At 45.7% G+C, this 57,671-nt stretch carries 55 protein-coding genes, 2 pseudogenes and 1 other annotated feature (1 of these 58 only partly in view); of the genes and pseudogenes, 13 read left to right on the forward strand and 44 right to left on the reverse strand.

Translation table 11 applies throughout. From position 1 onward, the window contains the following. Nucleotides 1-307 precede the first annotated feature (307 nt). Together M654_RS17955 and dnaE are read right to left on the reverse strand one after the other, a co-directional pair. Nucleotides 308-1,543 carry an NADP-dependent malic enzyme gene (locus tag M654_RS17955; RefSeq protein WP_026588236.1) on the reverse strand — a complete coding sequence of 412 codons (1,236 nt, stop codon included), beginning with the start codon at nucleotides 1,541-1,543 and terminating at the stop codon, nucleotides 308-310. A 142-nt stretch (nucleotides 1,544-1,685) separates the two neighbouring features. Next, complete coding sequence (dnaE, locus tag M654_RS17960; protein ID WP_026588237.1) at nucleotides 1,686-5,033, reverse strand: DNA polymerase III subunit alpha; 3,348 nt, start codon at nucleotides 5,031-5,033, stop codon at nucleotides 1,686-1,688. 138 nt (nucleotides 5,034-5,171) lie between these two features. Here dnaE and M654_RS17965 point away from each other — a divergent pair, with 138 nt between their 5' ends. The 3 genes from M654_RS17965 (at nucleotide 5,172) to M654_RS17975 (ending at nucleotide 6,300) form a co-directional block, all read left to right on the forward strand. Continuing rightward, nucleotides 5,172-5,513 (forward strand): sporulation membrane protein YtrH, encoded by a 342-nt coding sequence (locus tag M654_RS17965; protein ID WP_026588238.1) that lies wholly within the window; start codon nucleotides 5,172-5,174, stop codon nucleotides 5,511-5,513. Further along, nucleotides 5,510-6,013 carry a sporulation membrane protein YtrI gene (ytrI, locus tag M654_RS17970; protein WP_026588239.1) on the forward strand — a complete coding sequence of 168 codons (504 nt, stop codon included), beginning with the start codon at nucleotides 5,510-5,512 and terminating at the stop codon, nucleotides 6,011-6,013. The genes M654_RS17965 and ytrI overlap by 4 nt, the downstream gene beginning before the upstream one ends. A 107-nt stretch (nucleotides 6,014-6,120) precedes the next feature. Next, nucleotides 6,121-6,300: a YtzJ family protein gene (locus tag M654_RS17975; RefSeq protein ID WP_026588240.1), complete on the forward strand. Its 180-nt coding sequence runs from the start codon at nucleotides 6,121-6,123 to the stop codon at nucleotides 6,298-6,300. A 112-nt stretch (nucleotides 6,301-6,412) separates the two neighbouring features. Here the strand turns inward: M654_RS17975 and M654_RS17980 are convergent, their stop codons facing one another. After that, nucleotides 6,413-7,357, reverse strand: a complete 945-nt coding sequence (locus M654_RS17980; protein ID WP_026588241.1) for a DHH family phosphoesterase — start codon at nucleotides 7,355-7,357, stop codon at nucleotides 6,413-6,415. A 145-nt stretch (nucleotides 7,358-7,502) separates the two neighbouring features. Between M654_RS17980 and M654_RS17985 the strand changes: the two genes are divergently transcribed. Beyond that, nucleotides 7,503-7,805: a YtpI family protein gene (locus M654_RS17985; protein ID WP_026588242.1), complete on the forward strand. Its 303-nt coding sequence runs from the start codon at nucleotides 7,503-7,505 to the stop codon at nucleotides 7,803-7,805. 27 nt (nucleotides 7,806-7,832) lie between these two features. On the opposite strand, the gene M654_RS17990 is transcribed toward M654_RS17985, so the two are convergent. From M654_RS17990 to sppA, 16 genes are all read right to left on the reverse strand, one after another. Beyond that, nucleotides 7,833-9,155, reverse strand: coding sequence for a CBS domain-containing protein (locus M654_RS17990; protein WP_026588243.1), 1,323 nt, complete (start codon nucleotides 9,153-9,155; stop codon nucleotides 7,833-7,835). 84 nt (nucleotides 9,156-9,239) lie between these two features. After that, entirely contained in the window at nucleotides 9,240-9,803 is a 564-nt protein-coding gene (locus M654_RS17995) for a PadR family transcriptional regulator (RefSeq protein ID WP_026588244.1), read from the reverse strand. A gap of 136 nt (nucleotides 9,804-9,939) precedes the next feature. Beyond that, the gene (locus tag M654_RS18000) at nucleotides 9,940-10,212 is read right to left on the reverse strand and encodes a CPCC family cysteine-rich protein (protein WP_026588245.1); all 273 of its coding nucleotides are present in this window, start codon (nucleotides 10,210-10,212) and stop codon (nucleotides 9,940-9,942) included. A gap of 198 nt (nucleotides 10,213-10,410) precedes the next feature. Continuing rightward, nucleotides 10,411-11,097 (reverse strand): metal-dependent hydrolase, encoded by a 687-nt coding sequence (locus M654_RS18005; protein ID WP_026588246.1) that lies wholly within the window; start codon nucleotides 11,095-11,097, stop codon nucleotides 10,411-10,413. A gap of 34 nt (nucleotides 11,098-11,131) precedes the next feature. Beyond that, the gene (locus M654_RS18010) at nucleotides 11,132-11,893 is read right to left on the reverse strand and encodes an SDR family oxidoreductase (RefSeq protein ID WP_026588247.1); all 762 of its coding nucleotides are present in this window, start codon (nucleotides 11,891-11,893) and stop codon (nucleotides 11,132-11,134) included. Nucleotides 11,894-12,080: 187 nt separating this feature from the next. After that, nucleotides 12,081-12,224 (reverse strand): hypothetical protein, encoded by a 144-nt coding sequence (locus M654_RS23630; RefSeq protein WP_179115701.1) that lies wholly within the window; start codon nucleotides 12,222-12,224, stop codon nucleotides 12,081-12,083. A gap of 77 nt (nucleotides 12,225-12,301) precedes the next feature. After that, a complete protein-coding gene (gene argH, locus M654_RS18015) occupies nucleotides 12,302-13,681 on the reverse strand; it encodes an argininosuccinate lyase (RefSeq protein WP_026588248.1) in 1,380 nt (459 codons plus the stop codon). Then, on the reverse strand, nucleotides 13,678-14,889 hold the full coding sequence (locus tag M654_RS18020) for an argininosuccinate synthase (protein ID WP_026588249.1): 1,212 nt from the start codon (nucleotides 14,887-14,889) through the stop codon (nucleotides 13,678-13,680). Before M654_RS18020 ends, argH begins: the two co-directional genes overlap by 4 nt. Before the next feature lie 184 nt (nucleotides 14,890-15,073). Continuing rightward, on the reverse strand, nucleotides 15,074-15,604 hold the full coding sequence (locus M654_RS18025) for a MogA/MoaB family molybdenum cofactor biosynthesis protein (protein ID WP_026588250.1): 531 nt from the start codon (nucleotides 15,602-15,604) through the stop codon (nucleotides 15,074-15,076). Between the two features lie 95 nt (nucleotides 15,605-15,699). Next, complete coding sequence (locus M654_RS18030; RefSeq protein ID WP_026588251.1) at nucleotides 15,700-16,887, reverse strand: acetate kinase; 1,188 nt, start codon at nucleotides 16,885-16,887, stop codon at nucleotides 15,700-15,702. 227 nt (nucleotides 16,888-17,114) lie between these two features. Continuing rightward, nucleotides 17,115-18,101, reverse strand: a complete 987-nt coding sequence (locus M654_RS18035) for a class I SAM-dependent methyltransferase (RefSeq protein WP_026588252.1) — start codon at nucleotides 18,099-18,101, stop codon at nucleotides 17,115-17,117. A gap of 82 nt (nucleotides 18,102-18,183) precedes the next feature. Beyond that, complete coding sequence (gene tpx / locus M654_RS18040) at nucleotides 18,184-18,687, reverse strand: thiol peroxidase (RefSeq protein ID WP_026588253.1); 504 nt, start codon at nucleotides 18,685-18,687, stop codon at nucleotides 18,184-18,186. A gap of 131 nt (nucleotides 18,688-18,818) precedes the next feature. Next, on the reverse strand, nucleotides 18,819-19,274 hold the full coding sequence (gene ytfJ, locus M654_RS18045) for a GerW family sporulation protein (protein WP_026588254.1): 456 nt from the start codon (nucleotides 19,272-19,274) through the stop codon (nucleotides 18,819-18,821). A gap of 12 nt (nucleotides 19,275-19,286) precedes the next feature. Then, nucleotides 19,287-19,970: a DUF2953 domain-containing protein gene (locus M654_RS18050; protein ID WP_026588255.1), complete on the reverse strand. Its 684-nt coding sequence runs from the start codon at nucleotides 19,968-19,970 to the stop codon at nucleotides 19,287-19,289. 85 nt (nucleotides 19,971-20,055) lie between these two features. Continuing rightward, the gene (locus M654_RS18055) at nucleotides 20,056-20,598 is read right to left on the reverse strand and encodes an RDD family protein (protein WP_026588256.1); all 543 of its coding nucleotides are present in this window, start codon (nucleotides 20,596-20,598) and stop codon (nucleotides 20,056-20,058) included. Nucleotides 20,599-20,612: 14 nt separating this feature from the next. After that, nucleotides 20,613-21,620 (reverse strand): signal peptide peptidase SppA, encoded by a 1,008-nt coding sequence (sppA, locus tag M654_RS18060; RefSeq protein WP_026588257.1) that lies wholly within the window; start codon nucleotides 21,618-21,620, stop codon nucleotides 20,613-20,615. Nucleotides 21,621-21,811: 191 nt separating this feature from the next. Here sppA and M654_RS18065 point away from each other — a divergent pair, with 191 nt between their 5' ends. After that, nucleotides 21,812-22,612, forward strand: coding sequence for an NAD kinase (locus tag M654_RS18065; protein WP_026588258.1), 801 nt, complete (start codon nucleotides 21,812-21,814; stop codon nucleotides 22,610-22,612). 48 nt (nucleotides 22,613-22,660) lie between these two features. On the opposite strand, the gene M654_RS18070 is transcribed toward M654_RS18065, so the two are convergent. The 7 genes from M654_RS18070 to M654_RS18100 form a co-directional block, all read right to left on the reverse strand. After that, nucleotides 22,661-23,296 (reverse strand): HlyD family secretion protein, encoded by a 636-nt coding sequence (locus M654_RS18070; RefSeq protein WP_026588259.1) that lies wholly within the window; start codon nucleotides 23,294-23,296, stop codon nucleotides 22,661-22,663. A gap of 2 nt (nucleotides 23,297-23,298) precedes the next feature. Continuing rightward, a complete protein-coding gene (locus M654_RS18075) occupies nucleotides 23,299-24,921 on the reverse strand; it encodes an MFS transporter (RefSeq protein WP_026588260.1) in 1,623 nt (540 codons plus the stop codon). 138 nt (nucleotides 24,922-25,059) lie between these two features. Then, nucleotides 25,060-25,488: a MarR family winged helix-turn-helix transcriptional regulator gene (locus M654_RS18080; RefSeq protein WP_026588261.1), complete on the reverse strand. Its 429-nt coding sequence runs from the start codon at nucleotides 25,486-25,488 to the stop codon at nucleotides 25,060-25,062. Between the two features lie 23 nt (nucleotides 25,489-25,511). After that, nucleotides 25,512-27,101 (reverse strand): acyl-CoA synthetase MbcS, encoded by a 1,590-nt coding sequence (gene mbcS, locus M654_RS18085; protein ID WP_026588262.1) that lies wholly within the window; start codon nucleotides 27,099-27,101, stop codon nucleotides 25,512-25,514. A 136-nt stretch (nucleotides 27,102-27,237) separates the two neighbouring features. Next, entirely contained in the window at nucleotides 27,238-27,450 is a 213-nt protein-coding gene (locus M654_RS18090; RefSeq protein ID WP_026588263.1) for an alpha/beta-type small acid-soluble spore protein, read from the reverse strand. A gap of 114 nt (nucleotides 27,451-27,564) precedes the next feature. Continuing rightward, nucleotides 27,565-28,770, reverse strand: coding sequence for a tRNA uracil 4-sulfurtransferase ThiI (gene thiI / locus M654_RS18095; protein ID WP_026588264.1), 1,206 nt, complete (start codon nucleotides 28,768-28,770; stop codon nucleotides 27,565-27,567). Between the two features lie 8 nt (nucleotides 28,771-28,778). Beyond that, nucleotides 28,779-29,924: a cysteine desulfurase family protein gene (locus tag M654_RS18100; protein WP_026588265.1), complete on the reverse strand. Its 1,146-nt coding sequence runs from the start codon at nucleotides 29,922-29,924 to the stop codon at nucleotides 28,779-28,781. Nucleotides 29,925-30,118: 194 nt separating this feature from the next. Between M654_RS18100 and brnQ the strand changes: the two genes are divergently transcribed. Further along, complete coding sequence (gene brnQ, locus M654_RS18105; protein WP_026588266.1) at nucleotides 30,119-31,456, forward strand: branched-chain amino acid transport system II carrier protein; 1,338 nt, start codon at nucleotides 30,119-30,121, stop codon at nucleotides 31,454-31,456. A 90-nt stretch (nucleotides 31,457-31,546) separates the two neighbouring features. Here brnQ and ezrA read toward each other — a convergent pair whose 3' ends face one another. After that, a complete protein-coding gene (gene ezrA / locus M654_RS18110) occupies nucleotides 31,547-33,241 on the reverse strand; it encodes a septation ring formation regulator EzrA (protein ID WP_026588267.1) in 1,695 nt (564 codons plus the stop codon). A 188-nt stretch (nucleotides 33,242-33,429) separates the two neighbouring features. Here ezrA and hisJ point away from each other — a divergent pair, with 188 nt between their 5' ends. Next, nucleotides 33,430-34,239 carry a histidinol-phosphatase HisJ gene (gene hisJ / locus M654_RS18115; protein ID WP_026588268.1) on the forward strand — a complete coding sequence of 270 codons (810 nt, stop codon included), beginning with the start codon at nucleotides 33,430-33,432 and terminating at the stop codon, nucleotides 34,237-34,239. Here hisJ and refZ read toward each other — a convergent pair. After that, nucleotides 34,236-34,874, reverse strand: coding sequence for a forespore capture DNA-binding protein RefZ (gene refZ / locus M654_RS18120; RefSeq protein ID WP_026588269.1), 639 nt, complete (start codon nucleotides 34,872-34,874; stop codon nucleotides 34,236-34,238). The two genes, hisJ and refZ, sit on opposite strands and share 4 nt — an antisense overlap. Nucleotides 34,875-35,002: 128 nt before the next feature. Here refZ and M654_RS18125 point away from each other — a divergent pair, with 128 nt between their 5' ends. Next, nucleotides 35,003-35,497, forward strand: a complete 495-nt coding sequence (locus M654_RS18125) for a GAF domain-containing protein (RefSeq protein WP_026588270.1) — start codon at nucleotides 35,003-35,005, stop codon at nucleotides 35,495-35,497. Between the two features lie 14 nt (nucleotides 35,498-35,511). On the opposite strand, the gene M654_RS18130 is transcribed toward M654_RS18125, so the two are convergent. Further along, the gene (locus M654_RS18130) at nucleotides 35,512-37,227 is read right to left on the reverse strand and encodes a sensor domain-containing diguanylate cyclase (RefSeq protein ID WP_026588271.1); all 1,716 of its coding nucleotides are present in this window, start codon (nucleotides 37,225-37,227) and stop codon (nucleotides 35,512-35,514) included. A 332-nt stretch (nucleotides 37,228-37,559) separates the two neighbouring features. Between M654_RS18130 and rpsD the strand changes: the two genes are divergently transcribed. Next, entirely contained in the window at nucleotides 37,560-38,162 is a 603-nt protein-coding gene (rpsD, locus tag M654_RS18135; protein WP_026588272.1) for a 30S ribosomal protein S4, read from the forward strand. Between the two features lie 883 nt (nucleotides 38,163-39,045). Here rpsD and M654_RS18140 read toward each other — a convergent pair. Then, nucleotides 39,046-39,621, reverse strand: a pseudogene (locus M654_RS18140) (peptidoglycan recognition protein family protein); the annotation flags it as partial. Nucleotides 39,622-39,627: 6 nt separating this feature from the next. Further along, nucleotides 39,628-40,043, reverse strand: a pseudogene (locus tag M654_RS23970) (MBL fold metallo-hydrolase); the annotation flags it as partial. 169 nt (nucleotides 40,044-40,212) lie between these two features. Here M654_RS23970 and M654_RS18150 point away from each other — a divergent pair. Then, nucleotides 40,213-40,623, forward strand: coding sequence for an Lrp/AsnC family transcriptional regulator (locus M654_RS18150; RefSeq protein WP_026588275.1), 411 nt, complete (start codon nucleotides 40,213-40,215; stop codon nucleotides 40,621-40,623). 337 nt (nucleotides 40,624-40,960) lie between these two features. Here M654_RS18150 and M654_RS23635 read toward each other — a convergent pair whose 3' ends face one another. From M654_RS23635 to acsA, 3 genes are all read right to left on the reverse strand, one after another. Further along, complete coding sequence (locus M654_RS23635) at nucleotides 40,961-41,104, reverse strand: hypothetical protein (protein WP_179115700.1); 144 nt, start codon at nucleotides 41,102-41,104, stop codon at nucleotides 40,961-40,963. 130 nt (nucleotides 41,105-41,234) lie between these two features. Beyond that, nucleotides 41,235-42,500: a tyrosine--tRNA ligase gene (gene tyrS, locus M654_RS18155; protein ID WP_026588277.1), complete on the reverse strand. Its 1,266-nt coding sequence runs from the start codon at nucleotides 42,498-42,500 to the stop codon at nucleotides 41,235-41,237. Between the two features lie 48 nt (nucleotides 42,501-42,548). Then, nucleotides 42,549-42,788: a binding site (T-box leader), on the reverse strand. A 53-nt stretch (nucleotides 42,789-42,841) separates the two neighbouring features. After that, the gene (gene acsA, locus M654_RS18160; RefSeq protein WP_026588278.1) at nucleotides 42,842-44,560 is read right to left on the reverse strand and encodes an acetate--CoA ligase; all 1,719 of its coding nucleotides are present in this window, start codon (nucleotides 44,558-44,560) and stop codon (nucleotides 42,842-42,844) included. 154 nt (nucleotides 44,561-44,714) lie between these two features. On the opposite strand from acsA, the gene M654_RS18165 reads away from it, so the two are divergent. The 3 genes from M654_RS18165 to M654_RS18175 are packed head-to-tail and all read left to right on the forward strand — an operon-like array spanning nucleotide 44,715 to nucleotide 47,170. Next, complete coding sequence (locus tag M654_RS18165) at nucleotides 44,715-45,347, forward strand: GNAT family N-acetyltransferase (RefSeq protein WP_026588279.1); 633 nt, start codon at nucleotides 44,715-44,717, stop codon at nucleotides 45,345-45,347. 21 nt (nucleotides 45,348-45,368) lie between these two features. Continuing rightward, nucleotides 45,369-46,013, forward strand: coding sequence for an acetoin utilization AcuB family protein (locus tag M654_RS18170; protein ID WP_026588280.1), 645 nt, complete (start codon nucleotides 45,369-45,371; stop codon nucleotides 46,011-46,013). Then, nucleotides 46,010-47,170 carry an acetoin utilization protein AcuC gene (locus tag M654_RS18175; protein ID WP_026588281.1) on the forward strand — a complete coding sequence of 387 codons (1,161 nt, stop codon included), beginning with the start codon at nucleotides 46,010-46,012 and terminating at the stop codon, nucleotides 47,168-47,170. Before M654_RS18170 ends, M654_RS18175 begins: the two co-directional genes overlap by 4 nt. 73 nt (nucleotides 47,171-47,243) lie before the next feature. On the opposite strand, the gene motS is transcribed toward M654_RS18175, so the two are convergent. The 10 genes from motS to M654_RS18225 form a co-directional block, all read right to left on the reverse strand. Then, nucleotides 47,244-47,945 carry a flagellar motor protein MotS gene (gene motS, locus M654_RS18180; RefSeq protein WP_026588282.1) on the reverse strand — a complete coding sequence of 234 codons (702 nt, stop codon included), beginning with the start codon at nucleotides 47,943-47,945 and terminating at the stop codon, nucleotides 47,244-47,246. Beyond that, complete coding sequence (motP, locus tag M654_RS18185; RefSeq protein ID WP_026588283.1) at nucleotides 47,935-48,753, reverse strand: flagellar motor protein MotP; 819 nt, start codon at nucleotides 48,751-48,753, stop codon at nucleotides 47,935-47,937. The genes motS and motP overlap by 11 nt, the downstream gene beginning before the upstream one ends. Before the next feature lie 90 nt (nucleotides 48,754-48,843). After that, nucleotides 48,844-49,848 (reverse strand): catabolite control protein A, encoded by a 1,005-nt coding sequence (ccpA, locus tag M654_RS18190; protein ID WP_026588284.1) that lies wholly within the window; start codon nucleotides 49,846-49,848, stop codon nucleotides 48,844-48,846. Nucleotides 49,849-50,161: 313 nt separating this feature from the next. Further along, complete coding sequence (locus M654_RS18195; protein ID WP_026588285.1) at nucleotides 50,162-51,238, reverse strand: bifunctional 3-deoxy-7-phosphoheptulonate synthase/chorismate mutase; 1,077 nt, start codon at nucleotides 51,236-51,238, stop codon at nucleotides 50,162-50,164. Nucleotides 51,239-51,456: 218 nt separating this feature from the next. Then, nucleotides 51,457-52,053: a hypothetical protein gene (locus M654_RS18200; RefSeq protein ID WP_026588286.1), complete on the reverse strand. Its 597-nt coding sequence runs from the start codon at nucleotides 52,051-52,053 to the stop codon at nucleotides 51,457-51,459. Nucleotides 52,054-52,227: 174 nt separating this feature from the next. Beyond that, nucleotides 52,228-52,554, reverse strand: a complete 327-nt coding sequence (gene ytxJ / locus M654_RS18205; protein WP_026588287.1) for a bacillithiol system redox-active protein YtxJ — start codon at nucleotides 52,552-52,554, stop codon at nucleotides 52,228-52,230. Between the two features lie 20 nt (nucleotides 52,555-52,574). Further along, nucleotides 52,575-52,988, reverse strand: coding sequence for a YtxH domain-containing protein (locus M654_RS18210; protein WP_026588288.1), 414 nt, complete (start codon nucleotides 52,986-52,988; stop codon nucleotides 52,575-52,577). Continuing rightward, nucleotides 52,989-53,414, reverse strand: a complete 426-nt coding sequence (locus M654_RS18215; protein ID WP_026588289.1) for a DUF948 domain-containing protein — start codon at nucleotides 53,412-53,414, stop codon at nucleotides 52,989-52,991. Between the two features lie 167 nt (nucleotides 53,415-53,581). After that, a complete protein-coding gene (gene murC, locus M654_RS18220) occupies nucleotides 53,582-54,880 on the reverse strand; it encodes a UDP-N-acetylmuramate--L-alanine ligase (protein WP_026588290.1) in 1,299 nt (432 codons plus the stop codon). A 261-nt stretch (nucleotides 54,881-55,141) separates the two neighbouring features. After that, nucleotides 55,142-57,671 carry the 3' portion of a DNA translocase FtsK gene (locus M654_RS18225; RefSeq protein ID WP_026588291.1) on the reverse strand. The gene runs 266 nt beyond the window's last position, so only the last 2,530 of its 2,796 coding nucleotides appear in the window; its start codon lies off the right edge, out of view; its stop codon occupies nucleotides 55,142-55,144.

Consider the following 57,671-nt stretch of genomic DNA (forward strand, 5'->3'; position numbering starts at 1 on the left):
AGACTAGAACATCACTATACCGAAACTATTGTACTTTTTTTGTCAAACCGTGTCATCCTCAATTCGACATTTTTAATCGGCAAACGCGGAAATCAAGGTGAACGGGATCAGCGGGCGGCAATTTGATATATCAGCCTTGAGAGCGGATACAAAAGATTGAAAAAGCAGGCCGAAAAAAATTTCCCGGAAGCGTCTGACTCCCCTGGCGCATCTCCAATAAGAGGAAAAAACGCGCAGTTCATTTGAGAAACAGCGCGTGACAGCTCCCTGAAACAGGGCTGTCACGCGCTGATCAAAATGAGAAGTTTTAGTTTTCTTCGATCACTGCCAGTTTTCTTGTTTTTTCAGCGACTTCTTCAGGATCTACATCGATCCTCGCCACCCCTGTCTCCATCGCGGCTTTGGCAACAGCTTTGGCAACGGCCGGGGCGACCCTCGGATCAAATGGAGCCGGAATCACGTATTCAGGTTTCAGTTCTTCGTCGGAGACGAGCGATGCGATCGCTTCAACAGCGGCGATTTTCATCTCTTCGTTGATGTGGGTTGCGCGTACGTCAAGCGCTCCGCGGAAAATGCCCGGGAATGCGAGGACATTGTTCACCTGGTTAGGGAAATCTGAGCGGCCTGTGCCGACGACGCTTGCTCCGGCTTCATGCGCTTCGCTAGGCATAATTTCCGGATTTGGGTTGGCCATGGCGAAAATGATCGGCTGATCCGCCATGCTTTGAACCATTTCTTTTGTCAGGGCTCCTTCTACAGATACACCGATAAAAACATCCGCATCCTTGATCACGTCTTGAAGCGATCCTTCTATTCGGTTTTTATTTGTGTACTTGGCAACCTCGGCTTTTACAGCGTTCATGCCGTTCGGACGCCCTTCATAAATCGCGCCCTTTGTATCGCACATAATGATGTCGCGAACGCCAAAATGATAAAGCAGCTTGATAATGGCGATTCCGGCCGCACCGGCTCCGTTGGCCACAACTTTAACGGAGGACATCGATTTGCCTGACAGCTTAAGGGCATTGACAAGGCCTGCTACAGTAACGATTGCGGTACCGTGCTGATCATCGTGGAACACCGGAATTTTCGTTTCTTTTTTGAGGCGTTCTTCAATGACAAAGCAGTTCGGAGCCGCAATATCTTCCAGGTTGACACCGCCGAATGTCGGCTCAAGCAGCTTGACCGTTTCAACAATTTTATCCACATCCGATGTATTTAAACAAATCGGGAAAGCGTCCACACCAGCGAAGCTTTTGAAAAGCACCGCCTTTCCTTCCATGACGGGAAGGGCGGCTTCAGGGCCGATGTTGCCGAGGCCGAGCACAGCCGTCCCGTCTGATACGACTGCTACCATGTTTCCCTTCATTGTATAATCATATACTTTGCTGTTGTCATCATAAATGGCTTTGCATGGCTCCGCTACACCGGGAGAATACGCAAGGCTTAAATCATCCGCATTTCGAACCTGCACTTTTGATTTTGATTCTAATTTACCTTGGTTTACTTTGTGCATATGCAGCGCTTTTTCTTTCAATGACATATTAACAAACACTCCTTCAAGGGAATTCTGTCTAAAATTTTGCTTCGGGTCCTGCTAAGATTCTTGTAAAACGAGCAATAGAATCTTAAAAATGATAACACAATTCCCGCATTTTTTTAATCGAATATGCTCATATCGGCTGCTATCTGAGCACAACATTTCTTTCGCCGACGACGCTTTTCAGCCTGTAAAGCACGGCGTGATCGGCCGTTATGCTGTACGCCTCGGGAAGCTTCATCGTTTGTTTTTTCTTTTCGTAGTAGATGCAGACCGGTGTACCGCCTTTGTGCTCAAGCAAAATGCTGCTGATTTTTTCAAGGATTTCTTGGTTATGCTGATTTTCCTCCACTTTGATATAAACGGAAGGCTGCCTTTTGGTGTGCAGCGATTCAAGCAGGGAAACTGAGGCGACAATCAGCTGGCGCTTTTCGTTTCTTGTCTCGATGCGCCCCTCCGCAAAAACCTGCGCCCCCTCTTCCAATATCGGCGAAAGCTGTCTGAACTGCTCTGGAAAAACGACCGCTTCCATTTCCCCGCTTTCATCGCTCAATTCAAGAAAAGCCATCGTCTGTCCCGTTTTTGTCCGGATCGTTTTCATTTTGGTTAAAAGCGCGCCGAGCGCGGCTTTTTTCTGATCTGAGGCGAGAAGCTGAATGATCGGATGCGCCCCCGCCTCAGCCAATCGCTCGCGATGAACGGAAAGCGGATGGTTTGAGAAGTAGATGCCGAGCGTTTCTTTTTCGCGGGCAAGCAGGTCGACGAGCGGCATTTCTTCCGCTTCTGCATATTTCGGCTTGATGGTCAAGCCTTCATCAAGGAAGAAGCCGAGCTGGTCATTGTCCCCGGCAAATAATTCAGCATGCTCCAATGCGATGTCTATCGAAGCCAGCAATGTGGCGCGGTTTTCGCCGAATTCATCCATTGCCCCGGCGAATATTAACGCTTCGATCGTTTTCCTGTTCACGCTTTTCACAGAGGTCCTGACGCAGAAATCGAACAGGTCGGAAAATGGCTTTTCCCTTCTCGCTCTGTAAATGTCTTTCACCGCGGAAATGCCGACGCCTTTCACTGCTCTCAGGCTATAGCGGAGCGCGCCGTTTTCAACAGTGAACGGGTAGCCGCTTTTGTTGATCGAAGGCCCCAAAACGTTCAACCCTTTGCCTTTTGCTTCATAGATGTACTGGGCAAGCTTCTCCTCATTGCCAATCGCGCTCGTCAAAAGCCCGCACATAAAATACAGGGGAAAATGAGCTTTTAAATAGGCGAGCTGATAGCCGATCATGCTGTAGGCAACCGCATGGCTGCGGTTAAAACCGTAATTGGCAAATTTCACAATCAGATCGTATACCTCATTTGCTGATTGAGCGGAATATCCTTTTTTCAAACACCCATTAATAAAATGATTTCTCTCTGTATCAAGGATTTCCTTGTTTTTTTTGCCGACGGCTCTTCTGAGAAGGTCGGCTTCCCCCAGTCTGAAGCCCGCCATTTTTGATGCAATCATCATGATCTGCTCCTGATAGACAATGACTCCGTACGTGTCTTTTAAAATGTCCTTCAGATCTTCGTGCGGGTAAAATACCGGAGATTGGCCGTGCTTTCTCTTGATGTACAGCGGAATATTTTCCATCGGTCCGGGGCGGTACAGGGCGTTGACGGCGACAATATCCTCAAGGCTAGTCGGCTTCAGCCTTTTTAAGACATTTCTCATGCCGGCTGATTCGAGCTGAAAAATACCCGTTGTATCCCCTGCCGACAACAGTTGAAACGTTTGCTCATCGCGATAGGAAATATCCGAGAGATCAATCTTGATCCGTTCCTTTTTTTCAATCAGCGCCTTGATCGACTCGATGAGCGTCAAGTTGCGCAGGCCGAGAAAATCCATTTTCAAAAGTCCCAAATCTTCCAGATAGCTCATGGAATACTGTGTTAAATATACGCCGTCATGGCCCTCCTGTATCGGTATTACATTGGTCAGGGGCTCTTCGCTTAAGACGACCCCTGCCGCGTGAATCGATGTATGGCGCGGCAAACCTTCGATTTTTTGGGCCGTTTTAAATATCTCCTGCAGCTTTTTTGATTCTTTGAGTCGTTTGCCGAGCTCTGAAGAATGTTCCAGGGCTTCTTTTAATGTGACTCCCGGCTTGGAAGGAATCAGCTTCGCCAGCTGATCGGCTTCCTTCGGGCTGATGCCCATCACCCGTCCGACGTCTCTTAGCGCCGCTTTGGCGGCCAGTGTTCCAAATGTAATAATCTGGGCAACATGCATGTCGCCGTATTTATTTTTGACGTACTGAATGACTTCATCCCTTCGCGTATCCGGAAAATCGATATCTATATCAGGCATGCTGATCCGCTCGGGATTTAAAAACCGCTCGAACAGCAGCTTATGTTTGATCGGGTCCACATCTGTGATAAACAGCGTATAGGCGACAAGAGAACCGGCCGCAGATCCGCGGCCCGGGCCTGTAAAAATTCCGTTTTCGTGCGCAAATTTCATAAAATCCCAAACGATTAAGAAATAGTCGCTGAAGGCCATGTCTCGAATAACGGCAAGCTCATATTCAAGCCGCTCGGCATATTCCTGTGAAGGCGGTTCGGCAAGCCGCTTCCTAAGCCCTTCAAAGCAAAGTTCGGCTAAGTAATCGTCGGGATTCTTCCCGTCCGGCGCCGGATATTTGGGCAGACGCGTCTGGCCGAGGCTCAAATCGACGCGGCATTGCCTTGCGATCTTGATCGTGTTCTCCAATGCGTCGGGCTGGTCCTGATAAATCTCCAGCATTTCAGCTGGCGGTTTTAAATCAAGATGCTGATCGTTCTTCCCCTCCAGGTTTTCTCCGAGTTTTTCCCCCGCTTTAATCGCTTTTAAGCACGTATAGGCTGTGACATCCTCTTTCTCGATGTACCTGACGTCTCCAGAGGCGGCGATCGGAATTCCCGTTTTTGCCGACAGCTCAAGAATGCGTTCAGAAAGGAACGGGTCTGCTTTGTACGGCTGATATGACAAATAAAAGCTGCCTTCGCCAAAGATGGACTGATAGCGGAGCGCGGCCTCTTCGGCCTCTTTTGTCAGACCCTCTTTTAAAAGGGTTTCAACATAGCTTGTCTCACCTGTTGTCAGCGCGATAATGCCTTCATGATAGCTTTTGAGCCATTTTTCCTTGATGCCTGTTTTTGATTTTGACTGTAAAACACTGCTGATTTTCAGCAGATTATTGTATCCGTTATTTGTTTTCGCTAACAGAACGAGCGGATATGAAAGCTGTTCTTTTTCATCTGTCAAAACGGCTGCGGTCAGCCCGATAATCGGCTTGATGCCGCGTTTTTTGCACGCTTTGTAAAACTCCACCGCTCCGTACATGACCTCATCATCCGTCAAGGCCAGTGCGCTGTAACCCATCTCTTTCGCCTTGGCCGTGAGATCCTCTACAGATGCGGCGCTGTTTAACAAGCTGTAGCCGCTATGTACTTGCAGGTGAACAAAAGGCATTCTGTCACCCCTTCCTTTTTCGAGCCATCTCTTTTCATTATAAGATGTGAGTGAATGAGAAACAAATGTTCTTTCTTGTCTTTTCGATCATACTTGTCTCGCTTTGTCCATATCATGTTAAAAGGTGAGGTGATCGAAATGGACCCTGAACAGCCCTTTTTGCCAAACTTTATCAGTTCTTATTTTATTGCGCTCGGCGTTCTTCTCGGCGGTGCATTGATCGGCGGCATCGGCGCTTACCTGTCGGGGCAGCCGCCTTTGTCGATTATTACAAGTCTTGCCAACCGACTGAAGATCTGGGCACTGGTCGCCGCCATCGGCGGTACATTCGATGCCGTTTACAGCTTTGAAAGAGGCATCATTGAAGGCAATACAAGAGACATCGTAAAACAGCTTCTCCTGATCCTTTCGGCGATGGGAGGAGCGCAGACAGGGTTTTTGATCATCAATTGGCTCACACAGGAGCATATCTCCTCATGAGAATTCCTCCTTACTATAAAAAGCCGGGATGGCAGCGTTTTTTTGCCGGAATGATGTGCGGAGCCATCGTCAGCTGGCTCGTTTTTCTGTTTACGTACGGCACCTTTCAGGAAAAGCAGGTCGTGATGATTCGTGAGCAGAAGGAGCGCATCGAAGACTTGAATGACCAGATCACCATTTACCGGGAGGATCTCCATAAACTGAATGAAGACAATAAAAGAAGACTGTTGATTCAAAGCGTGGACGTCAAGCTGATCAACGGGAAACAATACAAGCTGTCACAGCCTGACATGATGAATTTTGAAGAGCACATTCGCGATGATATTTCAGATGTCATTACAAAGGATATCGAAAGTGTTTACCGGACAAAAGAGCTTTTAAAGCGCACGATTGAAAACAAGGAATATACGATTAACGATAAAACCTACAAAGCCAAAGTGACTGAATTGACGATCTATACGAGGCTTTCTGTGGAAATTAAAATATCTTTTTCAGAATGAAAATATGGATTTTTTTTAACTATTTAAAGACATTCGTCGCTTTTTTCCATATTTTATTTTAAACTGACAGTAAGCGATACGAAAGCTAAAAAAGGGAGGAAGGCAGAATGTACATTTACAGTTACCATCAGCTGGCAAGAGATAAAGTCAACCGGATCAAGCTCGGCTACTCGGCTTATGCGGAAACTGAAAGTCTCGCGTCCCTTATCAAAAAAGAACTGCAAGCGCAAAACATTCATGTCTACGAAGATGTGACAGATCTCGGTTCCTGGTTTATTCCCGAGTAAACCGGAGCGCATGCAGCCCGTGCCGTCCAGGCTTTCTTATCTGACGGCGTATCAATAACGCAAAAATTGCAAACGCATACAATCATACTGCAAAAAGAGGGGATCCCCCCTCTTATTTGTATTCCGTGCAAATACGCTCCAAATCAGCGATGACCAAATCGGTGTCTTTCCAGTCATAAATGGAAGCCCCTGCTGCAAGCGGATGGCCTCCGCCGTTGTATTTTTTGGCCACTTCATTGACAATCGGCCCCTTTGATCGAAGCCTTACGCGGATTTGATCGCTTTCCTCAACAAAAAACACCCAGGCCTTGATACCGGAAATATTGCCGATCGTGCTGACGAGCTGTGAGGCTTCAGACGGCGTGATATTGAACTGATTCAAAATATCCTTTGTAATAAAAACGGAAGCCACACCGTTTTCCGATAACGAGACATTTTGATAAATGTATCCGTTCAAACGCACAACATTTAATTTCGTCTCATATAATTGATCGAAAAGTTCCTGTGAAGAAAACGGATATTCGATCAGCTCGCCGGCGTATTTTAACGTCTTTTTCGTTGTGTTCGGAAAGAGAAAGCGGCCGGTATCACCGACGATGCCGGCGTAAATCAGTTCTGCTCCTTTCACGGGAAGCTTCCATCCCGCCTCTTCTTTTCCGGTCAAATACAGTTCATAAATCATTTCACTCGTTGAGCTCGCGCTTGTATCCACCCACAAAAGGTCGCCATACTGATCTTCATTCGGGTGATGGTCGATTTTGATCAGCTTGCTGCCCAACTTGTAGCGCTGATCGGAAATTCTCGCTTGATTGGCCGTATCACAAACGATGACGAGTGCATCTTCGTAAACCGAATCTTCAATCTCATCAGGGGTATATAAAAACGACAGCGATGGTTCAGGCGCTCCGACTGCAAAAATATTTTTTTCCGGATACGTTTCCTTCAGGATTTCCGTAAGGCCGCATTGAGATCCGTAGGCATCCGGGTCAGGTCTCACATGTCTATGTATGATGATAGTGTCATATAATGATATGGTTCTGATCAATTCTTTTTTCATGCCGTGCCCCTTCTTTACTTGTTTTTAACCATTAAATCATAATAAGTTGTTGGTGGAAAGTGAAAGTCATGACTTTTTATTGTAGAAAGCGGACCCGTTTATGTATACAATGGGTTTGTAAAACTTACAATGGAGGATGTCGATTATGCCGTTTTTTGTTTTTTTCATTGTGGTTTCAGCCATTTTGTATGTGTTCTACAAAGTAAAATATGTGCGCACAAAAAGGGCGGTTGAAAAGGAATACTTCTCCGCCAAATCGAGTATGAGCTTAGGCCTTTTTATCATGTTTTTCGGGATCAACCAGCTGTTTTTATACAGAGGGGCGCTCACCGCCGTGATCGGCGTCATTTTTGTGTTGACCGGACTCGGAAGCATGTGGGCCGGATATAAAGCTTATAAGCACTATGTCCCTCTCCTCGCCAAAGAAAATGAAAGGGAAAACGCCTGAGAAAAAAGAGGGACATCGGCACGTCCCTTAGCTTCTTTCCATCAGCTGAATCATCATCATCGCTTTGCCGACGAGAGCACCTTGGTGAAAGACTTCTATATCCATTTTTCCGAATTTCCTTCCGGCTTCAAGTATGTTCGGTTTAATTTCAATGACAGACTCCATTTGCACCGGCTTCAAAAAATAAATCGTCATGCTCTCGATGACAAGGTCGCCTTTTTTGTGCGAACGCAAAAAGCGGTTTGCCGCTTCGGTCAGTATAGTCGTAAATACGCCGTAGGAAATCGTCCCCAAATGATTCGTCATTTGCGGTGTAACTTCATATTGATATACAGGTGTGGGCTTGGTCTTGTCGTTTTCCGATTCCTTGAAACCGCCCGTTATGATGTCATCGAGCTTTTCACCGACCTGCGGCTGTTTTTGAATCATTTGCAACGCTTTTAAAACATCCTGTCTGCTGATCATGCCGATCAGCTTTTGGCGTTCATCGACAACAGGAAGCACTTCAATTCCTTCCCAGACCATCATCTGCGCCGCGGAAGCGACAGATGTTTTGCCGACCACCGTAATCGGATTTTTCGTCATGACTTTTTCAATCAGCACAGAGCGGTCATACCCCGCCACATCCTTTGAGGTCAAAATGCCGTGGATTCTCATCTGATCATCAACGACCGGGAAGCGGCCGTGACCCGTTTCAAAGTTTTTTTCATACCATCTTTCCAACTTTTCATGCGGTGATAAGCAGACCGTTTTTTCGAGCGGGGTCAAAATGTCTTCAACAAGCACGACTTCTTTTTTGATGAGCTGATCATAGATCGCCCTGTTGATCATCGCTGCGACGGTAAAGGTGTCATAGCTTGTCGATATAACCGGCAGCTCGAGCTTGTCAGCGAGCTCAATAATTTCCGGCTCCGTGTCAAAGCCGCCTGTTACCAAAACAGCCGCACCCGCTTCCAAGGCCTGGCGGTGCGCATCGAACCGGTTTCCGACAATCAAAAGGTTGCCGGCTCCGGTATATCTCATCATCGCATCAAGCTTCATGGCACCGATGACGAATTTATTGAGCGTTTTATGGAGCCCTGCTTTCCCGCCGAGGACATGCCCGTCAATCACATTGACTACTTCTGCATAGGTCAGCTTTTCAATGTTTTCTTTTTTCTTCTGTTCGATTCTGATCGTTCCGACTCTTTCGATCGTGCTGACATACCCTTTGTTTTCAGCTTCTTTAATCGCTCTGTAAGCCGTCCCTTCACTCACTTTCATCTCTTTGGCAATCCGTCTGACAGAGATTTTTTCGCCGACGGGTAAGGAATCGATATATTTTAAAATCTGTTCATGCTTTGTTGCCACTCGTTTCACCTTCATCCTCTGACTGCTAGATATGATTTTATTATAAATGCTTGGGCGTTTTGACCGCAATCCGGCTCAAGGCATTCAAGCAGGGGGCTCGCCATCCTCCATCAGCTTCAGCGCGTTCTCCAGCCAGGAACAATAACCATTTTCCCGCTCCAGCGCCCTTGTCAAAACCAAGTAATGGCCGAAGTGCGGAGACTGAAAGGAAACCGGATCATCCGCTTCATCTTTCAGCTCTTGAAGCCTTTCTTTTAAAAAGGCGGCTTTTTTCCTTCGTTTCAGAAGCTGGTCGGAAAAAAGGCCTCTGGCTTCATCAAGCTCCATCGAAGAGATAAAATATGCCTTTAGCATAAATTCGTCTTTCACCGTATCGGGGACAGGCTTGTAGGCTGTGAGCCACTCGTGGAGCTCGCGCTTGCCTTCCGGTGTGATGGAGTACATTTTCTTTTCCAATTTCTCCCCTTGAATCACGGTTTGAAATTCAATAAACCCCTCATCTGTCAGCTTTTTCAGCTCGGGATAAATCTGGCTGTGCTTCGCTGACCAAAACTGGCCGAGCTCAGCTTTAAAACGGCTGGTCATATCATAGCCGCTGAGGCTGCCTTTATCAAGCAATCCTAAAATCGCGTACTTCAATACCCTCATCATCATCCTCCAACACTGCTTTAATCGTCTCTCGCTCTATTTTATCATGATTGACATGTTTTGATTGACATATAAGATCAAAAGACCCCATAAATCTCTTCCCGTTGAGGTTCCATGATTCATAAAAATCATGATTTTAATCTTTTTCTAGTGATCTCCAATCAGGGTCTTTTATATCATCCTTATTTGGTTTTCGAACAAATTCAATACATCTTTCTTCACAAGCCCCAAATTCAAGAAAGTTTTTTTGCGCTTGCCTTAATGAAGGAATATTGGCACCGCCGGAAAAATCGGGATCATCGTATTGGACTTCGTCATCTTCCCAAAAACAAACAGCGCAAATGTCAAATGTGCCTGGGGGTTTTTCATCGAGGGTTTTGTAACCACAACATGGACAAGTATATTTCAATTTTCACACCCCCAATTCACATCTATTTTTGCACATTCGTTCTCACCGCACAACAATATTCATACGTAAAAACCTGAAGCGAAATGGATAAAACACTGGGTTCGTTATCAATCAAAATAAAAGCGTGAATTCATTTGCGAATCCACGCTTAAAAGCTTATTGCGATTGATCCCGTTAGAAAATCCGGTGCGGCCAGGTCTATTTTAATTCGATCGAACCGCCGACCTCAAGCACCTTTCCGACGCCGCCCGGCAGGCTGTCTGCAAAGGCGTGCGGATCCTGCTCGATCACAGGGAATGTGGAATAATGGACGGGAACGACTTGTTTCGCCCTGAGCCACTCTGCAGCAAGCTTTGCATCTTCCGGGCCCATCGTAAAATTGTCGCCGATCGGCAAAAATGCGAGATCAATATGATTCAGTTCACCGATAAGCTTCATATCTGAAAAGAGACCGGTATCCCCTGCATGAAAAATCGTCTTCCCTTCAACAGTCAAGAGAATCCCGGCAGGCATTCCCGTATAGACCAGCTTATGGCCGTCTTCTTCGGTATAAGCTGAGCCATGGAAAGCCTGGGTTAATTTCACTTTCCCAAAATCGAACTGATGAGAGCCGCCGATATGCATCGGGTGTACATTCAGCCCCTTCCAGCCGAGATAAACCGCCAGTTCATTCGGAGCTACGACAAGCGCGTTGTTACGCTTGGCGATGTCCACTGTGTCGCCGACATGGTCATTGTGGCCGTGCGTTAGAAGAATCACATCCGCTTTGACGTTTTCAGGCTTTAAATCTGTTAATGTGTTTCCTGTGATAAACGGATCAAATATGATATTATGCTTTCCCGTCTCAACTGAGATCACTGAATGGCCATGGTAAGTCACTTTCATCATATCCACCCCTAATATCTTTTTTAAAAACGGCTTAGAGAGAATGGCGGTTTATCACATTTAAGCCGCCTGTCGCCTCAATCACCGTTCCTGTAATGTAGTCTGAATCTTCGTCACAAAGAAATGCGATGATCCTCGCGATGTCTTCACCCGTTCCCGACCTGCCGATCGGTGTTTCGTTGTCAAGCGAAGCCCTCGCTTCCGAGATCGAGGCTTCCTTCATCTCCCCGACGATGTTGCCCGGGCAGACCATGTTGGCCGTAATGCCCGAGCCCGCTTCCTCGATAGCGATCGTTTTCGTCAATGAAGCAAGTCCGACTTTCGCCGCTCCAAAAGCGGAGCGGTGCAGCCAGCCGGGCGCGTGATCTGCTCCCTGAAATCCGTAGGTGATAATACGGCCGAACTTGCGGCTTCTCATGCTTGGAATGACCGCTTTAAACAGATGGAAGACAGCGCTTAGATTGCCTTCAAGCATGTTATACCATTCATCATCAGTATAATCCGCCAGCTTTTTCCGTTCAAATATGTATGGGCCGGCATTATTAATCAGCAGGTCGATTTTTCCAAACCGCTCGAGAGCAGCGTTCACCATGTGAAGCAAATCTTCCTTTTTCGTGACATCTCCCTTTACAAACTGCAGACGGTCGAGGCATGACCGCCATTCTCTTTTGAGGCGGCTGACGGCTTCTTCATCCTGCCTGTAATTGACCGTCACTGAATACCCTTTCTCCAAGAGCGCTTCGGTCACTTTACGCCCCAAACCTTTTGAGCCGGCTGTAATTAACGCATGGCGCACATCATTTCCCCCCAAGCATTGGTTCTCGGAATTCTCCATCATTGGCATGATATTCTTTTCTACTTATACTTTACTACAAAACCATGAGGATATCACATGTAGAGCATCGGCATTTTTCAAAAATGCCGCCATTAAAAAAAGCTGAAGCCGTCGATTGTTCAATCGGGCTTCAGCCTGCGCCGGCTTTTTATTGTTTGTCTTGATCTAAAAGCGGCTGTTCGTCATCATGAGCTACAAATCCGCTGAAATAGGCATCAGAAATTTGCTGGACGGTTTCTTTCTCGCCATCGGCATCAAACAAATATGCCGATTGTAACTGATCCTTTTTCATTCCTACACCCCACTTTTTCGATTCACAGCTTTATTTTGCCTTTGATCAGCATAGTTATGAATCGAAATCGGGTCATGTTAAAAATTGTTTAAAGATTGTTTTGCTTTTTGGATCGCTTCCGCCACTTTTTTAAATCCGGTTCCGCCTTCGCTCATTCTTTTCTCAACCGCATGATGGGGGTCAAGCACGATGTAAACATCTTCCTCAAAAAGCCCGCTCGCCTTTTTGAATTCTTCCATCGGCAGACCCTTCAGGAAAATGCCTTTCTCAATACAAGTATAGACAAGCTTGCCGACGACCTCATGCGCTTCTCTGAACGGCATTCCCTTTTTCGCCAGATAATCGGCAAGCTCTGTTGCATTTGAAAAGTCCTGTTCCGTCGCTTTTTTCATCATGCTTTTGTTGACCGTCATCGTTTGAATCATGCCGGCAAAGATCTCAAGGCTTCCTTCCACCGTTTGAACCGTATCAAACATGCCTTCCTTATCTTCCTGCAAATCTTTATTGTAAGCCAGCGGAAGACCTTTCATGATCGTCAGAAGCCCAAGAAGATCGCCGTATACCCGCCCGGTTTTTCCGCGGATGAGCTCAGCCATGTCGGGATTTTTTTTCTGCGGCATCATGCTGCTGCCTGTCGCATATGTGTCGTCAAGTTCGATAAACTTAAATTCCTGTGAGCACCAAAGGATGATTTCTTCGGAAAATCGCGACAAATGCATCATCAAAATGCTGCTTGCACTTAAAAACTCAAGGATGAAATCCCTGTCGCTGACCCCGTCAAGACTGTTTTCATAAATCGAATCAAAGCCGAGCAGTTCGGCCGAATATTCACGGTCAATCGGAAATGTCGTCCCTGCAAGGGCTCCGCAGCCCAGCGGCGATTTATTGATCCGTTTTAACGAGTCATTGTAGCGTTCTTTATCACGCTCAAGCATCCAAAAGTATGCTAAAAGGTGATGGGCGAAAGAAATCGGCTGAGCCCGCTGCAGATGCGTATAGCCGGGAAGAACCGTCTCCACATGTTCCTCCGCCTTCTCGACAAGCACACTTTGAAAGGCGGCAATCAGCTCGATGATATGCTCTGTATGCTGTTTTAAATACAGATGCATATCGGTCGCAACCTGGTCGTTTCGGCTTCTGGCCGTGTGAAGCTTTCCGCCGAGCGGTCCGATTTCATCGATGAGCATTTTTTCAAGATTTAAATGAATGTCTTCATAATCAACCGAAAAATCGAGTTCGTTTTTTTCCGCTTTATTTAAAAGAGATGTCAGACCTTCTTTTATTTTGGACGCTTCAGCTTCGGTTAAAATGCCGCATTTTTCAAGCATGGAAGCATGCGCGAGAGACCCGGCGATATCTTCTTTTACAAGCGCTTTGTCAAAGTGGATCGAGGCCCCGAACTCATCGACCCATTTTTCCGGTGTTTTTTGGAACCGGCCTCCCCAAAGCTTTTTCATGCTTTAATCTGCTCCTTTTTTTTGACGATGCTGTTTACTTTTGTCGGAAGTCCCCACAGTTCGATAAAACCGACTGCCGCATGATGGTCAAAAGCATCATCTTTCGTATATGTCGCCAGTTTTTCATCATAGAGAGAGTACTCGGAATGACGGCCTTCAACGATGGCATGGCCTTTAAACAGCTTGACGCGGACGACGCCTGTGACATGCTGCTGCGTTTCTTTCAGGAAAGCGAAAAGGGCATCTTTCAAAGGAGAAAACCACAGTCCGTTATAAATCACTTCCGCCATTTTTTGCTCGATCAATGGCTTAAAGTGCGCCACTTCTTTCACCAATGTCAAATCTTCCAGCTCCTTGTGCGCTTTGATCAAAGTCATCGCGCCCGGACATTCATAGACTTCACGGGACTTGATGCCGACAAGGCGGTTCTCCACATGGTCGATACGTCCCACGCCATGCTCGCCTGCCAGTTCATTCAGCTTCAAAATCAAGTCTGACAGGGAATACGGAACACCGTCGATTGATACCGGAATTCCTTGTTCAAAAGCAATTTCGATCACTTCAGGCGAATCAGGGGTTTTTTCAAGCGGCTTCGTCAAATCATACGCTCCTTCAGGAGGCGCTGCCCATGGATCTTCAAGAACGCCGCATTCATTGCTTCTGCCCCACAGGTTCTGGTCGATTGAATATGGGCTGTCAAGATTGATCGGAATCGGAATACCGTGTTTTTCTGCATATGCGATCTCTTCGTCGCGGGACCACTTCCATTCGCGGACGGGCGCAAGAACTTCCAGATCCGGATTCAACGATTTAATGGACACTTCAAAACGGACCTGGTCATTTCCTTTTCCGGTGCAGCCGTGTGCTACGGCTACGGCATTTTCCTTTTCTGCCACTTCAACCAGCTTCTTTGCGATCAGCGGTCTTGAAAGAGCTGAGACAAGCGGGTACTTCCCTTCATACAGCGTATGAGCCTGAAGGGCGATCAGAGCGAAATCCTGTGCAAATTCTTCTTTTGCATCGATGACATAAGAATGAACAGCTCCAACCTGAAGCGCTTTTTGCTGAATGAATGCCAAGTCCTTCCCTTCGCCGACGTCAAGGCAGCAGGCCACCACATCATATCCCTGCTCCTGAAGCCATTTGATCGCGACAGAGGTATCAAGCCCTCCCGAGTATGCTAAAACCACTTTTTTCTTTTGCGTCATTTTGTAAAACTCCTCTCATCTAGGTGCTCTTTTTTGTATAAAAATAAGTTTTGTCTAATAAAAATACATTTAATATGTATACACTTTAACAAGGAAGTCTCGTTTTTTCAACCTTTTTATAAAAAAAACTTCATTCATTTTTAATGAATGAAGTTCAGTTCATATTCAGCCTGTTTTGGTTGCATCAATCGGATTTTGTTGACTGCTTGTCTTTTCTCAGCTCTCTGATGACATGGGCGATTTCAGGAACAATCAGCTTTGACATCGCAAGCTTCACCGCACCGCTTGAACCAGGCGTCGCAAAAACGGCCTTGTTTTGGATAACGCCCGCCGCCGCTCTTGAAAGAATCGCGCTTGCACCGATATCCTCCGTGTAGCTGAGCATGCGGAATATTTCCCCGAAACCCGGAATCTCTTTTGAAAAGAGGGGGACAATCGATTCGATCGTCACATCCCTTGCTGCTATGCCTGTCCCGCCGTTCAGCAAAATCGCATCGATGCGGTCATCAAGGCAGCCTTCAAACACTGCCGCCTGAATGGCTTCTTTTTCGTCTTTGACAATGTCATATGAGATCACTTCATGGCCCGCTTCCTTCAAGAATTCTTTCATCAGCCGCCCGCTTTTATCCGTTTCTTCCGATCTCGTATCACTAACAGTAATGACCTTGCAGAAGACCCGGTCGGGCGCTTCTTTTTTGTGCTGCTCAACACTCATGGATGACGCCTCCTTTTTTGCATTCCTTTTTTATTATAAAGGGAAGCGATGATAAAAAAACAGCCTTCTCTCTAGAGAAGGCTGCCATTTTAAAATTACTGGGCCAATCTTACAACATCTCTTGCAATCATCACTTCTTCATTCGTCGGAATGATGATGACTTTGACAGGAGAATGCGGATAGCTGATAAACGCTTCTTTTCCGCGGACATTATTCAGTGCAGGGTCCCAATATACGCCCATGAACTCCAGTCCGTGAAGAACACGTTCTCTGACTTCAACGCTGTTTTCGCCGATGCCGGCAGTGAAAATGATCGCGTCTACACCGCTCATTCTCGCTGCATAAGAACCGATGTATTTATGAATTCTGCTTGCGAACACTTCGAGCGCTGTTTCCGCACGCTCATTGCCTTCTTTAGCCGCTTCAACGATGTCGCGCAAATCGCTTGAGAAACCGGAAACACCCAAAAGACCGCTCTTTTTGTTGAGCGTGTTCAGGACTTCGTCAGCTGTTTGTCCCGTTTTTTCCATAATGAACGGAATGAGTGCAGGGTCGATGTTTCCTGAACGCGTCCCCATCGCCACACCCGCAAGCGGAGTGAAGCCCATTGATGTATCGATTGATTTGCCGCCTTCAACAGCTGCGATGCTCGCCCCGTTTCCGAGGTGGCAGGAGATCAGGCGAAGTTCTTCAAGCGGACGGCCGAGGAGCTCTGCCGCACGTTCAGTTACATATTTATGCGATGTACCGTGGAAACCGTATTTACGGATCCCGAATTTTTCATAATATTCATATGGCAGACTGTATAAATAAGATTGTTCCGGCATCGTTTGATGGAATGCTGTATCAAAAACGGCCACGGCAGGAACATTTGGAAGAACTTCTTTAAACGCTTTGATTCCGACGATATTGGCCGGGTTATGAAGCGGCGCGAGTTCTGAAATCTCTTCGATCTCATGGATCATTTCATCCGTCAATAAAACGGAGTCGCTGAACTTTTCGCCTCCGTGAACGACGCGGTGGCCGATTCCGTCGATTTCATTTAAATCCTTGATGATGCCGAATGTGGTCAGTTTATCCAGCAGCATTTTTACGGCTACGGAATGATCCGGAATATCAGTTGTTTCACTTTTCTTTTCATCGTTGACAGAAATGGTGAAGATGCCGTTGTCCAGCCCAATTCGTTCAACTAAACCTTTTGTTAATACTTTTTCGCTGGGCATGTCGAACAGTTGAAATTTCAGTGATGAGCTTCCAGCATTGATTGCGATAATTTTGGACATAAAATGACGCTCCTTTTTACCTATAGTCCGGTGACTTTATGTTCGACCCGGATCATAAAAAATATGTATAAAATCGTTCTTAGTAAATTCAAAAAATATCTGCCTTACTCATTTAAACACTAAAGAACAATCCTTTTCAAGTCGAGATCTTGAATGATAGCGTTTTCAATGAGAAATTATTATTTTCTGAAAATAAAAACAGCCAGAGAATACCATCTCTGACTTGCTTAGTTCTTTTCCTGCCGAATCCAATTGTCGAGTTTAGCCGTCATGTTGAGCATCGCTTCTTGATTTGAAAACGACGGGATTTGAGCAAGCAGCACCTGTTTCGGCGCGATCGCCTGTTCCCCGTGCTTTTGCAGGATCAGGATGCTTTTGGCATGCGCCTCATCTTTAAAAATCGATGATGGCAGCTGGAGAACTGCATTAATATGCGCATGATCCTTTAAAAAGGTGCGCAGTTTTTCACTCTGGCTGCTTTCAAACAAATGGTTCGGAATCATGAAAAATAAATATCCGCCCGGCTTTGCGTATGTCAGGCTTTGTTCAATGAACAGATGATGTGAAAAAGAGTGTCCCTCATCGGCTTTCAGCTGGAATGCCGCAGCGCTTTCATCATCCGGATAGTATCCGACAGGAAGATCGCAGAGAACCGTATCGACCGGGTCCATAAAAATGGGCTGCAAGCTGTCCTGGTTAAACAATTCAATTTCTTTTTGCTGAAGGTTGGCCTGAACATACGCGAGCTTGATCAGTACATCGTCAATGTCTGAGCCGAAGGCTTTGCCCGCCTCATGAGAAAGCTGGTTTAAAACGGCAAGCAAAAGGTTGCCGGTGCCGACTGCCGGATCAAAAAGCGTCATCCCTTTTTTGCTCTCCATGAATTTGTTGACAAGATATCCGATAAATAAGCCGATGGTATCCGGCGTCATCTGTCTGTTCGGATGGGGAATTTCCTTCTGGCCTTTCAGTATGGCCAGCTGGAACGCTTTGCGTATCGATTCATGGCTGCATTCAAAAAAGCGGACTTTGCCGATAAGAGCCTCCAGTTTTTGTGCAGCTGCTTCAGACAATCCGCGGTTTGCATCCTCAGAAAAGTACGCCTCGCCAGCCTCTGCCAGAGCCTCTAAGTATGGAATGTCCCGATCGCCGGCAATGATGTTCGCCCCTACGTCAAGCCATTCATATATTGTTTCCACTTGATTGTTCTCCATAATGTCTCTCCTTATTAAAAAATCAGAGTCCATGAAAAGAGCTCCGGGGAGTTGATCACCTGGAGCCCTTTAAACGTTCATTTTACTTCACGAGCGATTTGGCAGCTTCAATCGCTTTTTCATAATCCGGATGATTTGTCGCTTCACTGACATATTCAGTATAGACGACTTTTCCGTTTTCATCTAAAACAAATACAGCGCGGGCAAGCAGCCTTAATTCCTTGATATAAACGCCAAACGCTTCCCCGAATGACATCTCGCGGTGATCTGACAATGTTTCCACATTTTCGATACCGTTTGCCCCGCACCAGCGTGCCTGTGCAAACGGAAGATCTGCACTGATTGTATACACTTTCACTGAACCGAGGCTTGCGGCTTCTTCATTGAAACGGCGGGTCTGTGCATCACATACCCCTGTGTCAATAGATGGGATGACAGAAATAATCGCCGGTTTGCCTTTGATATCTTGAAGTGTCACTTCTTCTAGCGAGTTGGAGAGCACCGTGAAATCTGGAGCCTGGTCTCCGACATGCACCTCTGACCCTACCAGTGTCACAGGGTTTCCTTTAAATGTAATTGAAGCCATCATCATTCCTCCTTCACTTATGTATGACTCTACTATAAAAGAGTTTAGGCCAAACTGCAAAACTTACGTTTAAAAACGAACAGAAAAAAGTTAACTGCATCAGGCAGTTAACTTTGAAGGGTTGCTATTCTTTAAAACGGTGTGTTGTTTTGCTGATTCATCTGTTGTTTTTGCTGGGCGTTTTTCTTAAACATTTGCTGAATCCGTTCAATCGTTTGCGGGGCCGCTTCCAAAATTTTGTCAACGACATGCGTATTTTCATCCAAATGCAGAATTTTGACGCCCGATGAGCCGACAATCAAAAAAGCGATCGGTGTGATTGAGACACCTCCGCCGCTGCCGCCTCCAAACGGAAGCTTCGCTTCCTTCCGCTCGCGCTCTCCGTCGCTTGCTTTTGATTCCGCTGGTTTATTGCCGCTGAACTCGCTTCCTCCCGCTGCAAACCCGAAGCCGACTTTGGAGACGGTTAAAATGACACTGCCGTCAGGTGTTTCTACAGGATCTCCGATAATGGTATTGACATCGATCATTTCTTTTAAATTTTCCATTGCGGTTTTCATCAAACCTTGAATTGGGTGTTCAGCCATATTCATTTCCTCCTATACTGATGAATCATTCTTTGTTGAACCCGACAAATGTTTAGGCAGCTTAAACAAGCCGCGCATTTTCCCTTTCCAATGAATAACGATTCTGAAAGCTGCGGTTATAGCATGTCCAAGGCGAAAATGGAATATACATGTCAGGTGCGTTTTGGAGGACGGCTGGTTAAAAGCAGGGATCACTTCATAATCGGGTTGATGATCAAAGCAAAAAAGCAGATCCAGCACAGCGATCACCCATGCCTTAACAGACCAGGCAGCACCCGTGATTATTCCGGTTAAAGCGGCATCGGAAAATCCGAGTACAGACGTCCATTCCAGTTTTGTCACATGTATTCGCTTCAAAAATCCGCGGACGATCGGCTGAAGATTGATGACCTGTTCGACCAGCTGTTTCATCTGCCTTATTTGGTCCAGCATTTCCCCGTGGCCGACTTTTCTTTTCTTTTGATCTTTTTTTAAGGCTGTTTTCGTCCGTTCTTTCACATCGATCGTCATATCGTCCGGATTGACTTTTATCAGGGGAATTTCCTTTTTGATGTGAAGAAGGCCGAATCCCGTTCGAATCTTAACTGTCAGGCGGTCATCATCAGATGAATGAAGGTATTCAACCGCCACGCGGATTTTCATGATCAAAACCGCTGCCAACAGAAGCAGCGCTCCGGCAATCCATATGTATACCATGATTTCACTTCCTCTTATACTAGGCATTATGGGAAGAAATCCGGCAAAATAAACATGGCGGCTTCAGACAGAAAAAAACCCGGCTTTAAATAGCCGGGTTTTCATCTGCTTTATTTGTTTTCCGATACAATTTTTCATGTACAACTGCTGTATCGGCTATAAAATCGTGGACACCTTGTTTTTTCGGCGAAAACGCCACTACGATATACGTGATATACAGGCTGTTGATGTAGCGGCCGATGAATTCTCTGAAGAGGATAACATCCCATGTCAGCCCCTTTTCCGGAATCAGTGACACAACCTTCAGTCCGAATACCATTTTGCCCAATGTCTGCCTAAAGTACTTTGTCATGACGGCGAAGTAGGCAAAAAACACGATAGCCGTCGTGACCGAGTATAGTGAAAACGTAAATAACCCAGATTCTTTCGGTAGATTGAGCAAGCTGAAAACAGGAGATATCACTAAGCGGTTCAAGCTGCCGACGACAATGCCGTCGAGCAGAAAAGCCCAAAATCTGATCCAAAAACCGGCATAGGCATGCTCCAACAGCGGGGCCGATTGTTGCTCAGAAGCTTCAGCGGGCGGTGTTAATTCATGATGACCTTTTTCATCATAAGTCATATCCATTTTTCGGTCCCCTCCTATTTAGCGTATAAATACATCGCTCTCGGTGCGCCTGCTTGCGAAATCGCTTCTTTAATGTTTAAGAAGTCCACTTCGCTTTTAAAGATTTTGTTGGCGCTCATAGATAAAAGCGATGAGAGGCCTGTTGATTCTTTATAGCTGACAACGGATGCGCCCGCCATGCTTTTATGGTCTTTTTTCATCGCTTTCACCACATCTTCATAGTAGCCGAGTTCATCAACGAGATTGATCTTCTTCGCCTGGCGTCCGTCGTAAACACGGCCGTCGGCGATTTTCTTCACATCGCTTTCCGACATATGGCGTCCGTCAGCGATGACATCTACAAATCCTTCGTATGCATCATCGACCATGCCCTGCATGATTTCCCGTTCTTTTTTCGTCATGTCGCGAGTCGGAGACATGATGTCTTTAAATTCTCCGCTTTTAATCGTTTCGGTTTTCAGTCCGAGTTTTTCCGCAAGTCCGCTGTAGTTCAGGCTTTCCATAATAACCCCGAGAGAGCCTGTGAGCGTATCGGGGGCTGCGTAAATTTTATCGGCTGCCGTTGAAATATAATAGCCGCCTGATGCAGCCATAGACCCCATGGAAACGTAGATCGGCTTTTTCGTTTCCTTTTTGATTTCTTCAAGCTTCTTATGTATCTCAGCGCTTTCGTATACTCCGCCTCCCGGAGAATTGACGCGCAAAATAATCCCTTTTACCGCGGAATCATCCTTTGCTTTTTCAAGCGTTTTTAAGAATGCTCTGTGATTATACCCATCAGACCCGAGCAGGCTTGAAGCACCCCCATTATCGGCGATTGTTCCATTCACTTCAAGCACGGCGATTTTGCTTGATGAGCTGCCTTGTTCAAGCACCGTTTCCTCCTGTGTGTCATTGAGTCCAAACTGCATCTTGCCGTCCTCGCCAAAGCTGTCAAATACAGACAGCACAAGACTTATAACCGCAGAAAACCCGAAAATCCCCAATGCGATTACAAGCGCGATCCATCTTTTAGGATTCATCCTTTGTTCTCCTCCTTTAACATTTAAACGCTGCATGTCTTTGTACGTATATGAAGAGAAAAAGTTCATTATGATATGGCTTCATATACAAGAAATATTTAGGACATGGTAAACTAGGGTCACTGGTCATTTTAACACAATGTGAAATGGCAGAAAAATCTAAACTTCAACAGACAAAGGGGAGAATGTTTGTGACAGACCGCCGGAACATTTATTTCTTTTACAAAAAAAGCGAAGAAACCGACGAACAGTGCAACAATCTGAAACAGCTCGCGGGAGAACACGGATTTCGCGTCGTTCATCATCATGAGGATGCCAATATTATCGCAAGCATCGGCGGTGACGGCACCTTTTTGCAGGCGGTGCGAAAAACGAATTTCAGGGATGACTGCCTTTACGTGGGTATCGCGAAAAAAGGGAAAGCTCATTTATATGCGGATTTTAATATACATGACACCGATAAAATGATTGAAGCGACAAATTCCGAACAAATCGAAGTCAGAAAATATCCGCTGATCGATGTGACAGTCGACGGAACCAACCGTTTTCAGTGCCTGAACGAAGTCTCCATTCGCTCCAGCATCATCAAAACGTTTGTCATGGATGTGTTTATTGATGATCTTCATTTTGAAACATTTCGGGGAGACGGTATGATTGTCTCTACTCCGACGGGCAGCACCGCCTATAATAAATCTGTCGAAGGTGCCGTTGTCGATCCGCTCTTGCCTTGCATACAAGTCACAGAGCTCGCATCGCTCAACAACAACACTTACCGGACGCTGGGGTCTCCGTTTATTTTAAGCGCGGACCGCAAGCTGACATTAAAAATCGTCCAGGACGGCAATGATTATCCGATCATCGGCCTTGATAACGAAGCCTTCAGCACGATGCATGTAAAAGAAGTCGAGGTCAGCCTTTCCGGCAAGGTGATCAAAACGATTAAATTAAAAGACAACTCATTCTGGGAAAAAGTAAAGCGCACTTTCCTTTAATTTTTTTAAAAAAGAGCAAGACTTCCGTCTTGCTCTTTTTGATGAAACTTATAGCGTAATTTTAACTTCTGCATTCATGCCGGGCAGCACTTTGGCGGACGGATTTTGAATCGAGATCTTCACTTGGACTTTTTCGGTGACTTTCGTATAGTCTCCGCTTGTATTGATTTGCGGAAGCATCGAAAATACCGAATTTGTCACATATCCGATCTCCTCGACTTTTCCTTCAAACGTTGCATCAGGGTCTCCATCAACTGTAATCTCCACTTTATCGCCCTTTTCGATGTCGTGCAATTCCGTTTCTTTAATATTGGCTGTAATATAAAGGTCATCCATATCAGCAGTTTGGCCGATGACATCCCCCGCGTTTACGATTTGATGATTGACGGCTGCATGTTTGACCAGTGTTCCGTCGGATAGAGCCTTGACGGATACCGACTGCTGGCCGTCTGATATTTCTCCGAGCTTGTCTCCGTCTGAAATATGATCACCTTCTTTTGCACTCCAGCCGCTTAATTTCCCTGATGCCGGAGCCGTTATTTTTGTCATGTTGGCGGAAACCTCTGCTTCATCTGTCGTGACATAATGTTGATTTTGATAATAGTAATACCCGCATACAGCGATAAGCGTTAAAAGTGCGATAATACCGATCATATTGATGATCACCAAACGTCCTTTACTCATGTTTATCCTATCTCCTTTTGTTGATTTGCTGAAGGCTCAGGCAGATGAAGCCGCTTTTGAACGAGCGATCTTCCCTTTCCGGTCGCCGCCTTTCCAATCGAAGCCGCGAGCATGATCACGCTAAGCCACAGCAGTATGGTAAACAAGTCATGATATGCACCGAGAGCTGAAGCTTTTCTGGCATTCGCAACAACCGTATAGGCCGCCATGTTTTTCGCATCACCGAGAGAGAGCCCGGTGCTGACAAAATGATGAATCATTTTTGACAATTCCAGCTGGATTTCAGGATCAGTCTCGCTGACATGGCCCCTGATCATCTCATAGTGGACGGCATTCTTCATTGAAGCAAACCAGCCGAACACCGGCGCAGCCCAGGCGCCGGCGAAATTGCGGATAAAATGAAGCGAAACCGACCGTTTTGAAGCTTGATGGATATCGCCGGCCAGCGCTGTGCCAAGCGCTCCCGACACCAATACCATACTGACGCCGCTGCCAAGCAAAAAGGCATGAAGATATAACGATTCCATCGGAACACCCGGTTGAACCGATCTCCATTCCAATCCGACGATGATCATTTCCACAGCGCCGACGCAGCCGAGCAATCCGGCGCCAACCTGATCATATAAAAGCGTGCTGAGCACGGCTGTCGCTAAAATCCCCGTGAAAAAACACATATAAAAGCGGGTGAGATTGTCAAAAGAAGCATCTGCAATATTTTCCAAAAATCCGTTTATCCCGGCAAGAGAAACAATGAGTGCAATGTGTGACACAACGGCCATGACTGTCCCGGAAACGGCTTTTGCAGACCACAGCGAACGAAACGGCACAAGCGGATCCGGGGCGCGCAAGTCTGTGATGATAAACAACGTCAAGATGATGAATCCAGCCAAAAAGAACGGCCACACATAAAAAGAGTGAACACCCGTCTTCTGCAAATTGATAAGCGGCACCGCCAACACAATCATGAGTAATGAGAGCATCAATACTCCCGTCTTATCAATCGAATGATGCTCCCGCTCTTCTGCTGTTTGTTTAGGCAAAGAAAAGAAACCGATCACCAGACAAAGGGCAGGCGAACAAATATTTAATATAAACACCCAGCGCCATGCATCCGCGCTCAATGACAGCGAACCAAACACCGCCCCGATGGCAGAGGCGCCGAACAATCCGCTGATGACGAAAAACAAAAACAAGTTGCGGATCTTGTTCGGAAACGAAATCAATTTGACAGGGAGAATCGTCAAAAATAACATCCCGGCGCTCAATCCCTGTATCACCCTTCCGGCGATAAGCGACAGCAAACCTGTTGAAAACGCGTCAATCAGTGAACCAAATAAAAATAAGGTGATGAAGGTCAAGTAGCTGTTCCTAATCCCGAACCTTCTTGAAAATATACGTCCAAGCGGAACACCGAGAGCAAAAGCAAGGTTTGACAAAATGGACGGGATCCGCATATCGTCCGGTGACAGATGCAGTCCATTTTGAATGACGACCCGGCTCAGCGTATAGGAAAGATTGAGAAAGTATTGCGGGCCAATGGCCAATATCGTTAAAACCGAAATGATAAAATATTTCGGAATGCCCATTTTTTTAGACCCTTGAATTGTCGCAGCGGATGGACCCATAAGAGCCCCTCCTTTCATTATATATTTCATAATACAAGTTGTATAATGCAAGTTATATTATACATCCTTCTTTCAATAAATCAACAGGTTTAAAAAAGAAAAAGGCTGGTGATCTTCTGATCAACAGCCTTTAGCCGATTATTTGCTCCACTTTTTAAAATCCCGATTCAGCCTGGTTAAATGAGTTTCCAACGTATTCAGCTCTTCTTTTGTCCAGTCTTGAAGAACTTCGGTGTATACATGATAGCGGGCTCTTTGCACTTTGTTCAGAGTGTCAATGCCTTCTGAAGTCATTTCGACAAGGCTGATCCGGCCGTTTTTAGGATCGGGAAAACGCCTGATGAGCTTTTTCCGTTCCAAAGCGGAAACCTGCCGGCTTGCTGTCGAAAGGTTCAGCATTAAAGTTTCCGCCAGCGAGTTGATGGCAAGAGGACTTTGCTTATCAAGCTCACTCAGCAGCAGATATTCCGAGCGGTCCAGATTTCCAAACCGCGGACTGTAAGCTGTTGTCAGACGGACCAAAAGCGCGATTTCCTTCTCGATGTTCCGGAGTGAGTCACGCCCCAAAGGATATTCCCCCTCTTGTTTGGTTATTCAGCTTTCGTTTTACGGGCGATTTCCCGTTGTCTGAGTTCAAAACGCCTGATCTTCGCTGAAGGCGTTTTCGGCAATTCTTCAATGAATTCAATCTCCCGGGGATATTTATAAGGCGCGGTCATGGCCTTCACATGATTTTGCAATTCTTTTGCGAGGCATTCGTCCCCACGGGACATATCCTTTAAGACAACGTACGCTTTGACGATCGATCCCCTAATGTCATCAGGGCTCCCGACCACCGCACATTCTTTGACCTCCGGATGCTTGATGAGCGCATCTTCGACTTCAAAGGGCCCGATCGTGTAGCCGGAACTGATAATAATGTCATCGCTGCGGCTTTCAAACCAAAAATACCCGTCTTCATCTTTCCGGCCCTTATCCCCGGTGATAAAATAATCCCCTCGTCTTTGGTGTTGCGTTCTTTCCGGATCTTGATAATATTCTTTAAACAAAGCCGGTGTGCTCAAATGCACGGCAATATCCCCCGTTTCATTCGGGGCGCAGACTTTCCCGTCCACGTTCACAATGTCAACGATGTTTCCGGGAGTCGGCTTTCCCATGCTTCCAGGCTTGATTTCCATCCCTTTCAGCACACCGACGAGCAGCGTGCTCTCCGTTTGTCCGTATCCGTCGCGCACATCCACATGAAAATGCTTTTTAAACGTGTCGATGACTTCCCTGTTTAAAGGTTCACCCGCTGAAACCGCGCTATGTACGGATGAAAGATCAAAGGTTGACAAATCATTGACCTTCGCCATAAACCTGTACTCTGTCGGAGTGCAGCACAGCACATTGATTTGATAGCGCTCCATCAGCTCCAAATAGGTTTCCGGATCGAATTTTCCATGATAGACAAATCCTGTCGCACCGCTTCCCAGTACGGCTAAAAAGGGACTCCACACCCATTTTTGCCATCCGGGTCCAGCCGTCGCCCAGACGAGGTCGTTTTCTTCGATCGCAAGCCATGCGGCAGCCGTCGTTCTTAAATGGGCATACGCCCAGCCGTGTGTATGAACGACGCCTTTCGGCTGACCTGTCGTGCCTGATGTATAGGAAATAAATGCAATATCATCCCGGGATGTATCCGCAGCTTGAAATTCCGCTCCGTTTGCTTGGTCCATTTCTTTAGAAAGATCGATCCATCCTTCTTGGCCTTCTCCGACTGAAAATGCCGTCAGCCCGCCGACAGACTCGACTTCCCGGAAAGAATCGGCAAATGACGAATAGACAATTGCCCCCTTTACACCGGCATGTTTGATTCTATATTCCAAGTCTTTTCCCCGAAGCATTTCAGAGCAAGGGATGACCACCATTCCCGCTTTTAAAATCGCCATGTAGACAGCATACGTTTCCAAAACGCGCGGCATCATCACGATCAGCTTGTCGCCTTTTTTCAGTCCCTTCCCCGTTAAAACGCTGCCGATTTTATCCGCATTTTCGATCAGATCATGATAGGTCCACGACAATTTGCGCCCTGCTTCATCTTCCCAAATGAAAGCCGTTTTATTTGAAGAAGCCTTAAACTTTTCAATTTCATCAACCGCATTGTACTTAAGCGGCGCTATCAAATCTTCTCTTCTCAACGCATACACCTCTCATCTTTTGCCGTCTTTCTATTATACATAACCCTTTATGTATTCTGAACCATTTTCCTTTTTTGCCAATATAAAAAGAGTGGGGAAAACCCCACCCATTATCCATTGCTTTTCAATTTTCAGGTTATTGTTGTGGTCCACCCATTTGCTGTTGAGCGAAAGAAACTAAACGCTTAGTGATTTCTCCTCCAACTGAACCGTTTGCACGAGAAGTAGTGTCTGCACCAAGGTTAACGCCGAATTCAGAAGCGATTTCAAACTTCATTTGGTCGATAGCTTGAGCAGCGCCAGGAACCACTAGTTGGTTAGAACTGCTTTGTCTGTTTTGTTGAGCCATGTGTTCTCACCTCCTTGTGAGTATAGATTGTGTAAAAACACATGACTTCATGCAAATAATGATTGGTAATTGTATGCAATAAAAACAGACAAAACGGTGTGCCGCTAAACAGCTTTAAAAAAAGTCGGCAAATTTATCTTTCGCTTCTTTTTTGCTGCTTAACACGATCGTTTCCGTTTTTTCGACCGCTTCTTGAATGAGCGTTTCAAAATCCGTATAGCTTTCAAAGTGCTCGATTTTTTCTTTTTTCGGGCGTGTTTTCGGCGCTGTAGGGGTAAAGATCGTGCAGCAGTCTTCATATGGACGAATGCTGATATCATACGTGTCGATTTCCTTCGCTTTTTCGATGATCTCTGTTTTATCCATTCCGATCAGCGGCCGCAAAACCGGTGTGCTCGTAACGGCATTGATGGCATACATGCTCTCCAGCGTCTGGCTTGCCACTTGCCCGAGGCTTTCTCCGGTAAAGATGGCCAGGGCATTATGCCGTTCGCGAAGCTTGTCTGCAATCTGCAGCATGAGTCTGCGCGTCGCAGTCATCGAATAGTTTTCCGGAATTTGTTTTTGAATGAGTTCCTGCGTTTTTGTAAACGGAACGATATGAAGCTTGATGTCCCCGCCGAACGCTGTGAGACGCTCGGTCAGATCAATGACTTTTTGCTTGGCCCGTTCACTAGTGTACGGCGGGCTGAAGAAGTGGACGGCTTCGATTTCAAGTCCGCGCTTCATTGCGTAGAAGCCGGCAACAGGGCTGTCAATCCCGCCCGAGATCATCAGCATCGCTTTTCCTCCGCTTCCGACAGGCAGACCTCCGGCGCCTTTTTCATCCCTGAACGTCAAATAAGTGGCATCCTCTCTGATCTCGATCCTTAAATGGATATCAGGCGAATGAACATCAACGGAGAGGCTGTCTGTATTTCGCAAAATATGACCGCCGATTTCGGCATTCATTTCATTTGTGTTTAATTCAAACTGCTTATAGGCTCTTTTAGTGGATACTTTAAATGTGTCCCCAGGCTTGTATTGCTGTTGAACAGAGGCGAGAGCCGTCTCTTTTATGCTGTCCAAGTTTGTCTCGCATTTGACGGCGAGGCTGAAGGACTGAATCCCGAACACATGCTTTAAGCGGGCGATGACGGGCTCCGCATCCTCGCCGTTTAACATCAGGGTCATTCTGTCACGGGTTGACTCGTAACGGATGTTCTTAAAATCGCGGAGGACCATTTTCATGTTCCTTTTCAGCCGGTCGACAAAAAGCCGTCTGTTCTTTCCTTTTGTTGAGATTTCACCAAAGCGGATTAAAATGTAATCGTATTTCATCTGTTTCCCTACCTCATAATTCCTTTTAATTTGTGTAAACTTTCTTTTAAGGCCGTCATAAACGGCTCGACTGTTTCTCTGCCATCGCGGTAAGTCAGGCTGACTCTGATGCTGCTTTTGGCGGCCTCGTCCCCTTTGCCCATGGCTGACAGCACCTTGCTTGGTTTATGCTGTTTTGATGAGCATGCGGATGTCGTCGATACAAAAATATCTCGTTCTTCAAGCATATGCAAGAGAACTTCAGCTTTCATTCCGGGAACGGAGAAATTAATAATATGCGGCGCACTGCCGGTTTCCGGCGTATTTAATATCACACCTTTTATCTCTTTTAGCTCTCTGATCATGTCCGATTTTGCCGCTTTCATTTCTTCTATATAATCGTCATAATCCTTTGAAGACATGTTGACGGCTTTTGCAAGCGAAACTGCGCCTGCGGTGTTTTCGGTTCCGGCTCTTCGGTTGTTTTGCTGTTCTCCGCCCGAGATTAACGGAAAAAGCGTAAGCTCCTCTTTTAGTATAAGGGCGCCGGTTCCTTTTAACCCGTGAAATTTATGGCCTGAGATCGTGCAAAGGTCAATCGCTGAACGGGTGATGTCGAGAGGAACCTTGTTGATGCCTTGAACATAATCAACATGAAAGTATGCACGGCTCTTTTCTTTAACGATTCTTCCGATTTCTTCTATCGGCTGAATGGCGCCTGTTTCATTATTGACATGCATAACGCTGACAAGAATCGTATCTTTGCGAAGCGCTTTTTCCAACTGTTCGGGTGAAACAAAGCCCTGGCCGTCAACAGGGAGATATGTGACCTCAAAATCGAACGCCTCCTTCAGCTGCTCCAATGATTCTGAGACTGAAGGGTGTTCTATGGAAGAAGTGATGATATGTTTTCCCTTATGCTGATGAGCCAGTGCCGTTCCTTTGAGCGCCATATTGTTGGCTTCTGATGCACCTGATGTAAATACGACATCATAGCGGCTGAGAGACAGAGCCGATTTGATCTGCTGTCTCGCCTCAGTCAATAATTGATCTGCTTCAACACCATGGCGGTGCAATGACGAAGGATTGCCAAAGAAGCGCTGATTTACTTGTTCATAAATTTGTAATATTTCCTGATAAGGTTTGGTTGTCGAACTGTTATCAAGATAAATCATGACCTTCTCCTTTAAAATTGAACGTTCTTTTTCATGACTGTATATGTTATCATAACAACTTGTAATTGAAAATTAAAAATAAAAGTGTTTGACTTCTCTGATTTTTAAAATATAATAGTCTTTGGACTTTTGTCATACTATATCGCAAAAACTAATTGACAGAAAATTTAAACATCGCCAGGAGGTTCTTTTTAATGAAAACTTCACTATCCGCTAAGGAAACGACTGCGATCGGGCTCATGCTCTTCGCTCTCTTTTTCGGAGCGGGAAATATGATATTTCCTCCCCAGCTTGGTCAGGCTGCGGGAGAACATGTATGGCCGGCCATCACCGGGTTCTTGCTCACAGGCGTCGGGCTGCCGCTGCTTGGGGTTATTGCGGTCGCTCTGACCGGGAGCGCAAAAGGATTGGCCGACAAAGCGCACCCGGTTTTCGGAACGATTTTAATCGTCAGCATTTATTTAACGATCGGACCGTTGTTTGCGATCCCGAGAACGGGGAACGTTTCGTATGTTATCGCTGTTGAACCTTTTTTAGGAAAACATTCATCAAATCTTTACCTGTTTATTTTTACCTTAATTTTCTTCGGTATCACATACTTTTTAGCATTAAATCCAAGCAAGCTTGTTGACCGGATCGGCAAAATATTGACACCGATATTATTGGCTGTCATCGCCATCTTAGTCATTAAAGCGTTTGTGACGCCGATGGGCAGCATTGGTTCTGTGACAGAAGCTTATCAGTCCGCACCGCTGTTCGTCGGATTTTTGGAAGGCTATAAAACAATGGATGCCATTGCATCGATCGTTTTTGGAATTGTTGTCATCAATGCGATTAAAGATCGCGGTGTGACAAACCCTAAATCAATTGCCGCTTCCTGCATCAAAGCAGGGGTTGTGGCTGCCGTCGGTCTTGGATTGGTATATGTCTCACTCGCTTATTTGGGAGCCACGAGTGTTGATACAGTGGGATCACTGGATAACGGCGGGGAAATCCTGTCGAAAGCTTCGGCGTATTTATTCGGATCACTCGGCAATGCCGTTCTCGGAATCGCGATTTTGTTCGCCTGCCTGACGACGAGTGTAGGACTTGTCTCTTCTTGCGGCGAGTACTTTTCAAAGCTGATTCCAAAGCTTTCCTATAAAACTGTCGTGATCATCGTCACTCTTTTCAGTCTTGCGATTTCCAATTTCGGTCTGACTGAAATCATTTCGTTTTCCGTGCCGATTCTTTCGGCAATTTATCCGCTTGCCATCGTCGTTGTATTGTTTTCATTTATTGACAAGCTGTTTAAAGAACGGCGCGAAGTGTATATCGGCGCCCTGATTCCGACCGGAATTTTCAGTATTATTGACGGTTTAAACGCTGCTAAAATTCCGTTAGGACCGCTTAATGACATTTTAGGCCAATACATTCCGCTCTACTCTAACGGTGTCGGCTGGGTTGTTCCGGCCCTCATCGGTGCTGTAATCGGATATATTACGACCTTTTTCATCCCTTCACAGGCCGACCGTTTAAGAAAAGTAAGCTGATGCAGACAACAACCCCCTCCGTGTGATGCGGAGGGGGTTTTGATGAGGGGAAATCGAAAAGACCGGCACTTTCTAAAAGTGCCGGTCTTTTTATTCAGTGTCGCGCGCCTCTGCTTCCAAACGGCCTACCGCTCCGGGAGACGCTTTTTCCACCGCTCTTGCGGCTAACTCGTAAGCTTCATCATACTCATAGGAGTAGAAGCGGTTCTCCGCTTCCTTCAACTGCTCAGAAAGCGCATGGTTCTGACTTCTGAAGCGGTTGCCGTACTGAATGATGCGCTCGATCATCCTTACTTTATCGACTAAATCATCTGTTTCTTGTTTCACTTCTGTGACAAGGCTCTCAGCGCCCTGTAAACGCTCGTTGACCGCCTCCATGTTGAGCGGCAGCATTTGCAGCTGCTCATTCACTTTTTGTACGGCGGAGCGGGACTGCTCTATTCTTTCTGTTATAGATGCCGGAATTCCCGGTACATTGCTTTTTTCCAAGCGCCTTGCGGTATGTGTAATCGTCTGCTTCAACTGCTGAAGGAGCTCTCTCGCCTGGAGTTCTTCTTTTCTCAGCAATTGCAGCATGTCTCTGTACTCATCATACTCCTTTTGAGCCGCTTCCAGCTGCTTTTCGATGTCCAGAAGCTCTTCCTTCAGGAGGGAGTATGCGACATGCTTCTGATCAAGCCTCTCTTTTACCTGTTCAAATTGTTTTTCTATCAGTTCAAGACGCTTTTCATACGACTGCTGCTTCTCCAGTTCACCCGTTGAAAGCCGATAGCTTTCCTTCACAAGATCGGTCTCTGCTTTTGTATCCTGCTTGTTGGTTTCAAGCTTTTCCAATGCGGCGGCCAGCTCAGGCATTTTAGCGAGGATCACCCTGCCGGCTTCGACCTCTTGTTCAAGCTGGGTGTACAACGTCTGAATCGTTTCTTCAATCATCTGCATCGTCGCAGCGGCTTCTTCCAAATTCAACTCGCTCAAAAGCGCATCTTCCGCGCGTTTCAGTTCTTTTTCAAGGTTTTCCAGTTCCTTTTCAATTTGAATATGATCGAGCTTGTAGCCTTTATCGATCATTTCCTGATAGCCGGCTTTCAGCTTCACCAGCTCGTTCGGCACCGTCTGTTTGCAGCCGGCAAGCAGCTTCGGCACGTCGTCTATATGTGATTGAAGCTCTTCAAGCAAGCGGTCCTGCGCAAGCAGCACTTTTCTTGCTTCTATGTAGTTCCCGCCGTCTGTTTCGGCTTCGAACTGTTTAATTCCTTCCCACACCGAATCAAGATCCGCCTCTATTTTCGGATAGAGATCTCCGTATAGATGGCTGTAAGCCAACAGATTTTTGCGTATTTTTGTATACTGCTCTTTAATTTCTTCAATTTCCTTGCGGTTTTGTTCTTCGCTTGAGACGAGATTGGCGATTTCCTTTAAAATCTCTTCAATATTGGATTCAGCCGCCGACAACAGGTTCTCGATGTGGGCGAGCACCTGCTTTGATTTTTGAAAGCGGTACTTGTCGGCGCAATCCTCCGCCTCAAACAGCAGCTCTTCAACTTTGGGCATGTGCGCAGTCACGATTTCATCCCATTCATTGCGCCATCTCTCAAAGAACTCTTCCGTCTGACCCGTCATCTTTAAATGCTTGATTTTTGACATTTCTTCCACAATTGAACGGTTCAGTATTTCAATTTTCCACGCTTCCAAACGGTCAATTTCTTTATATATATTTCTCCTGAATAAGTAGCCTGTAGCGAATAAGATTAAAAATAACGCCAATAAGCCGATGACAAACTCCATAATGAGCCCCCTTGCTGTTTAACTTGTTCTGTCAGGGTATGATATTTGAAATTGTATGTAAAACTAAAAGTTTAGCTATCGTTTTCATTGTTCTTATGATACCATGTAACCAACATTTTTTGAGCAGAATTTTTAATTTTTTTACATCAAAGTGACAACATCTGACTATTTTTTTACGGGGTGACATCATGCTGAAACGAGACGGTCATGTTCATTCTCCTTTTTGTCCGCACGGATCAAACGATCAATTCAGATATTATATAGAAGAATTATGCAAAAAAGGCTTCGATTCCGTTTCCTTTACGGAGCATGCTCCGCTTCCGCCCTCTTTCATCGATCCGACCCCCAAACAAGACAGCGCCATACCGATGTCCGCCCTTGAGGATTACCTTGGAATCCTCAAGCGCTTGAAGGAAGAGTATACAGGACAGATCGATATTTTGATCGGCCTGGAAGTTGACTATATCCGCGCCTTTGAGCATGAAATCAAAACGTTTCTTGATACGTACGGGTCTTTCCTTGACGACAGCATCCTTTCGGTTCATTTTTTGCCAGCGGACTCCTCACACATCTGCCTTGATTATGATGAAGATGCATTCCAAAACCTGATTGACTGTCATGGGAGCATCGAGCAGGTGTACCTAACCTATTTTCAGGAAATCTTTTCTTCCATTGTATCACCGCTCGGCACCTATAAGCCAAAACGAATCGGCCATATAACGCTGGTGAAAAAATTTGTTCAGCTCTACCCTTATTCCATGTCTGAACCTGTCCGGAGGCTGGCTTCCTCCTGTTTGGACGAAGCCGCAAAACGCGGCCTTGAGCTCGATTTTAATACAGCGGGTCTGCGCAAGCCTTATGCCGGTGACATTTATTTGGAAGAGTGGATGATCGAGGAAGCGGCGAAAAAAAACATCCCGCTTGTTTATGGGTCTGATGCCCATCAAGCTAAGGATGCCGGGTTTGGTTACGAACATTTTGAACGCCGCTTTGGCTAAATGGCGGCAATGTGCTGCTGTTCTCTGTACAAGAGGCTGATGATCCAAGTTTTCACCTCTTTATAATACGCCTGATAAAAATAAGGTTCATGAGGCTGCAGATAAAGCACTTCAGAGATATACTGAGGCTGCAGATAGGGCATCATCAAAAGGGACTTCAGCTGAATCATAAAATGAGAAAGCGGAAAACGGGAGAATTCACCGTCCTGTTTTCCTTTTTCGATGATCAGGTGGAGAATGTACTTTTCTTTTGTCAAATATGTCGACATCACTTCGCGGATCAGCGTCGAATCAATCGTCACTTCACGGTAGACGAATCGAGTTAATTGACGGTGTTCATGCTGATACGATAGAATATCAAAAACCAATTGAAGAAGGCAGTCTTTTGCATTGAGGTCCTGAAGACGCTCATGGCCGTTCTCAAGGATTTTTAAATAGACTTCATAAAAACGGGATACTAAATGCTCCATCAAACCGCCTTTTCCGTTAAAATAATAGGAGATGTGGGCCACATTGACATTCGCTGCTGCTGCAATTTCACGGACGGACGTTCCTGTGAACCCCTTTTGGTTAAACAGCGCAATAGCGGATTCGATGATCCTGTCCTTTGTGGTTAAAAAAGAGTTTGATCCCATTTTGCTTCACCCCTTCTTACTTAAAACAATTCCACTTCATCTGGGATTGTTCCTGTAAAAAGTGCTCGACAAATAGCATCACGCCAAGCGCAAAATTGGCATTTTAAAGAAAAAGCGAGGGAAATACAATGTTTCATGTCGAAAAAACAGAAGGCGGCAAAGAAAAAAAATACGAGCTGCTTCTCAAACAAATCGATGCGCTCACAGAAGGCGAAACCGATTTGATAGCGAATGTGTCGAACGCCTCCGCACTCTTGTATCACTCATTGGAAAACATCAACTGGGCCGGCTTTTATTTCGCCAAAGACGGTGAGCTTGTGCTCGGGCCATTCCAAGGGCTCCCTGCCTGTGTGCGGATTCCGGTTGGAAAAGGGGTCTGCGGCACAGCTTATGCAAACGCCCGGATCGAACGCGTTGCCGATGTCAACGCCTTCCCGGGACATATCGCATGTGATGCGGCATCACAATCCGAAATCGTGATCCCTCTTGAAATCAACGGGGAGATGGTCGGAGTGCTTGATATAGACAGCCCGATTAAAAACCGTTTCGATGAAACCGATGAACTTTACTTGAAAAAATTCACCGAAAAACTTGGAGAACGCTTAAGCGAAAAGAGCCGGTAAAACCGGCTCTTTTTTCATGAAGAAGCGTTGTAGACGCTAAGTTTGTTTTTACCGTTTCGCTTGGCATCGTACAGGGCAATATCCGCCTGTTTTACAAGAGACGCCAAGGTTTTCGGACAATTCATTGACCAACAGGATATCCCGCAGGAGATCGTGACTTGCGGATTCGTGCACTCCCTGACAAGCGCAATCAATCGGCCTGCCAGCATTTTCCCAGCATGCAAATCGGCTTTCGGAAGGTATATCGCCAGCTCTTCTCCGCCCCACCTTGCCCCGACATCCTGCTCGCGAATGTTTCGCTGAATCGCCCGGGACACTTGGATGAGAATCTCATCGCCTTTCTGGTGTCCGTAGGTGTCATTGATCTGTTTAAAATCATCAATGTCGATTAACAAAAACACTCCGCTTTGGTCAGCCTTCATGCTGTATTGAATCTTTTCATCAAGAAAGCTTCTGGAATATAGCTCTGTCAGGCGATCCGTCTGAACAAGATACTTCAGCCGATCGCGAAGCATTGAATTTGAAACGGCCAGAGTGGAATGCCGGATAAGCGTCTGGAACAGCTTGAACATCTCAAAAGTAAACGAACAGGCGTTTTTTTTCAAAACGATGACAAACCCTTTGTTTTCATTATTTTCAAGCATAGGAACACCCATTAATGAAGCATATCCGTCCTGTCCGAACAGTGTAGAGCCGTTTCCGACAAACACTCCGTTCTCTTCGGATACTTTTTCTTTAACATAGCGAATATAAGGATCTGCTGCATCCGTTTCAAAAAAGCTTGTGCTCCCTGGCAGCAAATTCTCTTCTTCCAAATGATTGTGATAAAAAAAGCCGACTTCCTCAGCCCCGAATGAGCCGATCAGCCTGTCGGACAAGTTTTTCATCATATCAGGAAGCTGTTTTGTCCTGTTCAGCTGATGGGAGGTTTCGTTGATCAGCTCCAAATTCGAAATCATATTTTTGGATTGCTCATAGAGCCGGGAATTTTCAAAGGCTGTACCTGCCGCATTCGAAATGACGCATATTTCCTCAGCCATTCCGGCAGCATCGGGTCCCGATGCTTTCAAAACACCGTAAGTCCCCTGTCTTCCTTTAATCGGAATATAAACGATTGAATCATCCTTCTGCTTCCGCTTCCCTGACAAATAAGCCTCCAATGCAAAGGGATCAGTCGTCTCATTTTGAACATCGATTTCTTTTGCAGGCAGATTGATGTATTGATCCTGATCAAAGGATAAAAAAAGGCAGTAGGTTAAATCAGGAAAAATACCCCTCAAACTCTCGAGCATCGTTTTGAGAACTTTTTCTTGATCCATCAGCCCATGAACCCGTTCCGTCTCTTTATAAATTCTTGTTTTGCGAAGCGTATCCCTATGTGTTTTTTCGAGCTCTGTACAATGTTTCAAAAACATATAAATCGATTCAGCCAGATTTTTCGGTATTTTACGATTCTTTAGACTTATAAGTTCGATATATTTACTGTTTCTTTCTATTGTTATAATGGTATAATAATCATTGATACAGCTGATTGAATCGTTACGGTCTTTCAGCTTCGCCGGCTTATGAGAAGAGGCTTGCAAAGTCAAGGAAATCGGCGAGAAAAATGACTCTGCTGCCTCTTTCAGCCAAACGACAGAGTTATTGTATGAAAGAGCCGGCTTTTTTAACAAAAATTGGAGAAGCTCCTGATGAAAAGAGAGATATAGGTCTTCAGTTTGTCTATTCATTAATATCACCCAAAAACATCCATTGAAATCTAATCTTATTTTCCTAATTATATCATAAAAACAGGACTATATCCCGGTATGTGTTTTAAATCCATTTTAAGCCTGTCCATATGTGGTTGACTTTAACCCTAGGACATTATATAATCGACTTTGTGTGAAATATTGCAGCCTTTTTGTTCTGCTTCCGTGTTTCATTTTGTTCCTTATATATAAGGTGTATCGTGTAACTCTTTGCTGCTGGAGCGAGGATACATGAAAACAAAATGGACATGGCTGAATTGAACAGATGGGTTTTATTTTCACAAAAATAAAACCAAAGGAGGAGTCACATTATGGCTCGCTATACAGGTCCAAGCTGGAAAATATCCCGCCGTTTAGGAATCTCCTTAAGCGGGACGGGTAAAGAATTAGAAAAACGTCCTTACGCGCCAGGTCCGCACGGTCCGGGACAGCGTAAAAAATTATCAGAATATGGTTTGCAATTGCAAGAAAAGCAAAAGCTTCGCCATATGTACGGTGTAAATGAGCGCCAATTCCGCAATCTTTTTGACAGAGCTGCGAAAATGGCCGGTAAACACGGTGAAAACTTCATGATTCTTCTTGAATCTCGCCTTGACAACATCGTATACCGCCTTGGCTTAGCGCGCACTCGCCGCCAAGCACGCCAATTGGTAAACCACGGTCATATTCTTGTTGACGGAAGCCGCGTTGATATTCCGTCTTACCAAGTAAAACCTGGTCAAACAATCGGCCTTCGCGAAAAATCAAAAGATCTTTCCATCGTCAAAGAAGCGGTTGAAGTGAACAACTTCGTTCCTGAATACGTAACATTTGACGCTGAAAAACTTGAGGGTACGTTCTCTCGCCTTCCAGAGCGCTCTGAGCTCCCTGCTGAAATTAACGAAGCGTTGATCGTTGAGTTCTACTCTCGTTAAAACAAATGCTCTGTAAAGAGCATCGGCAAAAACCCTAGAATCGTTGATATACCAACGATTCTAGGGTTTTTTGTTTGCTCTCTGCTTTGTGGAATATTGTATTCTCTCCCCCATTGGTTTGGGGGAAGTTTGGGAGCCGTTCCCTTTTTAAATGGAGCGGAAACCGGGGAAATCATTTATATGGAAGGAAAAATTCATTACATAAATCAGATCCGCAAGGTTTTTTTCATGTCGTGGATTCAAAAGGAAACACCAACAACCTCATTAAATTTAAAATGTCGTCGGCGTGGAAATAAAGTAAGCCCTTCTCACAGCTGGAAGGGCTTTACTCATCATAGGGTCTGTATTTTTTCGCCATTTCAATCAGAAAGGATCAATTTTAAAGCCAGATGAGATGGATACCCTGAGTGGAAATCAAGAAACAGCGATGGGTGTTATGTTGAAAAAAGTCGGAAACAAAGAAGACACTGAAATGAATACTCTCGCCGACCCTGATCGAACAACAAAATTGGCGGCACAAAAAGTTTCTAAGAAAGTGTATAGTGAAGAGGAGTTAGAAAAGCTAGAAAAGAAATATACTCTTTATAATGACACAGTGTACTGAGCTTATATAGATGGTGATATAATCGTCAAGCTAGAACCTACTTACACCGTTCCTGAAGATGTTGAAAAAAGCGAATGGGAAAGACTGGTTTGGAATTTGCAGGAGTTTATGATGCAGTTAGAGCCGGATTTGGGTACGACCTTGAGAGCTTATTGAGGAAACTATAGAGGAATTAGAAGGAAACGTTGAAAATCCGTATTCAGGATTAGAATAAAGTAAGAAACAAACATAATTTTTGTTTTCAAGGCGCCGGTTGCGGCGCCTTCTTTTCTATTTCAGTAACGACTCAAGTTTCCCCTTAGTCTTTGGTCCGTAAATGCTATCTGCCGCAATTCCCGCTCTTTTTTGAAGGGATTTGACAGCCTGCACAGTTTCATACCATAAGAGCCATTGGCCTCGAATTTAGGTAACGAGAAGCCCGCGGCAATCAGACGTTTTTGCAAGGTCTTGACTTTGGGGCCTGACGATCCTTTTTTCAAGATCGTGCCGGTGGATTTGCTCGACTGGCTTGCGGATGCTTTCTTTTCTGATACCGTTTGACCGAGCAGGCTGTCAAATTTTTTGCGTAATGCCGATAATTGACTTGAATCTCTTACCCACGGAGCCGGGCAATTTTTGTTTGTTACGTCGTAATGGCGAACGATCTTATTTGTAGACAAACCGTAACGCTTGCACAGATGGGTGACCAGTTCAGCAGTATTCTGAACTGTTTCACTGTGAATCTTGCCGTCTTTTTCGACACACATTTCAACGTCTATCGCTGTTGTATTTTCGCTCGGCTTTAAAAAACTGACATAACAGCGATTTTTGTCGTGTGCATATGTAGGTGCCCTCATTTTCAGGAATAATGTACTGATACCCCGGCTGATGTTCATTCATTTCTGCTTGAATCCCTTCATCCCAAACTGTATCTCCTGCTGCATACAACATCTTCTCCTCTTCCGCGTTCGCCTTTTGATTTGATGAATTGAATTCCCTCAAAAACCGCATCTTTTGTTAAAACCTCTACATTAGAAAACCGGTCTTTCTCTCTTCCCCAGCATCCGCTTCATTTTGGACAAGCACTTCTTTGACAGCATCATCAAAATGATCCAAATGCGGATATGTTACAATCACAGCATCCGGATTCCGAATCAAATGATCCATTGATGTCGGCAGCCTTAGCGAATTTGGAAAAGGCGGTAAGTCCCTTTCCCAGCTAACATTGGATCTATGAGAAACTTTTTGCCTGCATATTCGACGACTAGTGTAGCATTGCGAATTTGTTGAATATCCATGGTTATGATTCCTTTTCTTTGTCTTATCGATAGTTTATACTATGATCCCTTGAGATTTACATAGTTAAGATCAAGTCTTTTTTCTGTTTGACTTGATGTTTGAAAAAACGTATTTTATTTTGTGCCGGAATGTTTTAGGTCGATCGCATTTGAGAAAGGATTTGATTAGATGCTTGATCATACAGATTTGCGGATATTAGAAGAGCTTTCGAAAAACAGCCGGATGACGATGAAGGAATTGGGAGAAAAAGTTCATTTGACAGGGCAAGCTGCCGCAACCAGAGTTGCGAAATTAGAAGATAGCGGGGTGATTGAAGGCTATACCATTAAAGCGAATCAAGTGAAACTAGGGTGTTTTATCCACGCGTTTATCAATATCTACACCAAAAGCACTCATCACCAGCCTTATCTTTCATTTATCAACGCACAAGAGAAACACATCATCAACAACTATAAAATCAGCGGGGATGGCTGCTATCTGCTTGAATGCAAATTTCCATCCAATGAACATTTAGACCAATTTTTAATCGGCTTGAACAAGCATGCCAATTATAAGTTGTCGATTGTGATTAGTAAATAGTGCATCCATTCTTTGCGGGATTATATTGCTCTGCTCTTTGATATTCTTGGATCTAAATGAATGCGCGTAGAAGAATATGAATCTATTTGGTGGGGCTCGGCATTATTCGCATTCATATTTTTTCGATTAATAACATCACAATGTCGGCATTTTTAATGAATCAACACAAAAAGAAAAAGCGGGATGATCCCTGCTTTTTCGGTCCTATTTTATTAGAACGTTTCCGGGTTCGAATGTCCCGGGCTCATACGTTGCTTTATAATGTCTGCTAAAAGCCGTCTGCTTTAGAACGGCGAATTCGTGATGACAGTGCCCCCGGCATGAATTGGCCGTTTTTTTATTTTAAACGCTTCGTCTCTTCCGAATCGTTCAATTGATTAAAGCCGTCCACTGTCTGTTCGGCCTGTGTTTTTCGTACAGCTTCAAGCTGCTTTTGATAATCTTCTTTGAATTTTTCTTTCGCGGCAATAAACAAGTTCATTCTGAATTCCTCCCGACTAGAGAATGGAAACGCTTTACTTTCTATATCTATTTTTGACATTTCCTGAATGAACATACATCAAACGTTTTGATAAAAAAACCCTTGCCGTTTAAGCAAGGGTTTCAATGGATTATTTGTAAGTCAGCAGGAAGTATTTCTTTTTCCCGCGGCGAATGACGGTAAACTGGCCTTCGATGCGGTCTTCGCTGCCTAGGACGGCGCCTACGTCATTACGGCGTTCGCCGTTGATGTAGACCGCGCCGTTTGTAATGTCTTCGCGAGCCTGACGTTTTGAAGGCGAAAGTTTTGATTGGACGAGCACATCGACAAGCGGCAATTCGGCTGTCTGATCGAGTTCCAGCGAAGGTACGCCTTTAAAGCCGACCTTCACTTCCTCAGCTGTCAATTGTTTGATATCTCCGCTGAACAGTGCTTTTGAGATGTTGACAGCCTGCTCAAGTGCTTCACGACCGTGTACAAGATCGGTTACTTCTTCGGCGAGGCGCTTTTGCGCTTCGCGTTTTTCAGGCGCCGTCTCTGTTTTTTCAGCGAGATCTTCAATTTCTTCTTTGGACAAGAAAGTGAAGTATTTCAAGTATTTCACGACATCTCTGTCATCTGTGTTGATCCAGAATTGGTAGAACTCGTAGGCCGATGTTTTCTCTTTATCAAGCCAGATCGCGCCGCCTTCGGTTTTTCCGAACTTCGTGCCGTCTGCTTTTGTCACAAGCGGAATCGTCAATCCGAAAGCTTTTGCATTCTCTTCGGATTTGCGGATGAGCTCGAGGCCTGATGTGATATTACCCCACTGGTCGCTTCCGCCGATCTGCAGCTTGCATTCCTTGTTTCTGTACAAATTCAAGAAATCGAGAGACTGCAGGATCATGTAACTGAATTCAGTATAAGATATGCCCGTCTCGATTCTGGAGCTTACCGTATCTTTGGCAAGCATGTAGTTGATGCCGAAGTTTTTGCCGACATCGCGCAGGAAATCAATGACGTTCATTTGCCCGATCCAGTCGTAGTTATTCGCCATCACCGCCGGGTTGTCACCGGCTTCAAAATCAAGGAAACGCGAAAGCTGATTTTTGATTTTTTGCGACCATTCGCGGACGATTTCTTCATTGTTCAGCGTGCGCTCCGCTTTCTTTCCGCTCGGATCACCGATCAGACCCGTTGCTCCGCCTACGAGTGCAATCGGACGATGTCCGGCCAGCTGGAAGCGGCGAAGCATTAAAATCGGCAGCAGATGCCCGATATGCAAACTGTCAGCTGTCGGATCAAATCCGGAGTATAAGCTGATTTTCTCTGAATCCAGCAGTTCTCTCAAGCCTGCTTCATCGGTTTGCTGCTGAATCAGTCCCCTGAAGGACAAATCATCAAGTAAGTGTGTCATCATCATTTAGCTCCTTTTTTCCAAAAATAAAACGCCCCTTCGCAAAAACGAAGGGACGATAAAAATCGCGGTACCACCCTGCTTAAAAGAACGCATGACCGCGCTCTTTTCACTCTCATTGATAACGGAAAAGCTTCCGTTCTTCTGCTACACAAAGCCCGGGAGGCTTTTTTCGCAAAAGCGGTTCATGAGTGTAATTCAAACCATCCATATGTGCTGATTTTCACCGGCCATCAGCTCTCTAAGACAGGGAAGGATCGTTCTACTGGTCTCAGTCTTCACCTTTTAAATATTCGACTAAATCTTTTTTAACATAATATTTTTTCATTGTCAATGAGACATCAGTCTTCCATTGTGGAAAGATCCCCGGCCGGCAGGTTCAATTCCCAGGCTTTCAGGACACGCCTCATGATTTTGCCGCTTCTCGTTTTCGGCAGTTTATCCTTAAACTCGATTTCCCTTGGCGCGGCATGTGCGGCCAAGCCTTGTTTCACGAACTGCCTGATTTCTTCTTTTAACGAATCTGACGGTTCATAACCTTCTCTAAGCGCGATGAACGCTTTAATAATTTCTCCGCGGACCGGATCCGGTTTGCCGATGACACCCGCTTCGGCGACAGCTTGATGCTCGACAAGCTTGCTCTCGACTTCAAACGGGCCGACGCGCTCGCCTGATGTCATGATGACATCGTCGATCCGTCCCTGGAACCAGAAGTATCCGTCTTCATCCATGTAGGCGGAATCGCCTGACACATACCAATCACCCGGCATAAAATAGGAGCTGTATTTTTCAGGGTTGTTCCAGATCGAATGCATCATCGACGGCCAGCCTTTTTTAATGGCGAGATTCCCCATTCTGTAAGGAGGCAGTTCATTTCCCTGATTGTCGACGATCGCAGCCTCTACGCCGGGAATCGGCTTGCCCATTGATCCCGGTTTAATTTCCATGCACGGGTAATTGCAGATGAGCTGCGCTCCTGTTTCAGTCATCCACCATGTATCATGAATCCGGTTGCCGAAGACTTTATGCCCCCATCTGATGACTTCAGGATTTAACGGCTCCCCTACGCTTAAAACATGCCGTAGTGAACTCAGATTGTATTTGTTCACAAGATCGTCGCCTGCACCCATCAGCATCCGGAAAGCCGTTGGCGCGCTGTACCATACCGTCACTTCCATTTTTTCAATTGTTTCGTACCATGCCTCAGGACTGAATCTGCCGCCTACGACGACATTCGTTGCTCCATTCAGCCACGGACCGAAGATCCCGTAAACCGTTCCGGTGACCCAGCCGGGATCAGCGGTGCACCAATAGATGTCATCATCATGCAGATCAAGAACCCATTTGGCTGTTTGATAATGTTGAATCATTGCTTTGTGGACGTGGAGAACCCCTTTTGGCGCGCCGGTTGAACCCGATGTATAGTGAAGCAGCATCCCGTCTTCCTGATCCATCCATTCAATCTCAAGATCAGTGCCTGCTTCCGCCGCTTTCGCGTAATAATCGATGACAGGTCCTTCTTCCTTTACGCCTTCTCCAACGACAATGATTGATTCAAGGTCCGGAAGTTCATCGGCCGGCACCCGTTCAAGCAATTCCGGCGTCGTCACGATGACCTTCGCTCCGCTGTTTGCAAGCCTGTCTTTGACGGCACCTTCCATAAATGCTTCAAATAACGGCCCGACAATCGCTCCCAATTTGACAGCGCCGAGAAGAATAAAATAAAGCTCGGGTGATCTCGGCATAAAAACAAACACACGGTCTCCCTTTCTCACATTGGCATGCTGCTTTAAGACATTCCCGGCTTTATTGGTTTCATTTTTCATCTCTCTGAAGGTGTACTTTTCTTCGCGGACCGGATCTTTGTAGTAAAATGCCACTTTGTTTTTCAAATTTGACTCAGCGTGGCGGTCGATCGCTTCATAAGCTGCATTGATTTTTCCCGTTTTGTACCATGAAAAATGCTTTTCGGCATCCTTCCAGTCAAATGTCCGATATGTTTCATCATAGTCAGTCAAGTTGTAATTTCCCTTTTCTGCCGGCAGCGCTTTCAATTCCATGTCCATCCCCCTTTGTTCGATCATCAAATATATTATAGTATAGATTTTTTATTTTCTCAATTTTTAAAAAATACTGTTCTATCCTATGAAAACGCTTAATATTTTGGTATGTTATGTATAAAAGACTTCAACTAAGATGTAAGGCGGTGGATACGTGGAGCATCACAAAACCTATCATGCCAAAGAATTGCAGACCGAGAAAGGCGCATTGCTGATAGAAGGTCCTATCAGTCCCGAAAAGCTTGCAGACTATCAATTTCATGGCGAGCTTACAGCCTTTCGCCCATCTGAAAAACAGCACGAAGCATTGATCGAAATCGCAGGACTTCCCGAAGGAAGGATCATCATCGCTCGTTTCAATCACACCATTGTCGGCTATGTCACCTATGTTTATCCGGATCCGCTCGAAAGATGGTCAGAAGGAAATATGGAAAATTTAATTGAACTCGGCGCCATCGAGGTAATCCCTATGTTCAGGGGGCACTCCGTCGGAAAGACGCTTTTAGAGGTCAGCATGATGGATAAGCAGATGGAAAAATACATTATCATTACAACCGAGTATTACTGGCACTGGGATTTAAAAGGGACAAATATGGATGTTTGGGAATACAGAAAGATGATGGAGAAGATGATGAATGCCGGAGGGCTTGTCTGGTTTGCAACAGACGACCCGGAAATCAGTTCTCATCCCGCCAACTGTTTAATGGCCCGCATCGGAAAAGAGGTCGGTCAGGAATCGATCGAGCAGTTCGACAGGCTCAGATTCCATAATCGTTTTATGTACTAAGGGAGCAAAGGGGATGTGAATATGATTGTTGAAAAGATCATGAAAAGGGATGTTGTGACGCTTTCCAGAACAGATACGATCGAAGAAGCGATCAGGCGGATGCGGATGTTCCATATCAAGCACCTGCCTGTCATCAATGAACGAGGCACTGTCGTAGGCATCGTCACCGACAGGGATGTGAAGACGGCAGCCCCGAGCATCTTTAGTCAAGGCAGCTCCGCAGAGGAACTGCAAAAGCCTGTTGACCTGATCATGTCAAAAGAAGTGGTCACAGGACATCCGCTTGATTTCGCCGAGGAGATATCCGCTGTGTTTTTCGAACATGATATCGGCTGTCTCCCGATCGTGAAAAACGGAAAGCTCGTCGGCATCGTGACAAAGTCAGATTTGCTTCATACACTTGTTCAGCTGACAGGCGCTCATCATCCAGGGTCGCATATCGAAATTAAAACCCGTGATATCGCGCAGAGCCTCGCCGATATCAGCGCGATATTCAAAAAGCGCCAAATCGGGATTTTGAGCGTACTCGTATATCCAGGCGATGAAGAAAGTTCGAACATTCTCGTTTTTCGCGTGCAGACAATGAACCCCGCCTCCATCATAAAAGACGTGAAGTCAAAAGGGCATCAGGTGCTCTGGCCGGCTGAACAAAGGGAACAGCTATGAAGGACAGCGTGTTTATTTTCTCTCCCTCCTACCAAACCTATCAATTTCATCAAGACCATCCATTCAACCAGCTCAGAGTGTATGTGACATACGATCTTCTGGGCGCCATGGACGCATTCGAACAAGGGGAGATCATCCCTCCGCGCATGGCGTCGGAATCCGAGCTCGCACTCGTTCACACAAGCGATTACATCAGCGCCGTCAAGCTGGCCGGGGCGGGGAAACTGCCGGCCGCTGAAAGCGAAAACTACGGTCTTGGAACAGAAGATACGCCCGTATTTGCCGGCATGCATGAAGCCGCCTCTCTTTTGGTCGGAGGAACACTGACAGCCGCCGACTATGTGATGACGGGAAAAGCCAAACACGCCCTTAATCTGGGTGGCGGGCTTCACCACGGATTCAGAGGGAGAGCATCGGGTTTTTGCGTTTACAACGACAGCTCAGTCGTTATTCGCTACTTACAGAAAAAATACCACGCCAGAGTGCTATACATTGATACAGACGCCCATCACGGAGACGGTGTGCAATTCACGTTTTATGATGACCCTTCGGTCTGCACGGTATCGATTCATGAAACCGGCCGCTATCTTTTCCCAGGAACGGGCCAGGTTCAGGAACGGGGTCATGGGAAAGGTTATGGATATGCTTTTAACATCCCGCTTGATGCGTTCACTGAAGATGAATCTTTTCTGGACTCCTACCGAACGGCTGCGGCTGAAATCGCTGAATTCTTCAAACCGGATGTCATTTTGACGCAAAACGGGGCTGACGCTCATTACTATGACCCGCTCACACACTTATGCACAACGATGAGGATTTACGAAGCGATTCCAAAGCTCGCCCATGAATTGGCGCATGCCCACTGCAGCGGAAGATGGATTGCCGTCGGCGGGGGCGGCTATGATATTTGGCGGGTCGTGCCAAGGGCATGGGCAAGAATTTGGCTTGAAATGAAAGGGATCAAAGCTGAGGGGAACCTGCCTGAAAAATGGCTGAAAAGATGGGAAAAGCAAGCATCGGTCCCGCTCCCTGGAAAATGGTGTGATCCCGAAGCATTATATCCTCCGATTCCCAGAAAAGCGGAAATTACAGAAAAAAACGCGCAAACCGTAGCAAAAGCTCTTTTCCCGATTCGCTCTGCCCGGCGGATGATGTAGCCGACTGAAAGACCCGGAATTTCTTTTATCGATCGCGTAAAACATAAAACAAGCCTTGCTTGCGGCAAGGCCTTTATTTCTTTTGGTTCAGTTTTCCAATTACGATCTCGACACGCCTGTTTTCTTTCATATGGCTTTCGGTGCGGTTGTCCCTGACCGGTTTTGTATCCGCATAGCCGACGGCTGTAAACCTGGAAGAATCGAGTTTTTCTTTTTCCGTGAAGTACCCGATCACAGTGCTCGCTCTGGCTGCAGAAAGCTCCCAGTTGGAAGGAAAACGGTAAGTGGAAATCGGCCTGCTGTCTGTATGCCCCTCTACACTGATCGGATTGGACACCGTTTTGAGCAAAATGGCGATTTTATCGAGGACAGGGTAAGCCTTATCTTTGATATCCGCTTTTCCCGAATCAAAGAGCACCGCTTCCTGAAGGACAAGAATGACGCCGCGGTCATCACGTTTAGCTGTAATCGTGCCGGACAGCTGATTTTTTTCAATATAGTCATTGATTTTCTTTAACATATCATCTTCGCTTTTGGCCGCTTTTTTCGAATGACGATCATGGCTCTCCACTGTGTGCTCCGCGGCGGACTTTCCATCGGCTCTCTCCTGAAACGAACCTACGGCCGCTTTAAATTTATTTAAATCGATTTGCGACATCGAAAACAGCAGAATAAAGAACACGAGAATCAGCGTAATCAGATCCGAAAACGTGATGATCCAGTTTGACGATTTGCGGCCGGGTTCACGCTTTCTTCTCTCATGCCTAAGCTTCATGAGCCGTACCCTTTTGCTTCGTGTTTTCCGCCTGCTTTTTTCTCCACTCTTCCTTGGAGCCGAAAACGACAAGCTGGCTTTCAAGGTTGCGCGGATTTCTTCCCGATTGAATGCCGATGATGCCTTCTATCATCACCTGCTTCTTGAAGATTTCATTTTCCGTCTTTTCTTCAAGCTTCGCGGCGATCGGAATAAACAGCATGTTGGACAGAAGCGATCCGTAAAGCGTCGTCAAAAGGGCGATGGCCATGTTCGGCCCGAGAGTTTCAGGTTTGTTCAGATTTTTTAGCATCATCACAAGCCCCACGAGGGTACCGATCATTCCCCATGCAGGTGCAAACTCCCCCGCTTTTTCAAAGATTCTCCTTCCCTTTCTGTGCCTTTCTTCCATCGCTGCGATTTCGGCGTTCATCACATTGCGGATTGTCTCCTCATCCCAGCCGTCAATAGCCAAGAGAAGGCCCTTTTTTAAAAACGGATCTTTCATTTCATTCACATCAGCGTCAAGCGATAATATGCCTTGCTTGCGCGCCTGTTCGGAAAGAGTGACAAAGGTTTTGACCAGATTCCGCACATCGTCATCTTCCGAAATAAACACCTGCTTCAATACAGATGGGGCTTTTTTTAAGTCTTTTGGAGAAAAACTGATGAATACAGCTGCACATAATCCGCCCGTCACGATAAAAAAGGACGTTAAATCGATAAATGAATAAAAACCGGAAAGACCCGCTCCCGAGACAACGCCGATCACCAAAATGAAAATGCCTAAAATCAAGCCGACCGGTGTCAGATAATCAAATCGTTTCATATTTCATTCTCTCCAGCTCATGGAAAAGAAAGCAAGGCATCCGTGTCAAAAGCCCGCGGATACTTGCTTTCTTTTCTTGGTTTGTTATGTTTAAGATGTAGTTGATTGTCTTAATTCAATTCGGTGCGGAAGCTGGACAATGTGCTCTTCGACCTCTTCCTTGTTCATCAGTTTTGTCAAAAGTCTCATGGCCACTGCACCGATGTCATACGTCGGCTGCACGACTGTTGTGAGCTGCGGACGAACCATTAGTGAAAGCCTTGTATTGTCAAATCCGATGACCTCAAGATCGTCCGGAATGGAAAGACCTTTGTCCTGAGCGGCATGAATAATGCCAAGCGCCATTTCATCGGTGGCCGAAAGAATCGCCGTCGGTTTTTCATCGAGCTTCATCAGCGATTCGAGTGCTTCCATACCGGAATCGTACGTATAATCGCCTTCTGCGAGATATTCTTCTTTAAAGTCGATCCCTTGATCCTGAAGCGCTCTTTTGAAGCCTTGGAGCTTCTTGGCTTTATTGATCGGCTCCAAGAGCGGTCCTGAAACAAACGCCAAGCGCTTATGGCCTTTTTCAATCATCATGCTTGCAGCATCATATATGGCCTGTTCATAGTCGATGGCAACGGACGGCGTCTCTCCTTTCTCTTCGACAGACGCGGCAAGAACGATCGGCACCGGTGAACGCTTGAATTCTTCAACATGTTCTTCTGTAACATTCCCGCTCATAAAGACGATTCCATCGACTTGCTTTCCAAGCATCGTGTTGAGCAGGTGCAGCTCTTTGTCCATATTTTGGTCAGAGTTGCTTAAAATAATGTTGTATTTATACATTGTGGCAATATCTTCGATTCCCCGGGCAAGCTCTGAATAAAAGATGCTTGAAATATCGGGGATGATCACGCCGACGGTCGTTGTTTTCTTGCTCGCCAGTCCTCTTGCGACGGCATTTGGACGATATCCGAGGCGCTCGATTGCTTCAAGCACCTTTTTCCTCGTTGTCGGCTTCACATTCGGATTGCCGTTGACAACCCGTGAAACCGTCGCCATACTTACATTTGCTTCCCGTGCTACATCATATATTGTCACATTACTCATTTTTACCACTCCTTCAACTGGGTACACTTTTCTTATTCTATAGCATAAACATTTTCATGTAGAGAAATGTCAAAATGTAATACTTTATGTAAAATAAACAGATCACCAGTTTACATTATTTTTCATAATTGTTCAAAGCATAAGCTCTCTTCTGAAATTATACACGGTTTTACCTAATATGAAAACGTTCCCTTTATTTTTATAATTAATTTAAATAGAAAAAAACAGCTTTTTAATTAAAAATAAGAAATTTTTTCGACAATTTGCACATAAAAAAGGACCGCTGTGCGCGGTCCTAAATGAAATGAGCGGCTTATGCCTTTACTTGTACAAGCGGCTTCAATTCGTTCAGCCACTTTTCAAATGTCGGAATATCCATTTGCTGAGCGGAGTCGGATAGTGCGACTGAAGGATCAGGGTGAACCTCGGCCATTACGCCGTCAGCTCCGATCGCAAGCGCTGCTTTTGCCGTAGGGAGCAGGAGATCGCGGCGTCCTGTTGAATGAGTGACATCAACGAATACCGGAAGATGCGTTTCCTGTTTAAGAATCGGCACCGCAGAAATGTCCAGGGTGTTTCTCGTCGCCGTTTCATACGTTCTAATGCCGCGCTCGCAAAGGATGATCTGGTCATTTCCTTGAGACATGATGTACTCCGCTGCATTGATGAATTCCTTCAATGTTGCAGCAAGTCCGCGTTTTAGGAGAACAGGTTTTTTCACAGATCCGGCCGCTTTCAAGAGCTCAAAGTTTTGCATATTGCGGGCGCCGATCTGAATAACATCGATGTAATCGAGCGCCTCTTCGATATGCTGCGGATTCACGATTTCACTGATCACCGCCAGATCATATTCATCAGCAACACGCTTCAAAATCTGCAAGCCTTCAACACCGAGGCCTTGGAAATCGTACGGGCTTGTACGCGGTTTGAAGGCTCCGCCGCGCAGCAGCTTCAAGCCTTGTTTTTTAGCCGCCGCTGCTACTTCTGCGACTTGCTCATAGCTTTCAACTGCACAAGGACCGACGATGAATCTTTGCTCGCCGTCACCGATTTTTTCGCCTTTCAGGTCGACAATCGTATTTTCCGGCTTTTTCTTCCGGGAAACCAGCAGCGCTTTGCTGTGATCATCTTCCTGTAATTCAAGCCCCGCTTTGAAAATTTCTTTGAAAATATGCTGGATTGTAGAATCCTCAAACGGGCCGTCATTATTTTCAATAATGCTGTTCAGCATCGTTCTTTCCCTGACTGGATCATAGCGGTTAATCCCTTGCGCTTCCTTCGCTTTTCCAATCTCTTGGACGATCCTGCCCCTCTCGTTAATCAGCTTTAAAATCTGCAAGTTTAATTCGTTCGCCTGCTGCCTCAGCAAATCAAGTTCAGTGTTGCTCATGTTATTCATCCTTTCTTTTTGGCTTCACCCTATATGAGAATAAAAATGATTCAGGTTGATTAGGGTTAATTATAAACAATGTTTACTGAAATGTCACGAAAAAATTCTTTATTACCCAAACGCTTTTAAGCGATAAAGTATTATATGCGCTTTCATCGTTGTTGTGTAGGTTTTTGATCGAAAATTTTACAAAAAAAAAAGAATCCATGCATGATTCTTTAACTTGATTGTTTATATAATCGCTGTATCTCGGTTTCTACGGCAAAAACCCGCTGATTGAGAGCGGCGCTCTTAACATCGACGTATTCAGTAATGTTGTCCGTATAGCGCCCGATGCTTTCAATGATATTTTTTTGCAGCAGCTCCTGCCCTTTTTTCAAGTCTTTAACATCTGTTTCAAGGCGGTTCAGGCGCTGATCTACTCCGTCAAAGCGCTTGTCCATTTTATTCAGGCGCTGATCTACTCCGTCAAAGCGCTTGTCCATTTTATTCAGACGCTGGTCTACTCCGTCAAAACGCTTATCCACTTTATTCAGACGCTGGTCTACTCCGTCAAAGCGCTTGTCCATTTTATTCAGACGCTGGTCTACTCCGTCAAAGCGCTTGTCCATTTTATTCAGACACTGATCTACTCCATCAAAACGCTGGTCCATTTTATTCAGACGCTGGTCTACTCCATCAAAGCGCTTGTCCATTTTATTCAGGCGCTGGTCCATTTCATTCAGACAATGATCAATTTTGTCTAGTCGTTGATTGACTGGGTTTAGCTCTTCCTTTAGGACAGATTGAAGCATATCCTTTAATTCGCTGTTCACCACTTCACCTCCCGCTTGTTTTATTATATCGTAGTCCAACGGTACTCACTATGCATCTTGGTAAAAAGGCATTTCTAAGAGGTAAAAGGTGAAAAGACCAGTAAAAAAGACCAAAACGCTGGATGCGATTCGGTCTTTTTGATTACGATTATGTTGTATTCGGCTTCAAAAAGCCTATTGGCTGTTTGCTTCAAGCGCCGGCTCGGTAATTTGTGAATGGGAGGCATGCCATTTGACTTTGCCATCTGTAAAAATAATCGCTTGAGGGCTTTCATGCTTAATCCCGTACCGTTCAGCAATATAATTTGAGAGCGGACGGCTTTCCTGCACCTTCAGATAATAGGCGGGAATGTCTTCATGATGTTCGGCGAAAGCATTAAATTCCTCGAAGGCGCGCCTGCTGATCGGACATGTTGTGCTGTGCTTCAAAAAGACAAACGTGCCGTCCGATTCTTCAAGCCGTCTAAATTCGTCCTCTGTTTGAATGAGCTGCTTCGACATGGTGAACTCCCTTTCCGTATTTATTTCTGGACTGTGTCCGCTGGTTCTGCTTCACTTTTCATTTCGTTTTCAGCGACCTCTGCTGTTTCTTCGATTGCGGATGAAGCTTCCTCCTTCATCTCATCCGCTTTATCGGCACCCTTGCTCCGCAGATCTTTGACTTTCTCCATAAGCTGTGAGGATTGATCCGCCATGAGCTGTGAAATCGAAGATGTCTTCTCCTTTGCGAGGCTGACATATTCGGAACCTTTTTCTCTCGCTTCATTTGTCAGTCTTTCGGTTTTGTCTTTAAGAACAGCGGCCTGCTGACCGATATCGCCGCGAAGCTCTTTTCCCGACTTCGGCGCCAGAAATAAGGCCGTTGCCGCACCGATGATGCCTCCTACAAATGTCCCGATGAGAAAATCTTTAGCATTCATTCCTTCTTTACTCATTTATGATTCCTCCTTCATCTTCTTTCGCTTCCATTTATTCCAAATTTCCAAAGCTGCATTGCTCCAGCTGACAACTTGAGAAATTTTTTCACGGTTTTCTTCCGCGGCGGTTGCAACCGAATCAGACACCTGCTGTATGGAGCTGTTAAACTGTCTGACAGAAGTTCCGACTTCCTGAACTGCATCAACAACACGATTCAATTTCAACGATTTTTCCTGAATATCCTCCGCAAGACGGTTTGTTTTATGAAGGAGCTCTGTAGTTTCTGCCGTAATGCCCTTCATCTGACCTTCAAGTCCTTCTAAGGTTGAAGCGACATGTTTCAGCGTCATTTGCAGCGATTTTAGCATTTTTGATAAATAGATTACTAAAATGAAAAAAGCGATGGCAATAAGTGCGGCGCTTAAATAAAGAATAATTATCATCATATCCTCCTTAAAGCTTCCGGGCTTACAGTTGATGTTTACCCATTTGGCCAACTTGTAAACCCCTTTGTATATTTTTTTCTACACATCCGGGTGAATTCCTTTAACAATTGCTTCGTCGATATGTACAAAAAAGCAGCGGATCGACTCACACTGCCTTTTTTATCTTATGCTAAAACATTTTCATATGCTCTCAGATATTTCTGAATGTCTCCTGCACCCATAAAAATTAAGACTCCGTTTTCATGCTCTTTTAAAATGGATGTGTCATTTTCATCAATCAGCTTCGCGTGAGCGATTTTTTCCTGAAGGTCACCGATCGTCAGCTTGCCTGCATTTTCACGGGCTGATCCAAAAATGTCGCAGAGATAGACATAATCGGCTTTCTTCAGGCTTTCGGCAAATTCCTCAAGAAAAGACTGTGTCCGTGTAAAAGTGTGCGGCTGAAATACGGCGACAATGTCGCGTTCCGGATACTTTTGCCTTGCAGCTTCAATCGTCACCTTGATTTCGGTCGGGTGATGGGCATAATCGTCAATCAGCACTTGATTTCCGATGATTTTTTCGTTAAATCTCCGTTTTACGCCGCCAAAGGTTGTAAGCCCTTCTTTAATAATGTCGACATCCACTTGCTCGTAATGGCATAGGGCGATGACAGCCAAAGCGTTCAGAACGTTGTGGTTTCCGTATGCCGGTATATAGAATGTGTCATAGAATGTATTTCTGACGAAAACGTCGAAGGTTGTGCCTTCAGTGTTTTTGATGACATTTCTCGCCTGAAAGTCGTTTTCCTCGGCAAAGCCGTAGTAGACGACCGGAACGTTGGCATGGATCTTCATCAAATACTCGTCGTCACCGCAGGCGATAATTCCCTTGTTCACCTGAAGAGCCATCGTTTGGAACGCGTCGAATACATCATCGATATTGGTGAAATAGTCAGGGTGGTCAAAATCGATATTTGTCATGATGGCATAATCCGGCTGGTAGCTCAGGAAGTGCCTCCGGTATTCACAGGCTTCAAGGACGAAATACTCGCTGTTTTCGCTGCCTTTTCCCGTACCGTCTCCGATCAAATAAGATGTCGGTTTTGCTTTCTGGATCACATGGGACAGAAGTCCTGTCGTTGAAGTTTTGCCATGTGCTCCTGTTACAGCGATGCTCGTGAACTTTTTCAGATAGTCACCGAGAAATTTATGGTATCGCACGACAGGCAGTCCTTCGGCATGCGCTTTTTCGATTTCGGGATGAGTGTCGGGAAAGGCATTCCCGGCAATAACGGTCATTCCCGGCTTAATGTTTTCCGGGTCAAATGGAAAAACAGGAATGTTTCTTTCTTCCAACGCATTTTGTGTAAAAATATACTTTTCGATATCCGATCCTTGGACAGTATATCCATTATCATGGAGTATTTGGGCAAGCGGACTCATACCTGTCCCTTTTATTCCGACAAAATGATAAACAGTCATAATTGTACCTCCAACAAACGTCTATCTGCTTTCCAGTATATGACGCCTATTTCAATTTGCAACCTAAAGCCCGGCCGCATCAATTTTTATTCTTAGTGTGAACTATATTCATTATCAGGCATTTTTAAGAGTGAATAAACCCGTTACTTGAATGATTTTTTCATCCTTTCGGCAAAGCTCTTAAAAACCGATTAAAACGCCGCAAGCGGCGCTTTCATACGCGGCGCTCTAAAAAAGCGCCCATCAGCTATCATACCACGTTTAGCTGAAAAGTGAACTACTTTCTATGAGCTGTTCCAGATCTGCCTTTGTAATCAGCACTTCTCTCGGCTTGCTTCCTTTTGCTTCCGAGATCATGCCTTCGCTTTCCATCATATCGATTAATCTGGCGGCTCTGTTGTAGCCGATGCGGAAACGCCGCTGCAGGCTTGAGGTGCTGGCGCTGTTTTGTTCCACGGCAAATTCGCATGCTTCAAGAAACAGTTCGTCCTGATCAAACCCAGCCGGATTCTGTCTGATTAATTCTTCCTGTTCAAATAAATAGGACGGTTTCTGCTGCTTTCTGACATGTGAGACGACCCGGTCGATTTCATGGTCGGACACAAAGTTGCCTTGAAGGCGGACCGGTTTTCCGGACCCGTTCTCCAAGAAGAGCATATCCCCTTTTCCAAGCAGCTTTTCCGCTCCAGCCATATCGATAATCGTTCTGGAATCGACGCCGCTGGAAACGGAAAACGCGATTCTGGTTGGAATATTAGCTTTAATTAAGCCGGTGATGACGTCGACAGAAGGCCGCTGTGTCGCGATCAAAAGGTGGATGCCGCAGGCTCTGGCTTTTTGTGCGATCCGGCAGATGCTTTCCTCGACTTCATTTGGCGCAACCATCATTAAATCGGCAAGCTCATCAATTACGACGACAAGATACGGAAGCTTTTCACCCATTTTCGTGTCGCGAACCTTTTCGTTGAAGCGCTCGATTTCCCGGACACCGGAATGAGCAAATAATTCGTAGCGCCGCTCCATTTCTTCAACAACCCATTTCAAAGCAGCAGTGGCCGCTTTTGCATCTGTAATGACAGGGCTGACGAGATGCGGAATTTCATTGTACGGCGCAAGCTCAACCATCTTAGGGTCGATGAGCAGAAGCTTGACATCAGTCGGCGCCGCTTTAAACAGCAGGCTGACTAAAATCGTGTTGATACAGACGCTTTTCCCTGATCCTGTGGCGCCTGCGATCAATCCGTGAGGCATTTTTTTCAGATCGGCCACAACCGGTTTTCCGGAAATGTCGAGCCCTAGTGCCGCCGTCAGAGGGGACGGATTCGTTCTGAATTCCGAGCTGCGAACCATTTCGCGCAAATAAACCATTTTGCTATGTAAGTTGGGTACTTCGATTCCGATTGTATTCTTTCCCGGAATCGGCGCTTCGATGCGAATATCTTTCGCTGACAGGCTGAGCTTAATATCATCCGAAAGATTTGTGATTTTATTGACTTTCACTCCTGGTTCAGGATGCACTTCAAACCTCGTCACAGATGGGCCTTGTGTGACATGTACGACATTGGCTTTAACATTGAAGTTTTCAAGCGTCACATCCAAGAGCTCGCGCTGCTCGTTTATCCATACATGGTCATCCTGCTTTTGGGCAGGAGGCACATCAAGCAGAGACAGGTTCGGGAACTGATAACCGGAAGGTGTCTTCTCTTTCTGCTTATCTGTCGGAAGCATCATCACATTAAACGGCACGGCGCCTTGGCTCGGTTTTGAGGTGTGTTTTACTTCCGGTTTGTGCGGTACTGTTGGAGAATGTTCCGCTTTTTCGGCTATTGGCTGCTCATCTTGAGCCTCGCTGTCCGCATGATCAACATCTCGGGCTTGATCTTGTGCCGCGGTCTGTTCATTCTGCTCATCCGCATAGGGCTCTACGCCTTGTTCAGGTGCGGCTGATTCTTCTAGCCCGCTGGTCTGCACTTCATCCTCGAAAAACACCGCTTCCCCGGCGTATATTGCTGTTTCACCTGTCTCCGCCGGACCAGCCGATTCGGCGGACGCTTCCCGCCATTCATCTGCTGCAGGTGATTGCGCATCTTCGTAAAAGCTCCGGTTCTTTTCGGCTTCTTCTGTTAACGGGAGAGCGATATCTTCGGCTTCTTCTTCCGCGCCGACCGGTTCATCTATATCGTGCGGCACAGATTTTTCTTCGTTTCCTTCTGAATGCGGTTCTCTTCCCATGCCGTCAGGGTTCTCTTGGACACTGATTTGCGGTACAGACTGTTCTTCCGTTCCTTCTGGTTCTCCGCTTTCTGCCGGCTGTTCCATACCGGCCGGCGGTTCCTGCACGCTGATTGGCGGCTCAGGCTCAGGTTTTTCTTTCGTTCGTTCCGGCCCTGGACCGCCTTTTTCTGCACGTTTCTCCATGGGTGCATGCGGCTCCTGCATGCTGACTTGCTCCATCGTGCTTTCCTTATCGAAAAAATTCCGGCTTTTTTCAGTTGCTTTCGGGCGTAACTGCGGATCGTTTGCAAAAGGCGTTGGATCCGTTCCGGCCGGCTGCTCTGGCATTGGCGGTTTGCTTTCGGCGAAGTTCTGCTGATTTTTGATTTCTTCACTAAAAAGCGTTACACCTTTTTGCCTTTGACCGCCGTATGTATTGTTTTTGGCCAAATCATTCGGTCTGGCCCTTTTTTGCTCGTTAAAGCCATAAACCGGTGAAGGTATGACAGAGGGTCTAAACGGCTTTTTGGCCGTTTGTTCCGCTCCTTTGGCCGCATGGTTGGTCTTTGGCTGATAG

It is taken from the genome of Bacillus sp. NSP9.1, from assembly GCF_000465465.2.
GTDB classification, from domain to species: domain Bacteria; phylum Bacillota; class Bacilli; order Bacillales; family Bacillaceae; genus Bacillus; species Bacillus sonorensis_A.

What these genes read in the sequence shown, in the direction of transcription:
- M654_RS17955 (WP_026588236.1), bottom strand. Translation starts at nt 1,543, where the DNA reads ATGTCATTGAAAGAAAAAGCGCTGCATATGCACAAAGTAAACCAAGGT.
- dnaE (WP_026588237.1), bottom strand. Translation starts at nt 5,033, where the DNA reads ATGCCTTTTGTTCACCTGCAAGTACATAGCGGCTACAGCTTGTTAAAC.
- M654_RS17965 (WP_026588238.1), top strand. Translation starts at nt 5,172, where the DNA reads ATGGACCCTGAACAGCCCTTTTTGCCAAACTTTATCAGTTCTTATTTT.
- ytrI (WP_026588239.1), top strand. Translation starts at nt 5,510, where the DNA reads ATGAGAATTCCTCCTTACTATAAAAAGCCGGGATGGCAGCGTTTTTTT.
- M654_RS17975 (WP_026588240.1), top strand. Translation starts at nt 6,121, where the DNA reads ATGTACATTTACAGTTACCATCAGCTGGCAAGAGATAAAGTCAACCGG.
- M654_RS17980 (WP_026588241.1), bottom strand. Translation starts at nt 7,357, where the DNA reads ATGAAAAAAGAATTGATCAGAACCATATCATTATATGACACTATCATC.
- M654_RS17985 (WP_026588242.1), top strand. Translation starts at nt 7,503, where the DNA reads ATGCCGTTTTTTGTTTTTTTCATTGTGGTTTCAGCCATTTTGTATGTG.
- M654_RS17995 (WP_026588244.1), bottom strand. Translation starts at nt 9,803, where the DNA reads ATGAGGGTATTGAAGTACGCGATTTTAGGATTGCTTGATAAAGGCAGC.
- M654_RS18005 (WP_026588246.1), bottom strand. Translation starts at nt 11,097, where the DNA reads ATGAAAGTGACTTACCATGGCCATTCAGTGATCTCAGTTGAGACGGGA.
- M654_RS23630 (WP_179115701.1), bottom strand. Translation starts at nt 12,224, where the DNA reads ATGAAAAAGGATCAGTTACAATCGGCATATTTGTTTGATGCCGATGGC.
- argH (WP_026588248.1), bottom strand. Translation starts at nt 13,681, where the DNA reads ATGAAAAAGCTTTGGGGAGGCCGGTTCCAAAAAACACCGGAAAAATGG.
- M654_RS18020 (WP_026588249.1), bottom strand. Translation starts at nt 14,889, where the DNA reads ATGACGCAAAAGAAAAAAGTGGTTTTAGCATACTCGGGAGGGCTTGAT.
- M654_RS18025 (WP_026588250.1), bottom strand. Translation starts at nt 15,604, where the DNA reads ATGAGTGTTGAGCAGCACAAAAAAGAAGCGCCCGACCGGGTCTTCTGC.
- M654_RS18030 (WP_026588251.1), bottom strand. Translation starts at nt 16,887, where the DNA reads ATGTCCAAAATTATCGCAATCAATGCTGGAAGCTCATCACTGAAATTT.
- M654_RS18035 (WP_026588252.1), bottom strand. Translation starts at nt 18,101, where the DNA reads ATGGAGAACAATCAAGTGGAAACAATATATGAATGGCTTGACGTAGGG.
- tpx (WP_026588253.1), bottom strand. Translation starts at nt 18,687, where the DNA reads ATGGCTTCAATTACATTTAAAGGAAACCCTGTGACACTGGTAGGGTCA.
- ytfJ (WP_026588254.1), bottom strand. Translation starts at nt 19,274, where the DNA reads ATGGCTGAACACCCAATTCAAGGTTTGATGAAAACCGCAATGGAAAAT.
- M654_RS18050 (WP_026588255.1), bottom strand. Translation starts at nt 19,970, where the DNA reads ATGGTATACATATGGATTGCCGGAGCGCTGCTTCTGTTGGCAGCGGTT.
- M654_RS18055 (WP_026588256.1), bottom strand. Translation starts at nt 20,598, where the DNA reads ATGGATATGACTTATGATGAAAAAGGTCATCATGAATTAACACCGCCC.
- sppA (WP_026588257.1), bottom strand. Translation starts at nt 21,620, where the DNA reads ATGAATCCTAAAAGATGGATCGCGCTTGTAATCGCATTGGGGATTTTC.
- M654_RS18070 (WP_026588259.1), bottom strand. Translation starts at nt 23,296, where the DNA reads ATGAGTAAAGGACGTTTGGTGATCATCAATATGATCGGTATTATCGCA.
- M654_RS18075 (WP_026588260.1), bottom strand. Translation starts at nt 24,921, where the DNA reads ATGGGTCCATCCGCTGCGACAATTCAAGGGTCTAAAAAAATGGGCATT.
- M654_RS18090 (WP_026588263.1), bottom strand. Translation starts at nt 27,450, where the DNA reads ATGGCTCAACAAAACAGACAAAGCAGTTCTAACCAACTAGTGGTTCCT.
- thiI (WP_026588264.1), bottom strand. Translation starts at nt 28,770, where the DNA reads ATGAAATACGATTACATTTTAATCCGCTTTGGTGAAATCTCAACAAAA.
- M654_RS18100 (WP_026588265.1), bottom strand. Translation starts at nt 29,924, where the DNA reads ATGATTTATCTTGATAACAGTTCGACAACCAAACCTTATCAGGAAATA.
- brnQ (WP_026588266.1), top strand. Translation starts at nt 30,119, where the DNA reads ATGAAAACTTCACTATCCGCTAAGGAAACGACTGCGATCGGGCTCATG.
- ezrA (WP_026588267.1), bottom strand. Translation starts at nt 33,241, where the DNA reads ATGGAGTTTGTCATCGGCTTATTGGCGTTATTTTTAATCTTATTCGCT.
- hisJ (WP_026588268.1), top strand. Translation starts at nt 33,430, where the DNA reads ATGCTGAAACGAGACGGTCATGTTCATTCTCCTTTTTGTCCGCACGGA.
- refZ (WP_026588269.1), bottom strand. Translation starts at nt 34,874, where the DNA reads ATGGGATCAAACTCTTTTTTAACCACAAAGGACAGGATCATCGAATCC.
- M654_RS18125 (WP_026588270.1), top strand. Translation starts at nt 35,003, where the DNA reads ATGTTTCATGTCGAAAAAACAGAAGGCGGCAAAGAAAAAAAATACGAG.
- M654_RS18130 (WP_026588271.1), bottom strand. Translation starts at nt 37,227, where the DNA reads ATGAATAGACAAACTGAAGACCTATATCTCTCTTTTCATCAGGAGCTT.
- rpsD (WP_026588272.1), top strand. Translation starts at nt 37,560, where the DNA reads ATGGCTCGCTATACAGGTCCAAGCTGGAAAATATCCCGCCGTTTAGGA.
- M654_RS18150 (WP_026588275.1), top strand. Translation starts at nt 40,213, where the DNA reads ATGCTTGATCATACAGATTTGCGGATATTAGAAGAGCTTTCGAAAAAC.
- M654_RS23635 (WP_179115700.1), bottom strand. Translation starts at nt 41,104, where the DNA reads ATGAACTTGTTTATTGCCGCGAAAGAAAAATTCAAAGAAGATTATCAA.
- tyrS (WP_026588277.1), bottom strand. Translation starts at nt 42,500, where the DNA reads ATGACACACTTACTTGATGATTTGTCCTTCAGGGGACTGATTCAGCAG.
- acsA (WP_026588278.1), bottom strand. Translation starts at nt 44,560, where the DNA reads ATGGAATTGAAAGCGCTGCCGGCAGAAAAGGGAAATTACAACTTGACT.
- M654_RS18170 (WP_026588280.1), top strand. Translation starts at nt 45,369, where the DNA reads ATGATTGTTGAAAAGATCATGAAAAGGGATGTTGTGACGCTTTCCAGA.
- M654_RS18175 (WP_026588281.1), top strand. Translation starts at nt 46,010, where the DNA reads ATGAAGGACAGCGTGTTTATTTTCTCTCCCTCCTACCAAACCTATCAA.
- motS (WP_026588282.1), bottom strand. Translation starts at nt 47,945, where the DNA reads ATGAAGCTTAGGCATGAGAGAAGAAAGCGTGAACCCGGCCGCAAATCG.
- motP (WP_026588283.1), bottom strand. Translation starts at nt 48,753, where the DNA reads ATGAAACGATTTGATTATCTGACACCGGTCGGCTTGATTTTAGGCATT.
- ccpA (WP_026588284.1), bottom strand. Translation starts at nt 49,848, where the DNA reads ATGAGTAATGTGACAATATATGATGTAGCACGGGAAGCAAATGTAAGT.
- M654_RS18195 (WP_026588285.1), bottom strand. Translation starts at nt 51,238, where the DNA reads ATGAGCAACACTGAACTTGATTTGCTGAGGCAGCAGGCGAACGAATTA.
- ytxJ (WP_026588287.1), bottom strand. Translation starts at nt 52,554, where the DNA reads ATGTCGAAGCAGCTCATTCAAACAGAGGACGAATTTAGACGGCTTGAA.
- M654_RS18210 (WP_026588288.1), bottom strand. Translation starts at nt 52,988, where the DNA reads ATGAGTAAAGAAGGAATGAATGCTAAAGATTTTCTCATCGGGACATTT.
- M654_RS18215 (WP_026588289.1), bottom strand. Translation starts at nt 53,414, where the DNA reads ATGATAATTATTCTTTATTTAAGCGCCGCACTTATTGCCATCGCTTTT.
- murC (WP_026588290.1), bottom strand. Translation starts at nt 54,880, where the DNA reads ATGACTGTTTATCATTTTGTCGGAATAAAAGGGACAGGTATGAGTCCG.